The organism is Actinokineospora sp. PR83 (assembly GCF_021056305.1).
GTDB classification, from domain to species: domain Bacteria; phylum Actinomycetota; class Actinomycetes; order Mycobacteriales; family Pseudonocardiaceae; genus Actinokineospora; species Actinokineospora spheciospongiae.
On record NZ_JAJCXD010000004.1, the window covers coordinates 11,288 to 58,932 of the forward strand.

General features: G+C 73.8%; 37 protein-coding genes. 13 read left to right on the forward strand and 24 right to left on the reverse strand.

Going from position 1 to position 47,645, the window contains the following annotated elements; translation table 11 throughout:
- The first annotated feature begins 502 nt into the window (after nt 1-502).
- Together L6E12_RS01110 and L6E12_RS01115 are read left to right on the forward strand one after the other, a co-directional pair.
- Nucleotides 503-1,069, forward strand: coding sequence for a snapalysin family zinc-dependent metalloprotease (locus tag L6E12_RS01110; protein ID WP_236225970.1), 567 nt, complete (start codon nt 503-505; stop codon nt 1,067-1,069).
- A gap of 214 nt (nt 1,070-1,283) precedes the next feature.
- Complete coding sequence (locus L6E12_RS01115; protein ID WP_236225971.1) at nt 1,284-1,997, forward strand: trypsin-like serine protease; 714 nt, start codon at nt 1,284-1,286, stop codon at nt 1,995-1,997.
- A 64-nt stretch (nt 1,998-2,061) separates the two neighbouring features.
- Here the strand turns inward: L6E12_RS01115 and L6E12_RS01120 are convergent, their stop codons facing one another.
- The 7 genes from L6E12_RS01120 to L6E12_RS01150 all read right to left on the reverse strand — a co-directional run bounded on the left by L6E12_RS01120 (nt 2,062) and on the right by L6E12_RS01150 (nt 8,864).
- Nucleotides 2,062-2,736 (reverse strand): DUF1524 domain-containing protein, encoded by a 675-nt coding sequence (locus tag L6E12_RS01120; protein WP_236225972.1) that lies wholly within the window; start codon nt 2,734-2,736, stop codon nt 2,062-2,064.
- 98 nt (nt 2,737-2,834) lie between these two features.
- The gene (locus tag L6E12_RS01125) at nt 2,835-4,439 is read right to left on the reverse strand and encodes a cation acetate symporter (protein WP_236225973.1); all 1,605 of its coding nucleotides are present in this window, start codon (nt 4,437-4,439) and stop codon (nt 2,835-2,837) included.
- A complete protein-coding gene (locus L6E12_RS01130) occupies nt 4,436-4,786 on the reverse strand; it encodes a DUF485 domain-containing protein (RefSeq protein ID WP_236225974.1) in 351 nt (116 codons plus the stop codon). The genes L6E12_RS01125 and L6E12_RS01130 overlap by 4 nt, the downstream gene beginning before the upstream one ends.
- A 66-nt stretch (nt 4,787-4,852) precedes the next feature.
- Nucleotides 4,853-6,637 (reverse strand): cation acetate symporter, encoded by a 1,785-nt coding sequence (locus tag L6E12_RS01135; RefSeq protein WP_236225975.1) that lies wholly within the window; start codon nt 6,635-6,637, stop codon nt 4,853-4,855.
- Between the two features lie 28 nt (nt 6,638-6,665).
- Nucleotides 6,666-6,992, reverse strand: a complete 327-nt coding sequence (locus tag L6E12_RS01140; protein ID WP_308073957.1) for a hypothetical protein — start codon at nt 6,990-6,992, stop codon at nt 6,666-6,668.
- A 28-nt stretch (nt 6,993-7,020) separates the two neighbouring features.
- On the reverse strand, nt 7,021-7,797 hold the full coding sequence (locus tag L6E12_RS01145; RefSeq protein ID WP_236225977.1) for a LytTR family DNA-binding domain-containing protein: 777 nt from the start codon (nt 7,795-7,797) through the stop codon (nt 7,021-7,023).
- Complete coding sequence (locus tag L6E12_RS01150) at nt 7,797-8,864, reverse strand: sensor histidine kinase (RefSeq protein ID WP_374201820.1); 1,068 nt, start codon at nt 8,862-8,864, stop codon at nt 7,797-7,799. Before L6E12_RS01150 ends, L6E12_RS01145 begins: the two co-directional genes overlap by 1 nt.
- A 221-nt stretch (nt 8,865-9,085) precedes the next feature.
- Here L6E12_RS01150 and L6E12_RS01155 point away from each other — a divergent pair, with 221 nt between their 5' ends.
- Nucleotides 9,086-9,838: a DUF72 domain-containing protein gene (locus L6E12_RS01155; protein WP_236225978.1), complete on the forward strand. Its 753-nt coding sequence runs from the start codon at nt 9,086-9,088 to the stop codon at nt 9,836-9,838.
- Nucleotides 9,839-9,941: 103 nt separating this feature from the next.
- Here L6E12_RS01155 and L6E12_RS01160 read toward each other — a convergent pair whose 3' ends face one another.
- The gene (locus L6E12_RS01160; protein WP_236225979.1) at nt 9,942-10,220 is read right to left on the reverse strand and encodes a hypothetical protein; all 279 of its coding nucleotides are present in this window, start codon (nt 10,218-10,220) and stop codon (nt 9,942-9,944) included.
- Nucleotides 10,221-10,293: 73 nt separating this feature from the next.
- Nucleotides 10,294-11,301 (reverse strand): AraC family transcriptional regulator, encoded by a 1,008-nt coding sequence (locus L6E12_RS01165; protein ID WP_236225980.1) that lies wholly within the window; start codon nt 11,299-11,301, stop codon nt 10,294-10,296.
- Nucleotides 11,302-11,517: 216 nt separating this feature from the next.
- On the opposite strand from L6E12_RS01165, the gene L6E12_RS01170 reads away from it, so the two are divergent.
- A complete protein-coding gene (locus L6E12_RS01170; protein WP_236225981.1) occupies nt 11,518-12,123 on the forward strand; it encodes a TetR/AcrR family transcriptional regulator in 606 nt (201 codons plus the stop codon).
- Here L6E12_RS01170 and L6E12_RS01175 read toward each other — a convergent pair.
- Nucleotides 12,101-13,207 carry an alpha/beta hydrolase gene (locus L6E12_RS01175; RefSeq protein ID WP_236225982.1) on the reverse strand — a complete coding sequence of 369 codons (1,107 nt, stop codon included), beginning with the start codon at nt 13,205-13,207 and terminating at the stop codon, nt 12,101-12,103. The two genes, L6E12_RS01170 and L6E12_RS01175, sit on opposite strands and share 23 nt — an antisense overlap.
- A 257-nt stretch (nt 13,208-13,464) precedes the next feature.
- On the opposite strand from L6E12_RS01175, the gene L6E12_RS01180 reads away from it, so the two are divergent.
- From L6E12_RS01180 to L6E12_RS01190, 3 genes are read left to right on the forward strand one after another with little or no spacing between them, the layout of a single operon-like run.
- Entirely contained in the window at nt 13,465-14,946 is a 1,482-nt protein-coding gene (locus L6E12_RS01180; RefSeq protein ID WP_236225983.1) for an NAD(P)/FAD-dependent oxidoreductase, read from the forward strand.
- Nucleotides 14,934-16,619 (forward strand): GMC family oxidoreductase, encoded by a 1,686-nt coding sequence (locus tag L6E12_RS01185; RefSeq protein ID WP_308073958.1) that lies wholly within the window; start codon nt 14,934-14,936, stop codon nt 16,617-16,619. The genes L6E12_RS01180 and L6E12_RS01185 overlap by 13 nt, the downstream gene beginning before the upstream one ends.
- On the forward strand, nt 16,616-17,206 hold the full coding sequence (locus tag L6E12_RS01190; protein ID WP_236225984.1) for an acetoacetate decarboxylase family protein: 591 nt from the start codon (nt 16,616-16,618) through the stop codon (nt 17,204-17,206). The genes L6E12_RS01185 and L6E12_RS01190 overlap by 4 nt, the downstream gene beginning before the upstream one ends.
- A gap of 337 nt (nt 17,207-17,543) precedes the next feature.
- Here the strand turns inward: L6E12_RS01190 and L6E12_RS01195 are convergent, their stop codons facing one another.
- Nucleotides 17,544-19,361, reverse strand: a complete 1,818-nt coding sequence (locus L6E12_RS01195; protein ID WP_374201821.1) for an ABC transporter ATP-binding protein — start codon at nt 19,359-19,361, stop codon at nt 17,544-17,546.
- A 677-nt stretch (nt 19,362-20,038) separates the two neighbouring features.
- On the opposite strand from L6E12_RS01195, the gene L6E12_RS01200 reads away from it, so the two are divergent.
- Nucleotides 20,039-20,800 (forward strand): EI24 domain-containing protein, encoded by a 762-nt coding sequence (locus tag L6E12_RS01200; protein ID WP_236225985.1) that lies wholly within the window; start codon nt 20,039-20,041, stop codon nt 20,798-20,800.
- On the opposite strand, the gene L6E12_RS01205 is transcribed toward L6E12_RS01200, so the two are convergent.
- From L6E12_RS01205 to L6E12_RS01215, 3 genes are all read right to left on the reverse strand, one after another.
- Nucleotides 20,788-21,612, reverse strand: a complete 825-nt coding sequence (locus tag L6E12_RS01205; RefSeq protein ID WP_236225986.1) for an SAM-dependent methyltransferase — start codon at nt 21,610-21,612, stop codon at nt 20,788-20,790. The genes L6E12_RS01200 and L6E12_RS01205 overlap by 13 nt on opposite strands.
- A 180-nt stretch (nt 21,613-21,792) precedes the next feature.
- A complete protein-coding gene (locus L6E12_RS01210; protein ID WP_236225987.1) occupies nt 21,793-22,707 on the reverse strand; it encodes a carbohydrate kinase in 915 nt (304 codons plus the stop codon).
- Nucleotides 22,708-23,135: 428 nt separating this feature from the next.
- Nucleotides 23,136-24,386 (reverse strand): CdaR family transcriptional regulator, encoded by a 1,251-nt coding sequence (locus tag L6E12_RS01215; protein WP_236225988.1) that lies wholly within the window; start codon nt 24,384-24,386, stop codon nt 23,136-23,138.
- Between the two features lie 255 nt (nt 24,387-24,641).
- Between L6E12_RS01215 and L6E12_RS01220 the strand changes: the two genes are divergently transcribed.
- Entirely contained in the window at nt 24,642-25,532 is an 891-nt protein-coding gene (locus tag L6E12_RS01220; protein WP_236225989.1) for an alpha/beta fold hydrolase, read from the forward strand.
- Nucleotides 25,533-25,570: 38 nt separating this feature from the next.
- On the opposite strand, the gene L6E12_RS01225 is transcribed toward L6E12_RS01220, so the two are convergent.
- The 4 genes from L6E12_RS01225 to L6E12_RS01240 form a co-directional block, all read right to left on the reverse strand.
- Nucleotides 25,571-26,554: an alpha/beta hydrolase family protein gene (locus L6E12_RS01225; protein ID WP_236225990.1), complete on the reverse strand. Its 984-nt coding sequence runs from the start codon at nt 26,552-26,554 to the stop codon at nt 25,571-25,573.
- Between the two features lie 198 nt (nt 26,555-26,752).
- Complete coding sequence (locus tag L6E12_RS01230; RefSeq protein WP_236225991.1) at nt 26,753-33,592, reverse strand: type I polyketide synthase; 6,840 nt, start codon at nt 33,590-33,592, stop codon at nt 26,753-26,755.
- Nucleotides 33,589-35,343, reverse strand: a complete 1,755-nt coding sequence (locus L6E12_RS01235; RefSeq protein WP_236225992.1) for a fatty acyl-AMP ligase — start codon at nt 35,341-35,343, stop codon at nt 33,589-33,591. Before L6E12_RS01235 ends, L6E12_RS01230 begins: the two co-directional genes overlap by 4 nt.
- A gap of 139 nt (nt 35,344-35,482) precedes the next feature.
- On the reverse strand, nt 35,483-36,913 hold the full coding sequence (locus L6E12_RS01240) for an MFS transporter (RefSeq protein WP_236225993.1): 1,431 nt from the start codon (nt 36,911-36,913) through the stop codon (nt 35,483-35,485).
- 302 nt (nt 36,914-37,215) lie between these two features.
- On the opposite strand from L6E12_RS01240, the gene L6E12_RS01245 reads away from it, so the two are divergent.
- Together L6E12_RS01245 and L6E12_RS01250 are read left to right on the forward strand one after the other, a co-directional pair.
- Nucleotides 37,216-38,181, forward strand: coding sequence for an ABC transporter ATP-binding protein (locus L6E12_RS01245; protein WP_236225994.1), 966 nt, complete (start codon nt 37,216-37,218; stop codon nt 38,179-38,181).
- A gap of 47 nt (nt 38,182-38,228) precedes the next feature.
- The gene (locus tag L6E12_RS01250) at nt 38,229-39,059 is read left to right on the forward strand and encodes an ABC transporter permease (RefSeq protein ID WP_374201822.1); all 831 of its coding nucleotides are present in this window, start codon (nt 38,229-38,231) and stop codon (nt 39,057-39,059) included.
- A gap of 39 nt (nt 39,060-39,098) precedes the next feature.
- On the opposite strand, the gene L6E12_RS01255 is transcribed toward L6E12_RS01250, so the two are convergent.
- Nucleotides 39,099-39,764, reverse strand: a complete 666-nt coding sequence (locus L6E12_RS01255) for a TetR/AcrR family transcriptional regulator (RefSeq protein ID WP_236225995.1) — start codon at nt 39,762-39,764, stop codon at nt 39,099-39,101.
- Between the two features lie 101 nt (nt 39,765-39,865).
- Here L6E12_RS01255 and L6E12_RS01260 point away from each other — a divergent pair, with 101 nt between their 5' ends.
- Nucleotides 39,866-40,780 carry an SDR family NAD(P)-dependent oxidoreductase gene (locus L6E12_RS01260; RefSeq protein WP_236225996.1) on the forward strand — a complete coding sequence of 305 codons (915 nt, stop codon included), beginning with the start codon at nt 39,866-39,868 and terminating at the stop codon, nt 40,778-40,780.
- A 107-nt stretch (nt 40,781-40,887) separates the two neighbouring features.
- Here L6E12_RS01260 and L6E12_RS01265 read toward each other — a convergent pair whose 3' ends face one another.
- The 5 genes from L6E12_RS01265 to L6E12_RS01285 form a co-directional block, all read right to left on the reverse strand.
- Nucleotides 40,888-41,343 (reverse strand): universal stress protein, encoded by a 456-nt coding sequence (locus tag L6E12_RS01265; protein WP_236225997.1) that lies wholly within the window; start codon nt 41,341-41,343, stop codon nt 40,888-40,890.
- A 52-nt stretch (nt 41,344-41,395) separates the two neighbouring features.
- Entirely contained in the window at nt 41,396-42,928 is a 1,533-nt protein-coding gene (locus tag L6E12_RS01270; protein WP_236225998.1) for a dolichyl-phosphate-mannose--protein mannosyltransferase, read from the reverse strand.
- Entirely contained in the window at nt 42,918-44,453 is a 1,536-nt protein-coding gene (locus L6E12_RS01275) for a glycosyltransferase family 87 protein (RefSeq protein WP_236225999.1), read from the reverse strand. The genes L6E12_RS01270 and L6E12_RS01275 overlap by 11 nt, the downstream gene beginning before the upstream one ends.
- A complete protein-coding gene (locus tag L6E12_RS01280) occupies nt 44,453-44,932 on the reverse strand; it encodes a hypothetical protein (RefSeq protein WP_236226000.1) in 480 nt (159 codons plus the stop codon). The genes L6E12_RS01275 and L6E12_RS01280 overlap by 1 nt, the downstream gene beginning before the upstream one ends.
- A gap of 100 nt (nt 44,933-45,032) precedes the next feature.
- A complete protein-coding gene (locus L6E12_RS01285) occupies nt 45,033-45,626 on the reverse strand; it encodes a hypothetical protein (RefSeq protein ID WP_236226001.1) in 594 nt (197 codons plus the stop codon).
- A gap of 732 nt (nt 45,627-46,358) precedes the next feature.
- On the opposite strand from L6E12_RS01285, the gene L6E12_RS01290 reads away from it, so the two are divergent.
- Entirely contained in the window at nt 46,359-47,564 is a 1,206-nt protein-coding gene (locus L6E12_RS01290) for a helix-turn-helix domain-containing protein (protein ID WP_308073961.1), read from the forward strand.
- The last annotated feature ends 81 nt before the right edge of the window (nt 47,565-47,645 follow it).

A 47,645-nucleotide genomic window follows, 5' to 3' on the forward strand; every position in this document is an offset into this window, starting at 1 on the left:
TCAAAGTTTTGTCTCGCTTCGAGGCCACCCACTCTACCACCCTGAGGTGGGAGCTTGGTTCGTGACCCCCGGCCAGTGCCCGTTCCGGTTGTTTTCCCGGCCCGTGTCGCTCTGACTTGGATAAAGTTACACGGCGCCAAACCGGGGATCAAATCGGGGGTCCCCCAAAGCCCCCGGTCGGCCCGTTTGAGCGCGGGAACCGTTGTCCCACAATGGCTTCCCGTGCGACCCGTCCGCCCGCGAGCCTGCAAGCACCGCTCCGGCCACCGAACGCCGCGGACAGCCCCGGATGGCCTGTTTCCGCTGATCAACCGGCATGTACCGACATCCGCTGTTCACTTATGACCCCTGGACACCCTGGGAAAGTCAATGTTTGTGATCGCGGTCACTTCTGCCCGGGAATCGGACTACTCCCCGAGTAGAGGTAGTCACGGTGCGCACTCGCGCCAGGTCGCAGCCGGTCGGCCCCGCCCACGAGGCGGGCCCCACGAGGAGGACCCCCATGCTCAGACGCACGTTCGCCCTGGTGACCACCACCCTCGCCGTGGGAGCCGGGGTGATCGCCGGGGCAGCCCCCGCCTCGGCGGCCCCCGCACCCGCCCCCGCCGCGGTCGTCACCCTCACCTACGACGACAGCCAGGCGGCCGAGTTCAAGTCCGCCGTGGCCCAGGGCGCCGCCAACTGGAACGCGTCGGTCACCAATGTCCGCCTCGTCAAGGCGACCCTCGGCCAGCGGGTCAACATCCGGGTGATCGCCGACGACGGCTGGCCCCGCGCCACCCTCGGCCCGGTCCGACCCACCGGGTCGGGCACGGTCTGGTTCGGCAGGCAAGCGGTGGACGACGGCTACAACGTGGTCCGGATCATCACCCACGAGTTCGGCCACAGCCTCGGGCTCCCCGACCGCCGCACCGGTCTGTGCTCCGACCTGATGTCCGGCAGCTCGGCCCCGGTGAGCTGCGCCAACGCCCTGCCCAACGCGACCGAGCGAGCCCAGGTCCAGCGCAACTACGCCTCGGCCCTCGTCGCGCAGCCGGTGGAGACCACCATCCTGGTCGACGCCGCCTGACCCGGCACCACCCCGACGGCCGCGCCCCCGCCCGGGGCGCGGCCGTCGTCGTTCGCGGGTGGCGGGCGCTGTGGATGACTGGGAATGAGTGGTCCTTGCGGGTTTCCGGATTGCGGTGAAATGGTGGAGGGGCATTCGGCCGGTCGTCCCACCGGTCGGCGCATTCCCGATTCCACCCTGAGCGGTTCCGGCCGCAGAATCGAGAACTCCCCTCATGAAGCGTTTGTTGGTCGCTGCCCTTTCCCTGGCCGCGCTGGTCGTCGGCGCCCCCGCCGCGCTGGCGGCACCCGCTCCGCCGTCCGACCCGGTGATGACCCCGACGATCATCGGCGGCGGCACCGCCTCCAACGCCCCGTGGGCGGCCCGCCTGTTCTCCAACGGGCAGCAGTCGTGCTCGGCGACGATCATCGCCCCGCGCTACGTGCTCACCGCGAAGCACTGCGTGGCCAGCGGGGCGATCAGCTTCCGGATCGGCAGCCTGGACCAGACCAGCGGCGGCACCCTGGCCAACGCGGCCACGATCTACCGCCACTCGGCCTCGGACCTGGCGATCGCCTACCTCGACCGCAGCGTCTCGGCGACCTACGCGCCGCTGGGCACCTCGACCGACGTGCGCGTCGGGCAGAACGTGCAGGTCTACGGCTGGGGTGCCACCTGCACCAACCAGCCGGAGATCAACTGCCAGTCGCGCTACCTGAAGGTGGCCACGGTCAGCGTGCGCAGCACCAACGCCCGGGACGCCTACAACGGCGTCGCGGTGCAGGCCACCCGGGTCAACGGCATCACCGCGGGCGGTGACTCCGGTGGTCCGATGTTCGGCAACGGCCGCCAGGTCGGCGTGGCCTCCACCAGTGACCGCGCCACGGTCACGAACTACACCAACGTCACCACCTACCGCTCGTGGATCCAGTCCATCGCGGGCGTGTAGGTCGCACTGATCCGTCGTGGGGGCGGGGGTCCGGTTCGCCGGGCCCCCGCTCTTCATTTCCCGATCAGCGCGGGCAGGTGTTGAGCATGGCATTGAGGGCCGCGATTTCGCGGTCGTCGGCCGTGAGGTGGTATTTGACCTTGATGGTGGTGTAGGCGGTCGCGTATTCGCAGGAATAGGCGTCCACCGGGCGCCATTCCGCGGGGTCGCTGTCGCTCTTCTGGCCGTTCGACTTCGCGGAGACGGCGACCAGGTTGGTCATGTCGTTGTAGTAGGCGTTGCGCTGCTCGGCGCTCCAGCCGCGGGCGCCGGAGCGGTTGGCCTCGGCGATGGGGACGATGTGGTCGATCTGGAGGTCGGCGGCGTCCTTGGCCTGGACCCCGTCGTAGCGGCTGGTCCAGCAGGCGGTGGTCGGGCAGGTGGGGCGGCACTGGGAGTCGACCGCCACGCCCTGGCCGTCGCGGGCGAGGACCTGTTCGCGGGTGTTGCACTTGCTCTTGGGGTCGTAGGCCCAGTCGCCCCAGTCGTCGCGGTTGTAGTGGGCGCCGGTGTCCTCCGGCTTGGCCGCGCCGAGTTGCGCCATCAGGGCCGCGCGGTCGCCGGTGGCGACGGGGGCCGCGGCCGGGGGTGCAGAGGTGAGGGGTGCAGTGGCCGCGTCCTCAGCGCCGGTGGGCACCTTGCACCCGGCCAGGGTGAGCAGCGCCAGCAGGACCACGGGAATGCATCTATGCACGTTCACCTGCATAGCGTCCCGTGGTCGGGGCGCCCCCGCCGGACAAGCGAACGGGCTTCCGCCGACCGGCGGAAGCCCGTTGCTGCTGCTCGACCAGCGGTGGCCTAGTGCGCCACGGCCTTCTCCGCGCCGACCCCGGTCAGGGCGCGCACCTCCATCTCGGCGTGCTTGCCCGGGTCGCGCTCCTTGGACAGGACCGTGCCCAGCCAGCCGAGCAGGAAGCCCGCGGGGATCGAGATGATGCCCGGGTTCTGCAGCGGGAACCAGTGGAAGTCCACGCTGGTGATCATCGACTTGGCGGTGCCGGAGACCGCCGGGGAGAACACGATGAGCACGATCGAGGAGATCAGCCCGCCGTAGATGCTCCACAGCGCGCCGCGGGTGTTGAACCGCTTCCAGAACAGCGAGTACAGGATCGTCGGCAGGTTCGCCGAGGCCGCGACCGCGAAGGCGAGCGCCACCAGGAAAGCGACGTTCTGCCCGTTGGCGAGGATGCCGCCCGCGATGGCGACCGCGCCGATGACAACCGCGGTGATCCGGGCGACCCGCACCTCCGCGGCGGGGGTGGTCTTGCCGCGGCGGATGACGTTGGCGTACACGTCGTGGGCGAAGGAGGCCGACGCGGTGATCGTCAGCCCGGCGACCACGGCCAGGATGGTGGCGAAGGCGATCGCGGCGATCAGCCCGAGCAGCACCGGCCCGCCGAGGGCCTGGGCCAGCAGCGGCGCGGCCGAGTTCACCCCGCCGGGTGCCTTGCTGATCGTGTCCGGGCCCACCAGCGCGCCCGCGCCGTAGCCGAGGACCAGGGTGAACAGGTAGAACACGCCGATCAGCCCGATCGCCCAGACCACCGAGCGGCGGGCCTCGCGGGCGGTGGGCACGGTGTAGAAGCGCATCAGCACGTGCGGCAGGCCCGCGGTGCCCAGGACCAACGCGATGCCCAGGGACAGGAAGTCGAGCTTGCTGGTGCCGGTGGCGCCGTACTGCTTGCCGGGGCTGAGCAGCTTCTCGCCGACCGCGCCCGCCTTGTCGACCGCCCCTTGCAGCAGCGAGGAGAGGTTGAAGCCGTACTTGGCGAGCACCCACACGGTCATCACCAGGGCGCCCGCGATGAGCAGCGCGGCCTTGATGATCTGCACCCACGTGGTGCCCTTCATGCCGCCGACCAGCACGTACACGATCATGATCACGCCGACGACGGCGATGACCATGGCCTGGGCGCCGGTGCCGGTGACGCCGAGCAGCAGCGCGACCAGGCCGCCCGCGCCCGCCATCTGCGCCAGCAGGTAGAAGAAGGACACGATGAGCGTGGACGTGGCCGCCGCGGCGCGGACCGGGCGCTGCTTCATCCGGAACGCGAGGACGTCGCCCATGGTGAACTTGCCGGTGTTGCGCAGCAGTTCGGCGACCAGCAGCAGCGCCACCAGCCAGGCGACGAGGAAGCCGATCGAGTAGAGGAAGCCGTCGTAGCCGTTGACCGCGATGGCGCCCGCGATGCCCAGGAACGACGCGGCGGACAGGTAGTCGCCCGCGATGGCGATGCCGTTCTGCGGGCCGGTGAACGCCCGGCCCGCGGCGTAGTAGTCCGAGGCGGACTTGGTGTTGCGGCTGGCCCGGAACACGATGACCAGGGTGATGACCACGAACGCGGCGAAGATGCCGATGTTGAGCGCGGGGTTGTTGCCCTCCACGCCTTGGGCGAGGGTCATCCGGCACCTCCGGCGGGGGTCGCGCCCTCGATGTCCTCGCGCAGCTTGGTGGCCAGCGGGTCGAGCTTGCGATTGGCGTAGCGGACGTAGATCCCGGTGATGACGAAGGTGGAGGCGAACTGGAGCAGGCCGAGGATGAGCCCGACGTTGACGTTGCCGAAGACCTTGGTCGCCATGAAGCCGTGGGCGTAGTCGGCGAGCAGCACGTAGACCAGGTACCAGAGCAGGAAGAACCCGGTCATCGGGAACACGAAGACGCGCAGCCGCCTGCGCAGCTCCACGAACTCCGCGCTCGACTGGACCTCCGACCAGTCCCGCTCGTCCGGCGGCCGTTCGGTCGAACTCATATAGGTGCCTCCTCGCACAGGGTTTCGCAGGAAGACCGTAGGGAGAGACGCACGGACGGTGAACGGTCAGCGGCTCAACCGTCGTGTCACGCGACGAACGGCTGACGAACGGCGCGTGGCCCACGACGAGTGGCCCAGGTCACGGCCGTCAAGCTCTCGTACGGGTGATGGTGTGCCGGTGCGCCTGCTGCCGGGTTCGACCAGGTGCAGGCGCAGCATGGCCGCGGCGGCCCAGGTCGGCGGCCTGCCGAGCAGCGACACCCCGATCATGGTGGCGAAGGCCAGCGGCACCGCCCACGGCGCGGGCTGGGCGATCAGGATGGCCACCCACCCGTGCGCGGGCGGGCCGAACAGGGACAGCACGATGCCCCCGGAGGTGGCCAGCAGCCCGGCGGTGACCCCGGCGACGGCGCCCGCGGCGGTGAGCCGCGACCACCACACCCCGAGCACGAGCAGCGGGCAGAAGGTGGCCGCGGCGACGGTGAACCCCCAGGTGACCAGGACGCCGACGTCGATCCGGGCGGACGGCAGGGCGAGCAGCACGACGACCGCCGCGGCGGCCACCACGGTGAACCGCAGCCTGCCGACGCCCCCGGGCACCAGGTCGTGCGAGATGGCCCCGGCGACGACGAGGAGCAGCCCGAGCGAGGTGGCCAGGAACGCGGCGAACGCCCCGGCGGTGAGCAGCGTGGTGAACACCGCCCCGGTGGCGCCCGCGTCGACCTGCGCGGGCAGCGCGACGACGGCGGTGTCGGTGGCGCCGCTGAGGTAGAGCTGCGGGACGAGCACCGCGCCGAGCAGCCCGTAGACCCCGGGGAAGAGGTAGAAGACGCTGAGCAGGCCGACGGTGATGGCCGCGGTGCGGCGGGCGGCGCGGCCGTCGGGGCTGGTGTGGAAGCGCATGAGCACGTGCGGCAGGCCCATCGTGCCGAGCACGGTGGCGAGCAGGATGGCCCAGGTGGTCAGCAGCGGGTGCCCCTCCTCGCCCAGGTGCAGCAGCGGTCGCCGCCAGTCCGGGCCCCCGGGTGCCGCGCCGCCGCGCACCCCCGGCACCGCCGCCCCCTCGGGGAACACGAGGGTCTGCCCGGCGGTGACCCTGAGGTCTCCCGGCGGGAAGGTGCGCGGCCCGTCCGGCGTGCCCGCGGTGAGGGGCTCGTGGACCTCCAGGGTGACTTCGAGTCCGAAGGAGACGGTGGTGTCGCGGGTGAAGTGGGTGAACTCGACGGGGTGCACCGCGTCGTGGCGCACCTGCGGTCCGACGGTGAACAGCAGCCAGAGCGCCGGGACGATGAACAGCACGAGCTTGAAGCAGAACTGGAACGCCTGCACGTAGGTGGCCGCGCGCATGCCGCCCACGGCCAGGGTCACGCTGACGACGACGGCGGCGATCACCACCCCCACCCAGTACGGGGTGCCGCTGACGACGCTGAGCACCAACCCCGCGGTGCGGAACTGGGGCACCAGGTAGAGCCCGGCGATGACCAGCACCACCACGGCGCTGAGCACCCGCAGCGGTCGCGACGCCAGCCGCGCCTCGGCGAAGTCCGGCACGGTCACCGCCCCCGACCGGCGCATCGGCGCGGCCACCAGCACCAGCATCGCCACGTACCCGGCGGTGAACCCGACCGGGTACCACAGCGACCCGACGCCGTCCTTGACCACCAGCCCCGCCACCCCGAGGAACGACGCCGCCGACAGGTACTCCCCCGACACCGCGGCCGAGTTCAGCAGCGGCGACACCCGGCGCGAGGCGACCAGGAAGTCCGACGTGGTCCGCACCGCCGCCACCCCGCGCAACCCCACCAGCAGCGTGACGAGCACGACCGGCGCCACGGCGAAGACCGCGATCACCGCACCGCCCGGCGGGGCCGTACCGGCGTCACGGCCGGTCCTCGACCCGTTCGGCGTGGCGCAGGTGCCAGCGGGCCAGCCACACCATCGCCGGGAACGGCACCAGGACCAGCACCAGCCACGCCACCGGGACACCCAGCAGGCGGACCTCCCCGAGCACCGGCAGCGCGCCCAGCAGCACCGGCAGCCCGAACACCAGCGCGCCCAGCGCCGCCACCGCCACCGCGGCCCGGCGCCGCTGGGCGGCGAACACGCCCAGCGCCCGCTCGGCGTCGGCCGGGTCGAGCGCGGACGGCCGCCACGCGGTGTGCGCGCGGCGGCGGGCGTGGGCGAGCCGGGTCTGGGGGCTGGTCACCGCCACTCGGCGCTGCTGGGTCACCCGCTCAGGCCCGCCTGCCGAGTTCGCCCCGGCGGGCGGCGAGCAGCAGGCGCTCGCGCAGCGGGCGGACGCAGCGGCGGCTGACCGGGACGTCGCCGACGTCGGTGTGGGCGAGCATCCCGCCCACGGAGTCGCTGCGCAGCTCCCGGACGGCGTCGAGGGCCAGCAGGTAGCCGCGGTGGACCCGGGAGAAGCCGAAGTCCTCCCAGTACTCCTGCAGGCGGGAGATGGGGATGCGGACCGGGTGGGCGCCGGTGGGGGTGTGCAGGCGGACGTAGTCGCCGTGGGCCTCGGCGAAGCGGACATCGCCGCGGCGGACGTAGCGGGTGCGGCCCTCGGCCTCGACCGGGAGGGCGGGCATGGTGTCGGGGGTGCTGGGCCCGGTGCGCGGGGCCGGGACGGTGCGGCCCGCGACCATGCGCTCGACCCTGGTCAGGGCGTCGGCGAGGCGCTCGGCGCGGACGGGCTTGAGCAGGTAGTCGACGGCGCCGATGCCGAAGGCGGACACGGCGTGGCCCTCGTGGGCGGTGACGAAGACGATCACCGGGGGTTCGCTGAGCCTGGCCAGCAGCGAGGCCAGCTCCAGGCCGCTGAGGCCGGGCATGGAGATGTCGAGGAACACCGCGTCCGGCGGGTCGGCCTGGATGCTGCGCAGCGCGCCCAGCGCGTCGCCCGCCGCGCGGACATCGGCCACCTCCGGCGCGGCGCGCAGCAGCCTGCACAGCTCGTCGAGCGCGGCCCGCACGTCGTCGACGGCGAGCACCCGCAGCCCGGCACCCATCACGGCATCACCCCCGGGGAGAACATCGGCATCCGCACCAGCACGCGGGTGCCCGCGCCCTCGGCGGTCTCGACCACCAGCCCGTACCACGGGCCGTAGACCTCGCGCAGCCGCCGGTCCACGTTGGCCAGCCCGACGCTGCCGGACGGGCCGCGCCCGGCGAGGACGGCCTCGGCGTGCGCGGGCGCCATCCCCGCGCCGTCGTCCTCGATCGAGATCAGGCAGTCGGTGCCCTCGGCCTCGCCGCGCACCTGCACCAGCCCGCCGACCCCGCGCGGTTCGACCCCGTGGCGCACGGCGTTCTCCACCAGCGGTTGCAGCACCAGGTACGGGATAGCCACGGCCAGCACCTCGGGGGCGACGCGCACCTGCACCCGCAGCCGGTCGCCGAGCACGGCGCGCTGCAGGGCCAGGTAGGTCTCGATGGCGTGGAACTCGTCGGCGACGGTGGTGTACTCGCCGTGCCCGGAGAGGCTGTAGCGGTTGAAGTCGGCGAAGTCGAGGATCAGCTCGTGCGCCCGGTCGGGGTCGGAGTGCACCAGCGAGGAGATGACGGTGAGCGCGTTGTAGACGAAGTGCGGGGAGATCTCCGCGCGCAGGGCCCGCAGCTCGGCCTGCGCGGCCTGCTCGGCGGAGGCCTCCAGCCGCGACCGCTCCACGGCGGCGGCGACCCAGTCGGCGACCTCGCGGACCGCGCCCATCCGGACCGCACCGGCCACCACCAGTGCCCCGGCGACCTCGTCGTGCACGTGCAGCGGCACCGCGACCAGCGGCGGGCGCCCTGCCCTGGCCTCACCCTGCAGCGCGGCCTCGACCAGCCCGGGCCAGCGGGAGCCGTCGGGGACGCGACCGGACCAGACCGGGTCGCCGGACAGGTCGGTCAGCCCGACGGCGTCGGCGTCGAGGAGCCTGCGCACGGCCCTGGCCGCCGCCCGCACCCCGGCCCCGGACAGGCCGTCGGCCAGGTCGTCGGCGATGCGGCGGGCCGTGCCGAGCACCGAGGCGGGGTCGGTCCGCACCCACGGCAGCCGCGACCGCGCGGCGGTGCGCTGCTCGGGCACGGTCACGATGGGCTCCCCCCGGGGTCGGTCCCGTAGATGTTAGGACCCGAGTGGGGGTGCGAACAGGTGACAATCCGGCACGCTCGGTGCTGCGGCGGCGCGGGTGCCCTTTGTGGATGGTGGTGTTGTGCCAGGTCGCGGGGGATCGTGGGGCAGACCGGTGCCCGATCGAGGGGTGTCGCCCGCTCACCGTTTCGAGTGATCATCGGTGGGGTACGCAGCCGGGGATGGCAGAGATCAGGATCGGCACCTCCGGCTGGACCTACCCCGAGTGGCGCGGCGGCTTCTACCCGTCGACGCTGCGCCGGGGCAAGGAGCTCGAACACCTCTCGGCCCGCCTCAACTCGGTGGAGGTGAACGGCACCTTCTACGGCCTGCGCGGCCCGCACGTGTTCCGCTCCTGGCGCGACCGCACCCCGGACGACTTCGTCCTGGCGGTCAAGGGCCCGAAGGTCGTCACGCACACCCTGCGGCTGCGCGACCCCGGCGAGGCCCTCGCCGCCTTCCTGGCCTCCGGCGTCGGGGAACTGGGCGACAAGCTCGGCCCGCTGCTGTGGCAGCTCCCGCCCACCCTGGCCTTCGACCGCGACACCGTCGCCGCCTTCCTGGACCTGCTGCCCCCGGTGCGGCACGCGGTCGAGGCCCGCCACCCCAGCTTCGGGGACGACCGCTACTTCGACCTGCTCCGCGAGCGCGGGGTGGCCTCGGTGGTGGCCGACTCGGCGGGCCGGTTCCCGCTGTTCACGGAGCTGACGGCCGACTTCGCCTACGCCCGCCTGCACGGCCCGGAAACCCTCTACACCGGCGACTACCCGCCGGAGACCCTGCGCAAGTGGGCGGCGGCCATCCACACCTGGTCGGCCGACCTCGACGTGTACGTCTACCTCGACAACACGATGAGCGGGCACGCCCCGACCAACGCCGTGGAGCTGAGCCGCCTGGTCAAGGGCGAACCGGACGCGGCACCCGACCCGGGGTGACCGCGGGCCCCCTCGGTGCGGCCGTCGACCACCCGACACCGCGGGCCGGGCACCACCACCGCGATCCCGGGCTCGCGTGGACAGGCCGCTCCGGCGCCGAGTCCTAGTCGGCGGCGAGCGCCCGGGAGCCGCGGATCGGCAGCAGCGTCCCCGTCATGGCGAGCAGGCGGGCGTGCGCGCGTCGGTGCAGCAGCCGCCGGAAGGACTCGGGCAGGTGGGCGTGCGCGGCCAGTTCCCAGGCCGCCTGGACCACCACGGCCTGCACGGTCGGGGGCGCCACCCCCGGGTGGCACTCGGTGAGCGCGGACACGGCGGCCTCGGTGATGTCGCGGGCCGCGGAGAACTCGGCCCGCGGGGCGGGGATGTGGTCGGGGGTGGCCATCGGTCAATGATCCCTTTTCACGCGTCGCCTTCGGTTACCGGAACGTGAACAAGGGTACGTCCGATGTGGACTCTCAGCCCGTCCTGCGGTGCGCGCTCGGCGTGTGTCCCGTCCATCGGGTGAACGCGTGGATGAAGCTCGCCGATTCCGCGTAGCCCAACCGGGTGGCGATGTCGGACACCGGCAGCACCCCGTCGGCGAGCAGCTCCTCGGCGAGGGCGAACCGCACCTCGTCGCGCAGCTCCCGGAACGACGTGCCCGCCTCCGCCAGCCGCCGCCGCAGGGTCCGCTCCCCCACCAGCAGCCGGGCGGCGACCTCGCCCGCGCCCAGCCGGATGCCGCCGACCGCCGCAAGCTGGGCCCGCACCGCCCCGGTCGTCCCGTGCCGCTGCCTGCGCGCCTGCACCAGGACCCGGCAGCGCTCCTCGCACTCGGCCACGGTCACCGGGTCGGCCTGCGGCAGCGGCCGGTCCAGCTCGGCGACCGGGAACGCGGCGGAGGTGACCGCCGCCCCGAAGACCGGGTCGACGCCGAACGCGGCGCGGTGCGCGGACGGGTCGGCGGGCTCGGGGAAGCCGAAGGCCACCTCGGTGAGCGGCAGGCCGCCGGGCAGCAGCTCACCGGTGACGGTGTGGATGGCGGCGAGGTCGCGCTCCACGAGGAACCGGGCCACGTCCTGCGGCAGCGCGGAGGCGTCCAGGTCGAACCGCAGCAGCGCGCCGTCGAGGCGCGGGCGCGGGACGCAGAAGATGAAGCTCAGGTCCAGGTACCGCAGGGTCACGTCGACGGCGGCGCCGAGGGTGGGGCTGCTGAGCACGGCGTAGCCGAGCATCCCGAACGTCGTCACGTGGTAGCGGCGGCCCAGCTCCAGCCCGGCGTCGGGCAGTTGCGCGGCCAGGGCGCGCACGGCCGCCAGTTCCACTGCCGCGTCCACTCGGGCTGCGGGGTCGGTGAGGACGTCTTCGGGGACCTCGGGGAGGGGGACGTTCCGTTCCCGCGCGAAGGTGGAGACCAGTCGGAGTCCTGCCGTGCCGCGCGGGTAGTCCCAGTGCCGGACGGCGGCCTCGGCGAACACGCGCATACCGCGAGTCTGCCCGGTGGGGTCGGGTGTTGTCCGCGAGGACCGGGGTCCGGTGGGCTTCACGGTGGCTGCGCCTCCAGGGCCGGGGGGTTCGTTGTGGGCGCCCGGGTGGTGGATGGCTCGGCCGGGGCCCGGCGGGGTGGTGGGCCGGGAGCGCCCGCGGGGGCGGTTCCCCTACGCTGGGGTTCCAGCGTGACCGATGTGGCCAGGTGGGGGATGCCGCGGAACCGACGCCCGCAGGACCGGGAAGAGAAGCGCGGTGAGATCGTCGCCGCGGCCACGCGGTTGTTCGTGGAGGAGGGCTACGACTCCACGACGGTGGTGCGGATCGGGCGTGCGGCGGGGGTGGCCTCCAACACCGTCTACTGGTACTTCAAGCACAAGGACGAGGTGCTGGTCGCCGTCCTGGACGCGTTGTTCGCGGAGTTCCTGGCGGGCGTGGCGCGGCGGTCGGCCGAGTCGCCGGTCGAGCTGCTGCTGTGGGCGGTCGGGGAGTTGCGGCGGGTCGACCGGCTGATCACGACGGTGCACGCCAGGGTCGGGGTCTCGGAGTCGTTGCGGGTGTGGCACGACGGGTTCCACGCGCGGGTGGAGGGGATGCTGCGGTGGCACCTGGCCGGGTTGGGCGTGCCGGAGGCCGAGCAGGACGCGATGACGCGGATCGGGGTGTTCGCGGTCGAGGGGATGCTCACGCACGGGGGCGACGCCGCGGGTGATCGCGCCATCGTCGAGGCGCTGGTGCGCAGCGCCCGCGGCATCGCCGCCGTGCCGGGTCCCCACCAGGGCCCCGACGGGCCGACTACCGGTCCGCCGGGGCGGTGAACCGCGCCGCGAGGAACCGGACCTGGTCCTGCACGGCGCGCTCGAAGAGGTCGTCGACGTAGATGTCGAAGTGGTCGCCGTCGTAGTGGTTGACCTGGACGTGGTCGTGCCGGGCCGCGAGGCGGGCCGTGGTGCGGGCGGGGGCCGCGCGGTCGTCGTCGCACACGCACAGCAGGGTCGGCGCGGTGATCGCGCCCAGGTCCCTGCCCGGCCGGTACAGCGGCAGCCGCAACGCGAGCCGGGCCGCGATCGCGTTGGCGCTGTCGCTCGCACCGTCCGGGCCCTTCACGACACCCCAGACCGTGTCGCGGCCGACAGCGGTGTCGGAGGGGTGGAACGGGCGCCCGCCGGTCTCGACCGTCGGGGACAGACCCCTGCCCACCGCGGGGATCCGGGCGGTGAGCCCGGCGGTGCGCGGTGAGAGCCGGGACCCGGCGGGCATCAGCTTCGACGCATCGGCGATCGCGGTCGGGGACACCAGGAAGGCGGGCATCCACCACACCCCGACCACCGGGGCCAGCACCGGCTTCGCGCCGAACAGCGACCCCACCACGTCGAGCACGGCGGCGGCGACGAGCCACAGCACGCTCAACGGGCTGGAGCGGAACCGGGAGAGCAGTGACGCCGGGCCGTCGGTGAACGGGCACTGGGCCACCACCGCAGCCACGGCGCGGTCCTCGCTCGCGATCCGCAGCGCGTGCCCGCCGCCGAACGAGGTCCCCCACACCGCGACCCGCTCCGGGTCGACCCCGGGCAGCGACCGCCCGTAGGACAGCGCCGCCCGCCAGTCGTCGAGCTGGTCGCCGATGTCGAGCAACTGCCGCGGCGCGCCCTCGCTGGCCCCCAGGTACCGGTAGTCGAACACCAGCACCACCCACCCCTGCGCGGCGAACCGCTCGGCGAACGCGTCCAGCCGCCACTCCCGCACCCCGCCCAACCCGTGCGCCATGACCACCAGCGGCCGGGGCCCCTCGCCCGCAGTCGGGGTGTACAGCCACGCCGCACACCGCACACCACCGGACTCGAACCACACATCGCGCCGCACCGCCTCGGCGGGGCCGTTCTCCGTCGCCGACGTTCCCATCGCACACCCTTCCTCACCACACCGCTCTTGACTCACGATCAAGAGATGGACGGCGCGAACGCTAAATCGCTCTTGATTGGAAGTCAAGAAGTGCCCGCCCCGACAACCGCCGTCCGAAAGTGACGCCGGTCCGCCGCGTTGCCGCGCGCAGTGGGGTTCTGGGCAGGCGGGCCCGACCGGGGGCGTGGCCGGAAATGTCAATCGCGAGGCCGCCAGGAGGCTGGTTCCCGAGGCGGGGCGGTTCTAGCGTCGGGGGCATGACAGGGCTGTCGGTGGTCGTGATCGGGGCGGGGTTCGGGGGCCTGGGGGCTGCCGCCGCGCTTCGGCGGGCGGGGTTCGCGGTGACCGTGCTGGAGCGGGCGTCCCGACTGGGTGGGGTGTGGCGGGACAACGTGTACCCGGGGGCGGCCTGTGACGTGCCCTCGTCGCTGTACTCGTGGTCGTGGGCGCCGAACCCGGGGTGGCCCCGGCGGTACTCGGGGCAGGCGGACATCCTGCGGTACCTGGAGCGGACCGCCGCCGAGCAGGGGTTGACCGAGCTGGTGCGGTTCGGGTGCGACGTGGTGGGGGCGGCGTACCGGGACGGGAAGTGGCGGGTGGAGATCGCCGGTGGGGAGGTCGTCACGGCCGACGTGCTGGTGCCCGCGGTGGGGCAGTTGTCGCGGCCCGCGGTGCCCGACATCCCCGGGGCCGACGCGTTCGGGGGGCGGATCTTCCACTCGGCGCGGTGGGACCACTCCGTGGACCTCGCGGGCAAGCGGGTGGCGGTGATCGGGACCGGGGCCAGCGCGGTGCAGTTCGTGCCGCGCATCCAGCCGCGGGTGGGGCACCTCGACCTGTTCCAGCGGACACCGCCGTGGGTGGTGCCGAAGCCGGACCGCCGGTACACCGCCGCGCACCACGCCCTGTTCCGGCGGGTGCCCGGGGCGCGGCTGGCCGGGCGGGCGTCGGTGTGGTTGAGCGGGGAACTGCTGACCACGGCCTTCACCTCGGCCAAGCCGCTGGGCAAGGCCATCGAGGCCGTGGCCCGGCTGCACCTCAGGGCGCGGGTGGCGGACCCGGTGCTGCGGGCCAAGCTCACGCCGGACTACGCGATCGGCTGCAAGCGCCTGCTGTTCTCCAACGACTACCTGCCCGCCCTCACCCGCCCCAACGTCGACGTGGTCACCGAGTCGATCACGGAGATCACCCGCGACGGCGTGGTGACCGCCGACGGGCGGGAACACCCGGCCGACGTGATCGTCTACGGCACCGGTTTCCGGTCCACCGACTTCCTGGCGCCGCTGACCATCACCGGGACCGGCGGGGTGGACCTGCGGGCGACGGCCTGGGCGGGCGGTGCCCGGGCGCACCTGGGGATGACCGTGCCCGGGTTCCCGAACATGTTCCTGGTCTACGGGCCGAACACGAACCTGGGCGGGAACTCGATCATCTTCATGCTGGAGCGCCAGGCCGCCTACCTGGTGCGCACCCTGCGGGCCATGCGCGCGCACGGGGTGGCCGCCGTGGACGTGCGGGCCGAGGTGGCCGAGCGGTCCGACCGGGAGGTGCAGTCGCGGCTGCGGTCGAGCGTGTGGACCGGCTGCGAGAGCTGGTACCGGGAGGACGGCGGGCGGATCACCACGAACTGGCCGGGTCTGGTCGCGGAGTACCGGCGGCGCACCCGGCGGCCCGACCCGGCCGACTTCCACCTGATCGCGGCCGACCACCCGGAGGAGGGGTCGACGTGGACCGCGTAGCGGCGAACCCGGGCGTGCCGCACTATGACGTCCTGGTCATCGGATCGGGGTTCGGCGGCAGCGTGTCCGCGCTGCGGCTGACCGAGAAGGGCTACCGGGTCGGCGTGCTGGAGGCGGGGAGGCGGTTCGCGGATGACGAGTTCGCCGAGAACTCCTGGCACGTGCGCGACTACCTGTTCGCCCCGCGCCTGGGCTGCACCGGGATCTTCCGGATGACCCCGCTGCGCGACGTGCTGGTGCTGTCCGGCAGCGGGGTCGGCGGCGGGTCGCTCGGCTACGCGAACACCCTCTACGAGCCGCCCGAGGCGTTCTTCCGCGACCGGCAGTGGGCGCACATCACCGACTGGCGGGCCGAGCTGGCCCCGCACTACGCCCAGGCGAAGCGGATGCTCGGGGTCACCACCAACCCGGCGACCACCGCCGCCGACCGGGTGCTGCGCGAGGTCGCCGACGACCTCGGCGTCGGCCACACCCACACCAGCACCCCGGTGGGCGTGCTGTTCGGCGGCAAGCCCGGCGAGGAGGTCCCCGACCCGTTCTTCGGCGGCGCGGGGCCGACCCGGCGCACCTGCACGCACTGCGGGGAGTGCATGACCGGGTGTCGGCACAACGCGAAGAACACCCTGGTCAAGAACTACCTGTACCTGGCGGAGAAGGCGGGCGCGGAGGTCCACCCGCTGACCACGGCCATCGGCGTGCGCGAGGTCGACGGCGGGTACGCGGTCGACACCCGCCGCACCGGTGGGCTGCGGAAGCGGACCTTCACCGCCGACCAGGTGATCTTCTCCGCCGCCGCCCTGGGCACCCAGAAGCTCCTGCACAGGCTGCGCGCGACCACCCTGCCCCGGATCTCCCCGAGGGTCGGCTACCTCAGCCGCACCAACTCCGAGGCGATCCTCGCCGCCCGGGCGCGCGATTCGACCGTGGACTACTCGCGCGGGGTGGCGATCACCTCCTCGATCCACCCGGACCCGGTGACCCACGTCGAACCGGTGCGCTACGGCAAGGGCAGCAACGCACTGGCGCTGCTGGGCACCGTGCTGGTCGACGGCGGACGGTCGCGGTGGGCGCGCGGGCTGCGCGAGCTGTGGCGCAGGCGCCGGGACCTGGCCCGCCAGCACGACCCCCGGCACTGGTCGGAGCAGACGATCGTGCTGCTGGTGATGCAGTCGCTGGACAACTCGGTGACGACCTTCCGCCGGTTCGGCAGGCTGAGCAGCCGCCAGGGCGAGGGCGAACCGAACCCGTCCTGGATCCCGGCGGGCCACGACGTGGCCCGCCGGGTCGCCGAGAAGATCGACGGCATCGCGGGCGGCACCTGGGCGGACTGGATCGACATGCCGGTGACCGGCCACTTCATCGGCGGCTGCGCCATCGGCGAGACCCCGGAGGCCGGCGTGGTGGACCCGTACCAGCGGCTGCACGGCTACCCCGGGCTGCACGTGGTGGACGGGTCGGCGGTGTCGGCGAACCTCGGGGTGAACCCGTCGCTGACCATCACCGCCCAGGCCGAACGGGCGATGGCCCTGTGGCCGAACAAGGGCGAGACCGACCCCCGCCCCGAACCCGGCGCCCCCTACCGGCGGCTGGACCCGGTGGCACCGCGCTCACCGGTCGTCCCCGCCTCGGCGCCCGGCGCCCTGATCCCGATCACCCCGAAGGAGCACACGTGACCCACCCCCCGGAACCGTGGGAGCTGCGCGGCGACCTGCACCTGTCGGTGTGGTTCCTGCGCGAGCGCGACTGGGAGGTCCCGGCAGGGACCTCGGTGCTCCGCCTCGGGCCGTGGTGCGTGGTCGGCACCGCGTGGGTGGACTACCGGCCCGGCAGCGTGCTCACCTACCGGGAGCTGATGTCGACCCTGTTGGTGCGCAAAGGCTTGCGCCTGTACCCGACCATCACCCACATCTGGGTCGACAGCCCCCCGTCCCGCGACGGCGGGCGGGCGCTGTGGGGCATCCCGAAGGAACTGGCCGAGTTCACCGTGGACGGTCCGGAGTGGACGGCCACGTCGATCGCCCGGGCCAGGGTGCGCCCGGGGACGCGGCTGCCGGGCCGGTGGCCGGTGGCCTTCCGGGTGGCGCAGACGCTGGCGGGCAAGCTCAAGCTGAGCCGGGTGCGGTCGACCTCGGGACTCCGCTTCGCCCGGGTCGACTGGGATGCGGGCGCACCGCTGCCCTTCCTCGCGGGCCACTCCCCCGCCCTGAGCCTGACCCTCACCGACTTCGACATGACCTTCGGCGAAGCAAAGACCCGCTGAGGCGAACCACACCCACCGGCGCAGCAACACCGGCCACCCCGAACCCCGCCAAGCGCAGCAGCCGACCACCCCGAAAACCGCAGGACCGGCTGCCCGGGTGGGTGGATGCGCTCAGCGGGCGACCACCCTCGCAACCGGCGGCCGAGCCACGCCCCTGCCCGGGTGGGTGGATGTGTTTGGTCGGGGGTGGCGATCATGTGCAAGCCTGCCCTGGGCGGTGGGGCATCCCTTCAGCCCCACCCTGTCACGCTGGGCCACATGATCGCCGTAGGGGCCCCGGCCAAGCACATCCACCCAGCCGGGCACCCCCACCGAACCCGGGCTTCAGGCCAGATGGTCAGTGGACCTCGACCGAACCCTCCTCATCGGCGAACTGCGTGCGGTACAGCTCCTCGTACCGCCCACCCCGGCGCAGCAACTCCTCGTGCGTACCCCGCTCGACCACCCGCCCGGCCTCCACGACCAGGATCTGGTCAGCAGCGCGGATCGTCGACAGCCGGTGCGCGATGACCAGCGCCGTGCGCCCGTCGAGCGCCTCGGCCAACGCCTCCTGCACCGCCGCCTCCGACGTCGAGTCCAGGTGCGCGGTGGCCTCGTCCAGGATGACCACCCGCTGCCGGGCCAGCAGGAGCCGGGCGATGGTCAACCGCTGGCGCTCCCCGCCGGAGAGCCGGTAGCCGCGTTCGCCGACGACCGTGTCCAGCGAATCGGGCAGGCTCGCGACCAGGTCGGCCAGCCGGGAGCGGCGCAGGGCGTCCCACAGCTCGTCCTCGCCCGCCTCCGGGCGGGCCAGCAGCAGGTTGGCCCGGATGGTGTCGTGGAACAGGTGCCCGTCCTGGGTGACCATGCCCAGGGTGGCGCGCACCGAGTCGGCGGTCAGGTCGCGCACGTCGACCCCGGAGAGCCGGACCGCGCCGGAGTCGACGTCGTAGAGCCGGGGGGCGAGCTGGGCGATGGTCGACTTGCCCGCCCCGGACGTGCCCACCAGGGCGACCGTCTGCCCAGCCTCGGCGCGGAAGGACACCCCGTGCAGGACCTCCACCCCGGCCCGGGTGTCGATCGCGGCGACCTCCTCCAGCGACGCCAGCGACACCTTGTCCGCCGACGGGTAGGCGAAGCGCACGTCCTCGAACTCCACCGACACCGGGCCGTCGGGCACCGGGCGGGCGCCGGGCTTGTCGGTGATCAGCGGCGGCAGGTCCAGCACCTCGAAGACCCGCTCGAAGCTGACCAGCGCGCTCATCACCTCGACGCGGGCCCCGGCGAGCGCGGTCAGCGGCGAGTACAGCCGGGTCAGCAGCAGCGCCAGCGACACGATCGCCCCGGCGTCGAGCGAACCCGCCACCGCCAGGTGGCCGCCGAGCCCGTAGACCAGGGCCAGGGCGAGCGCGGAGACCAGGGTCAGCGCGGTGACGAACACCGACTGCACCATCGCCGAGCGCACCCCGATGTCGCGCACCCGCCCGGCCCGCTCGGCGAACTCCCGCGATTCCTCAGCGGGCCTGCCGAACAGCTTCACCAGGGTCGCGCCGGGCGCGGAGAACCGCTCGGTCATCTGGGTCAGCATCGCCGCGTCCAGCGCCGCCGCCTCCCGGCGCAGGTCGGCCACCCGGCGGCCGATGCGGCGGGCGGGGATGACGAACACCGGCAGCAGCACCAGCGCCAGCAGCGTGACCTGCCAGGAGATGCCCAGCATCACGACCAGGGTCAGGGCCAGCGTGACCACGTTCGTGACCACCCCGGACAATGTATCGCTGAACGCCCGCTGGGCTCCGAGGACGTCGTTGTTGAGCCTGCTGACCAGGGCACCGGTGCGGGTCCGGGTGAAGAACGCGATCGGCATCCGCTGCACGTGGTCGAACACCCGCGACCGCAGGTCGAGGATCAGCCCCTCCCCGATGCCCGCCGACAGCCAGCGCGACACCAGGCCGAGCCCGGCCTCGGCGAGCGCGGCGCCCGCGATGAGCAGCGCGAGGCCGACGACGACGCCGTCCGGGTCACCCGCGACGATCGCATTGACGACCCGGCCCGCCAATACCGGGGACAGCACCGCCAGACCGGCGAGGACCACGCCCAGCACCAGGAAGGCGAGCAGGCGTTTGCGGCGGGGTCTGGCTATTTCCAGGATGCGTTTGGCGGTGACCCGGGTGGGCATCTTGCCCGCGGTGCCGCCGGTGCGGGCAGCGCTGTAGAGGGCGCTCCAGGCCGTCATCTCCATGCTCATGGTTGTCCTCCGTCGTCGAACAGGTGATCAAGCGGAGGATAGGACCTCTACATTGCTCGAAGTCAACCGCGACGTGAGTGGTGGGTTCTCCGAGCTGGGGTGCTGCGGGCGGGTTCGCTTGGCGCGGTTTGGAAAGCGCCGGTCGTTTGTTGTGGGCGCCCGGGTGGGTGGATCCGCTTGGGCGGGGCCCCTACGCCGATCATGCGCCCAGTGTGACCGAGTGGGGCGAAAAGATGCCCCACAGCCCGAGCAGGCTTGCACATGATCGGCTCCCCCACCCAAGCAAATCCACCCACCCGGGCATTGGCGTAGCCGGGCCGGCGGTTGGCGGAGTGGTCGCCGGCTGCGCACGGTGGGGTTGCGGGTGGCGGTCCGCCAGGCTTGCGGTTGGCGGGCTGGCGGCTGCGCACGGTGGGGTCGGGCGGCTGGTGGCCGGGCTGGTGGTCTGTGGGGTGGCCTGCGGCTGCGCCGGTGGGCTTGATGTGTTCGGCTGGCAGGGCGGCGGGTTCGGGTGGCTGGCGGGTGGGGTGTGGGTGGGCCTGTGGCGGTTGGGGGCTCGGGTCCGCGAGTGGCCGAGTGGCTTGGTCGGGAAGCCCTAGACTGCGCGCGTGATCAGGATCGTGCGGGACTTCGGGACGGGGATCGGGCTGCTGGGGCGGGGGTTCCGGTTGGTGCTCGGCAACGGTGGGCTGTTGGTGCGCGGGGCGCTGCCCGCGTTGGTGACCAGCGTGGTCCTCTTCGGTGCCCTGATCGGGTTGGCGCTGGGCATCGGTGACCTCGTCGCCTGGGCCACGCCTTTTGCCGACGGCTGGGGGGAGGTGTGGCGCAGCGTGTTCCGCACCGCGTTGGGGGCCGGGGTGGTGATCGGGGCGGTGGCGCTGATGATGGTGTTGTTCTCGGCGCTCACGCTGATCATCGGTGGGCCGTTCTACGAGAGCATCGCCGAGGAGGTCGAGGACCGGGAACTGGGCGGGGTGCCGGAGGCGCAGCGGATCGGGTGGGGTCGGTCGGCGTGGATCGGGTTGCGGGACGGGCTGCGGTTGGCCGGGTTGGCGATCCTGTTCGCCGTGGGGTTGTTCGTCGCCGGGTTCATCCCGGTGGTGGGGCAGACCGTGGTGCCGGTGGTGGCCGTGTTCGTCGGGGGGTGGTTGTTGGCCGTGGAGATGACGGCCATCCCGTTCGTGCGGCGGGGGCGGAGCCTGCGGGAGCGGCGGCGGGCGCTGGGGCGCAGGCGGGCGATGGCGCTGGGGTTCGCCGTACCCGTCTACCTGCTGTGCCTGGTGCCGCTGCTGGCGCTGGTGGTCTTCCCTGCGGCGATGGCGGGTGGCACGCTGCTGGCGGCCAGGCTCACCGACGGTCAGGACTTGTAGGCGACGACTCCGACGACGGTGTGGTTCATCGGGGCCAGCGGGGAGAACCTGGGGCCGTCTGGCCACCAGTCGTGCAGGGGGACCAGGCCCGGGGGGACTCGTTTCAGGCCGGTGAGGAACTCGTCGATCCGGGCGCGGCCCCGGTGGGTGGTGGCCAGGGGGGTGTCGCGCAGTTCGTGGTCGAGCCTGCGGGCCAGTGCGCTGGGCTCGCCGCCGTCCTCGGGGTCGAAGTGGTGGGTGAGGACCAGGTAGGAACCGGTGGGCAGCGCGTCGAGCCAGCCGCGCACCACGGTGAGCGCGGTGGCGTCGTCGGTGATGTGGTGGACGACGTCGCACATCATCAGGGCGACCGGGCGGGTCAGGTCCAGGTGGCGGGTGAGCACCGGGCTGGCCAGGGCGGCGGCCGGGTCGGTCAGGTCGGCCTCGGCGACGTGCGTGAGCTCGTTCTCCTCCAGCAGCGCCCGGCCGTGCGCCAGCACGATCGGGTCGTTGTCCACGTAGAACACCCTCGCCTCGGCGTTGGTGCGCTGCACGATCTGGTGGGTGTTGTCCGCCGTCGGCAGGCCCGCGCCGAGGTCGAGGAACTGGTCGACCCGGCGCTGCACGGTCAGCATCCGCAGGACCCGGCCGACCCACTCGCGGTGTTCGCGGGCGACCGCGCGGGCCTCGGGGGCGATCCGCAGCAGGCGTTCGACCAGGTTGCGGTCGGCGGTGTAGTTGTCCCGGCCGCCGAGGAGGGCATTGGAGAGCCGGGCCTGGTTGGGCGCCTCCAGGTCGAGCCGTGCGCGCATCTGCACGTGCTCGACGCTCATGGCGCTCCAAAGGCTGGGTGACAACGGTTCGTGCTCACCGTAGTACAGACGGTCGCTTCGGTTCCATCATCGGCCGTACGGCGCACCCGTTCAGGGCAGCGATACCCACCGGTTTGCGACTTGTCACTCTCCGCAACCAGACCGCTCGGTCGCTCGGTTCGGCCGTCCCGGGGACGTGACTCAGGGCAACAGGGACCGGGCCGCGCCCAGCTCCGCGAGGGTCGGGGGGTTGGCGCCCGCCCGGGAGCAGGTGATCGCCGCGACCGCGTTGGCGAAGTCGAGCGCGTTCTCCAGGGACCGCTCGGTGACCGACGCGATGGCGGTGTGGTTGCCCGAGAGCAGCCCCGCCCGCGACAGCCAGTGCAGCAGCCCCGCGGTGAACGCGTCGCCCGCGCCCACCGTGTCGACCACCGTCGTCGGGGGGCCGGGGCGGGTGGTGGTGTGGTTCCCGGTGACGGCGTGGGCGCCGTCCGCGCCCAGGGTGACGACGACCAGGGACGGCCCCAGGGCCAGCCACCGCGCCGCCCGCCCGACCGGGTCCTCGCCGGGGTAGAGCCAGCCCAGGTCCTCCTCGCTGACCTTGACCACGTCGGACAGCGCCACCTGCCGCTCCACCCTGGGCCGCTCCTCGGCGGGGGTGCCGGACAGCGACGGGCGGACGTTCGGGTCGTAGGACACCGTGCGCTCGGTGCGCATGGCGGCTTCGACGACCCGGGCCCCCGGCTCCAGCAGGGTGGCCAGGGAACCGGTGTGCAGGCACTCCGCGCCGTCCAGCGGGGGCAGGGCGGTGACGTCCCAGGTGATGCGGAAGTCGTAGCGGGCCACCCCGGCGGCGTCCGTGGCGGCGAAGGCGACGCTGGTGTCGGAGGTGGGGGCGGGCAGGGGGCGGACGTCGACCCCGGCGTCGGTGAGGTGGGTGCGGACCAGGGTGCCGAACAGGTCGTCGCCCAGGCGGGTGCCCAGGACCGACGCGGTGCCCAGGCGGGCGAGGCCCAGGGCGACGTTGGCGGGGCTGCCGCCGGGGTGGGCGGTGAACGTGCGGCCGTCGGCGGCGGCGATGAGGTCGGCCAGGGCCTCGCCCACAACGGTGATCATCGACTGCTCCCGGCGGCGGTGTCGGAACTGGTGCGGGGCCAGCCTGCCACAGGTCGGGCGGGGTGCGGCGCGGCTGCGCGCCGGGCGGCGGCCCGGTGCCCGGAACCGCCCCGCGGCCCGCCCGGGGTGGTCGGAGCGGGTGCCCGGGAGGCGCCCGGACCGAGGCGGGGGAAAACCGGCCTCGGGTGGCTCACGACGATTTCGCCGAATCCGACCGCGCGCACCTGGAACGCCTCTGAGCAGCGAATACCCGCAACGGGAATGGCGGGGCACAGGCGCGGGATCTGTACCCGATCGGGACGCCGGGCGCCCATTCCCAGTGGGACGGGCGGCGCGTTCCCGCGCGGAACCCCGGCGGTCGGTGACCGAGTGGGGGAGAACCCGGCCCGCGCGGGTCCACGCCCCGCCGCGGGCGGGCCGGGGAGCCCTCAGTTGGTGGTGGTGTCGTCCGGCAGGTGCCAGGCGTGCATGGTGATCTCCATCAGGAACCGCTGCTCGGGGTCGTTGAGGCGGTCGCCGAGCAGTTCCTCGATCTGGTTCATGCGGTAGCGGACGGTCTGCGGGTGCACCGCGAGCCGCGACGCCGTCTCGTTGATGTCGCCGCGGGTGTGCAGCCAGGTCCGCAGGGTGCTGGCGACCCGCTCGCGCTGCTTGTCGGTGAGATCGGCGAAGGCGGCGCGGATGGGCTGCGCCACGTGCGTGACCAGGGACTCGTCGGCGAACATGAGCAGCGTCGAGAGGTTGCGCGAGCACCAGGTGACGGCCACCTCGGGCAGCACGCCGCGGTGCACCAGCGACATCGCCTGCCGGGCCAGCCGCTGCGAGCGGTGCGCGTCGGCCAGCGGCACGGTGGGGCCGACCGCGGCGCGACGGCCCTGCAACTGCCCCTCCAGGTTCGGTAGCTGCGCGCGGGGGGCGGGCAGCACCAGGCAGGGGTCGCCGCTCTCCAGGTCGACCAGGACGTCGCGGCCCAGGGCGGGGACCGGCAGGTGGTGCTGGTCGGCGCGGTACTCCAGGACGACGACGGCCACCTCGTCGGGGATCTGCCAGTCGGCGGCGGCGGCCAGCTCCACCAGGGACTGGGTGGGGGCGGGCGGGTCGGACAGGATGAGCTTGAGCAGTTGGCGGCGCCTGCGCTCGTAGGACCCGCTGGCCTGCGCCTGGGCCTCGGTGTACCCGGCGACGGCGACCACGCACAGGTCGTCGACGTAGGCGAAGATCGCCTCGGCCACGGTGAGCAGCGTGTCGGCCGGGATGCCCAGCTCCTGGCCCGCGACGCTGACGTGCCGCCACACCGCGCGGGCGCCGACCCGGACCGCGGTCTGCAGCGAGTCCATGGTGCGGCCCTCGAGGAACTCCATCCGGCCCGCGTAGCGGAACGCGGCCAGCCAGTCGGTGCGGTCGGCGGTGGGGTCGGCGATGAACTCGAAGCACTGCATGATGGCGGCCTGCACGCTGCCCAGCAGCACCTCGCCGAACTTGCCCTCCATCGGCTGGCGGTAGGCGGGCACCGCCTCCTGGATCGCGTCGAGGGCGTCCTGGATGAGGGTCCTGGCCAGCGGGCGCACCCGGTCGGCGATGCCCGGCACGACCGACGCCCAGATCGGGACCGCCGTGACGCCCGGCCCGGGCTTGTCCGATTCGCCGCCGACCGGCCCGCCCCGCTGCGTCACCGCCATCTCGCCCTCCACCCGCGCGATATCGACACCCCCGCACGACTTCGTGTCCATTGGTGTCCTCGAACACTAAAGAGGGGTCAAGGGGCTGTCAATCGTCCACGCAGGCCGGTCGCCGCACCGGTGGACGGGTTTGCGCGCCGGTGGCAAGCCGCGAACGCGCAGACTGTTCATATCTGCACAATTCCCGCCGCCGATGACAATGCCTGCCGAAACCGCCCTATGCTTCGGCGAAAATCATTCGGGAAAGGTGCTCCAATGGGGATTTCGGCGCGCGAGGCCGTGTTGCACGGCCGCCGGATCGGCTACCTGCACCTGCTCCCGGAGGGCGCCCCGACCGACGACCCGCTGGTGCTGGTGCACGGGCTGGCGGGGACCAGCGCCACCTGGAAGCCGCTGCTGGCCGAACTGGACCGCCGCGGCTGCACCCGCGAGGTGATCGCGGTCGACCTGCCCGGGCACGGCCGCTCGCAGCGCCCGCACGGCGACTACTCGATCGCCGGTTACGCCAACGTCGTCCGGGACCTGCTCGTCGGGCTCGGGCACCGGCACGTGACCCTCGTCGGGCACTCGCTCGGCGGCGGGGTGGCACTGCAGTTCTCCTACCAGTTCCCGCAGATGTGCGGCCGGGTCGTGCTGGTCGACAGCGGCGGGCTGGGCACCGGGGTCAGCCGGGCGATCCGGGCGGCGAACCTGCCGGGCACCGCGATGGCGCTGCCGCTGATCGCCAACCGGCTGACCGTCGCGCTGGCGCGGGCGGTCGTGGGGCGGCGGGTGGAGGCGCGCGAGCTGGTCGAGCACTTCGGCACGCTGGCCTCGCGGGACGCGCGGACCTCGTTCGTGCGCACCGTGCGGGCCTCGGTGGGGCTCGGCGGGCAGCGGGTCTCGGCCACCGAGAAGCTGTACCTGGCCGAGGACCTGCCGTCGCTGGTCGTCTGGGGCACCGAGGACCGGGTGATCCCGGTGGGGCACGGGCGCCGCGCCGCCGACCTGATGCCCGGTTCGCGGCTGGTGGAGCTGGAGGGGGCGGGGCACTTCCCGCACGTGGCCCAGCCCGCGTGGTTCGCCGACGTGCTGGTGGGGTTCCTGGACGAGACCACCCCCGCCCGACTGGACGTGGAGGACCTGGCGCACCACGTGGACGCCTGAGCACCGGTGGGGTGGGCGCGGCCCACCCCACCGGGCGACTACAGGCCCAGGTTGGCGGTGAGCCAGGGCCAGGCGGTCCGCAGTTCGCGCTTCCAGTACGGCCAGGTGTGCGTGCCCTGGTAGAAGTGCTCGGTCACCGCGATCCCCTGCGACCGCAGCTTCCACACGAACGACTGCGAGGACGCGAAGGACGCGGGCTCCACCGGGTCGGCCGCACCGGGGAAGTCCAGGGGGCCGAAGATGCCGTTGCCGCTGGAGACGTAGAGCGCGGTGCCCCGGAGCTTGTCGGTGTGGTCGTACGGGTTGTTGTCCGACCACCGCTGCCGCTGGAAGATCTCATCGCCCCACAGGTCCAGCGGGTTGTAGCCCTCCATGGCCACGAGTCCCTGCAGGACGAGGGGAACCGTGGGCAGCAGGGTGTTGGGGGCGCCGCTGAAGGACGCCGCGGCCACGAACATCCCCGGGTGGCGGAAGGCGTAGGCCATCGCGCCGTAGCCGCCGACGGACAGGCCCGCCACCACCCGGCGGGTGCCGCTCTTGTAGCCGCGCTCGACGATCTGGCGGACCTCCTCGGTGTGGAAGCGGTCCCAGTCCTGGCCGTCGCCGCGACCGAAGTTCCACCACTTCGAGTACATGCCCGCCTTGCCGTCCGAGGGCTGCACGACGATCAGGTCCAGGGGCGCGGCCAGGGCGGCGATGTCGCTGTAGGCCGACCAGGACCGGTAGTCGGCGTTCTCGCAGCAGCCGTGCAGCAGCCACAGGGCGGGCCAGGTGCGGGTGGCACCGTCCCAACCGGAGGGCAGCAGCAGCCGGACCCAGCCGTCGCCGCGCAGGGCCGGGGAAGCGATGCGCAGGTCGAGCGTGCGCTGGTCGACCCGGACCTCCTCGACGACCCGGGCGCCGTCGTCCGCGGTGACCGCCGCGGCGGCGGCCTGCGGTGCGGGCAGGGTGAAGGGGACGGCGACGGCCGTCGAGGCGAGCAGGGCGAGGGCGAGCAGCCATCGCGTGCGGCGGTGTGCCAAGGGGTTCTCCGGCGGAAGGTGTTGTGCGGGGACTAGGTCGTGTTTCGAAAGCCCGTGTTCGCGATAGCCGCGCCGAGGCGGCCCCTGGCGGCACGGGCCAAGGACACCGATACAACCCCGGTATCGGCGCCCTCGTCCCGCACCACCAGGAACCACCTCGATCACGACTCTCATCGAACGAGACTTCCGAAACACGACCTAAACCCGGACCGGCGCCTCCAGGGCGCGGGCCAGGTGTCGGGCCAGGGTGCGGACCCGGGGTGGGTCGATCATGCTCAGGTGGTCGCCGGGCACCCGGGTGACCCGCAGGTCCGGGCACAGCGCGTCCCAGCCGAGCGCCTCGTCGGTGCGCAGGTAGCGCGGGTCGAGGGTGGCGGTGAGCGGGTGCGGGTCGGTGGCGCGCAGCAGCAGCACCGGACCGGCGTAGGGCCTGGGCCGCCAGCGCTCGCCGACCCGGGCGTCCACGTAGGACGTGTACTGGTGGCGCAGCGCGCCCCGGCCCAGGTCCGGGACGGCGGCGAGGCGGTCCATCACCACGTCGACCTGTTCGTCCTCGTCGAGCGCGGCGAGCGCCTCGCGCGGCAGGTCCAGGGCCACCCCGTAGGTCCGCTCGACGTGCTCGGCGAACCGGTCGAAGCGGTCCAGCACCAGGTCGGCCGGGTCGGCGCCGGGCAGCGGGAGGACGGTGTCGATGAGCACCAGCCGGTCGACGCGCTCGCCCTGCTCGGTGAGCAGGCGGGCGACCTCGTAGGCCAGGCAGCCGCCGAAGGACCAGCCGCCGAGCCGGTAGGGCCCACTCGGCTGGCGCTCGCGCAGCAGCCGGGCGTAGCGGGCCGCCTTGGCCTCCACAGTGGACTCGTCGTCGAGCCGCTCGAAGCCCAGGACCGGGTAGGAGGTCGGCAGTTCGGCCACCAGCGGCTGGTAGACCGTGGTTGAGCCGCCCGCCGGGTGGAACAGCGCCAGCGGCGGCCTGCCGCCGCCCGCGCGCAGCACGGTGACCGGCCCCGGGGCGCCTTCGAGTTCGTCGCGGACCAGGTCGGCCTGGGCGGCGATGGTGGGGCGGGCGAACAGCGAGGTCACCGGCGGCACCTCGGCCAGCCTGGCGGACAGGGCCGCGTGCACCCTGGCCGCGGCGGCCTCGTCGCCGCCGAGGTCGTAGAAGCCGGTGTGCACACCGGTGGGGGCGCTGCCGAGCGCGTCGGTCCACACCACGGTGAGCCAGCGCTCGGTCGGGTCGCGCGGGGCGACCCCGTGCGGGCCGGGGGCGGCGGTCGCGGCGGGCAGGCCCAGTTCGTCGCCGACGTGCCGGGCGACCTCGGCCAGGCTCGCGCCGCGCAGCAGCAGCGCCACCGGCAGGGCCACGTCGAAGTCCTGCCGCACCGCGGCGCGCAGGCGCGCGGCCATCAGCGAGTCGATGCCGAGGTCGGTCAGCGGGGTGGCGGGGTCGACGGTCGCCGGGTCGGCGCCGGTGAGCCGGGCCAGGCCGACGACCAGGTGCGCCACCAGGGCGCCACGCGGGTCCGGGCCGCGGGTGAGGGCGGGCGCCGGGAGCGCGGCGGGGGCGACCGAGGCGGTCAGCGCGGACAGGTAGGGCCTGCGGGCGAGGGCGGGGAACAGCGACAGGGCGCGCGGCACGTCCAGGCGGGCCACCCCGAGCCCGGACCGGTCGTGCGCCAGCGCCCCGGCCAGCGCGGCCATCCCGTGCGCCGGGTCGACCTCGGCGAAGGCGGCGTTCGGGCGGTCGGAGCGGGAACCGTCGTCACGGGCCCAGGCGCCCCAGTCCAGGGTGACCGCGGGCAGGCCGCGAGCGCGCCGGGCCTCCACCAGGGCGTCCAACCAGGCGTTGGCGGTGGCGTAGGCGGCCTGGCCGGGGGCGCCGACCAGACCGGACATGGAGGCGAAGGCCACCCACCAGTCCAGCTCGACCCGCTCGGTGGCCTGGTGCAACCGCAACCCGCCGAGCACCTTGGGCCGCCACACCCGCGCGATGGCCTCCCGGCTCAACCCGGCCACCGGGTGGTCGGCGAGTACCCCGGCGGCGTGCACCACCCCGCGCAGCGGCACCCCACCGCGCTGGGCGCGGGCGATCAGGGTCGCGGCGAAACCGGGCTCGGCCAGGTCACCGAGCACCACGTCGACCTCAACACCGCGGGCGCGGGCGGCGCGGATGCCCGGCTCCGCCTCGGGCCGGTGCACCCGACCCGCCAGCACGACGCGGGTCGCCCCACCGTCGGCCAGCCACCGGGTGAGCCTGCGGCCGATTTCCCCGGTACCCCCGGCGACGACGTAGGCGCCCGCGCGCACGACCGGGGGTCGGCCGTCGGCAGTGGGGGCGGTCGTGGCGGTCAGCCGGGCGCGCAACCGCCTGCCCGAGCGCCAGGCGACCTCGTCGTCGTCGCGCCCGGCGCGCAGCTCGGCGGCCACCGCGGGCGCCCCGGAGGCGAGGTCGACGTCGAGGAGGGTGGCGTGCAACTCGGGGTGCTCGAAGGCGAGCACGCGGACCAGGCCGCGCAGGCAGGCCAGACCCGGCTCCCCCGGCCCGGCACCGGGGACGGTGGCGCCGCCGGTGGTGACCACCCACAGCCGGGGCGGGTGGTCGCGGCGGGCGAGCAGGGCGGCGATCGCGGTGACGGTGTGCACCAGGGCCTCGGCGTGGCCGGGGGCGCGGTAGCGGGCGGTGGGGCCCGCCACCACGACCACACCGGTGGCGGCCTCGCGCTCCACACCCGAGACGGTGACCTCGACGACGTCGTCCTCCTCGGTGAGGACGGCGGCGAGGTCGGGCAGGCCGGGGAGCGCGGGATCCCCCTCCGGCACCAGCACCCAGCGCCGCCGGGCCACGAGGACCGGGTCGCTTGTGGAACGCGCGGCGGCGAAGACCGCATCACCTGCGGCCCGCGCGGCCACCTCGGCAGCGGGAACCGGGGCACCCGTGGTTCGCGCGGTGGCCTCGGCGGTGGGGATCGGCGTGTCCGTGGGGTCCTCGGCGGCGCGAGTCGGGTGCTCGGGGTCGGTGGGTGGGGCGTCGGCGAGGTCGGCGGTCCAGTGGGGTGCGGCGGGGAGTGGGGCCGGGTCCCAGCGGCGTTCGACGGCCGGGCCGCCTGCCTCGGCGCGGTCGGGGGCGGGGGCGCGCACGTCGAGCAGTTCGACCAGGACGGTGCCGTCGGCGGCGAGCAGGCGGACCGTGCCGAGCAGGACACCGGGGGCGGTGACCTCGGCGGTGGCGACGCAGTGGGTGCCCAGGGCCGGGTCGCCGGGGACGCGGGTGCGGGCGATGCCGTCCGGGACGTGGTGGGCCGCGGCGCCGGGGAGGCCCGCGGCGGCGGGGACCAGGGCTTGCAGGCAGGCGTCGGCGAGGGCCGGGTGCAGGGCGAAGCCGTCGTCGCCGCCCGCGGCGGCGGGCAGGTGGACGCGGGCGGTGGCGGTGCCGGGGGTGGCGCGGACGTCGGTGAGGCCGCGGAAGGCCGGGCCGCGCTGCTGCCCGGCGGTGGTCAGCGCGGCGCGCAGGTCGAACGGTTCGCCCCCGGGCGGGTGGGTCACCGGTGCGGGTGGGGCAGCCGTGTCGGGCAGGAGTCTGGCGGTCGCGTGGGTGACCCAGCCGCCGTCGGCGTCGCGGGAGCGGACGGTGAGGTGGCCCGCCCGGTCGAGTTCGGTGGTGATGACGGTGTGCGGGCCGGGGGTGAGGGGTTCGGTCAGCGCCAGGTCCGCCACCAGTACCCGGGGGCCGAGCACGGTTCGGCCTGCGGCCAGCGCCAGTTCCAGGAACGCGGTGCCGGGCAGCGCGCCCGACCCGTGGGCGCGGTGGTCGGCCAGCCACGGCAGGCGGCGTACCGGCAGCGGGGCCTGCCACACGTGCCTGCCGTCGTCGGGGAGTTCGACGTGCGCGCCGAGCAGCGGGTGCGCCGCGGGGACGGCCGGGGCGCGCTCGGGCACCCAGTGCCTGCGGTGCCGCCAGGCCGGGCCGGGCAGGTCGACCACCGGGCCGAGCGGGTAGCGGGTGGTCAGGGCGGTGGAGTCGCCGTGCACGTGCAGGGTGGCCTGCGCGCGCAGCCACTCGGCCACCGCCGCCCCGCGCCGCAGCGTCGGCACCACCAGCACCGGTTCCGCCCGCCCGTGCGCCTCGAAGCGGTGGACGGCCAGGGCATCCCCGGGGACCGGCTCGACGGGCACCGGCTCGACGGACACCGGCTCGGCGAGGAGCGGCTCGCTGAGCATCGGCTCGGCGGGGGCAGGTGGCGGCGGGGTGCGCCGGGCCACGGCGAAGCCGGGCAGGACCGGTGGCAGGACCCCGACCCCGGCGGTGGCGGCGTTGTGGGCGGCGGCGGTCTGCTCCACGGCGGTCAGCGCCACCGGGTGCGGGGCGACCTCGACGAAGCGGGTGTGCCCGGCGGTGAGGGCGGCCGACACCGCCCGGGTGAAGTGCACCGGCTCGCGCAGGTTCGCCGCCCAGTAGTCGACCGTGCCCAGGGTCGGGGTTCCCGCGGCGCCGACCACGCTGGAGTGGAAGGGGATCTCGGGTGGGCGGGGGGTCAGGCCCGCCAGGGCGGCGCGGAAGGCGGGCAGCGCCGGGTCGATGGCCGCGGAGTGTGCGGCGGCGCGCACCCGCAGGGGCCGGGCGAAGCCGCCGCCGGAGTCGACGTGGGCCACCAGGCGGGCGACCTGCGCGGCCGGGCCGCTGACCGTGCACAGGCGGGGCGCGGCGTGCACCGCGATGCCGACGCCGGGGTGATCCGGTGCCAGCGCGGCGAACTCGGCGTCGGACAGCTCCAGCGCGGCCATGGCGCCCGCGCCCGTCGCGTCCAGCTCGGCCAGGACCGCGGTCCTGGCGGTGACCACGCGCAGGCCCTGCTCGGCGTCCAGGACACCCGCGACCACCGCGGCGCTCACCTCGCCGACGGAGTGGCCCAGGACCGCCGCGGGCAGCACGCCGTGGGCCCGCCACAGGCCCGCCAGGGCGAGCTGCATCCCGTACAGCGCCGGGGCCTGCACGGTGAACGGTGCGGCGGCCGGGTCCCGCAGCGCCGCGCGCAGGGAGAAGCCCGCCGCCGCGAACAGCGGTTCCAGCCGGTCGACCTCGGCCAGGAACGCGGGTTCGGCGGCCAGCAGTTCCCGGCCCATGCCGGGCCAGTGCGACCCGAAGCCGGAGAACACGAAGACCGGGCCGGTGTCCGGCGCCGCCGCGGCCGGGACCCGGCCCTGCACCGCCGCGGCCGAGGACGCGCCGGAGGCCACCGCGCGCAGCGCCTCCGCCAGCTCCTCGCGGCCGGTGGCGACCACGGCGGCGCGGACGGGCAGGTGTTCGCGGCGGGCGGCGAGGGTGGCGGCGACGTCGGCGAGGGGGACCCGGGCGCCGTCGGTGGTCTCCAGCCAGTCGACCAGGTCGGCGGCGCGGTCGCGCAGGGTGGTGTGGGTGCGGGCGGACAGGGCGAAGACCTCGGGGCGGGGGGCCACCGGGTCCGGTTCGCGCGCCGCGGGCCACTCCTCCAGCACCACGTGGGCGTTGCTGCCGCCGAAGCCGAAGGCCGACACGCCTGCGCTGGCGTGGCCGGAGTAGCGCGGCCACGGGGTCGTCTCGGCGGTGACCCGCAGGCCCAGCGCGGCGAAATCGATCAGCGGGTTGGGGGTGCGGTAGTGCAGCGTCGGCGGGATGCGGCCGTGGGCGAACGACAGCACGACCTTGATCAGGCCGACCACCCCGGCCGCGCCCTCCAGGTGCCCCAGGTTGGTCTTGACCGAGCCGACGAGCAGCGGCCGGTCGCGGCTGCGGCCCGCGCCGAGGACCGCGCCGAGCGCGCCCGCCTCGATCGGGTCGCCCAGCGGGGTGCCCGTGCCGTGCGCCTCAACGTAGTCCACTGTGGAGGGATCGACGTCGGCGGCGGGGTAGACCCCGGCCAGCAGCGCCGCCTGCGCCTCCGGGTTGGGGGCCATCATGCCGTTGGAGCGGCCGTCGGAGTTGGTGGCGGTGCCGCGCACGACCGCCAGCACCCGGTCGCCGCGGGCGCGGGCGTCGGCGAGGCGGCGCAGCACGACCACCCCGCAGCCCTCGCCGCGGCCGATGCCGTCGGCCGCGGCGTCGAAGGCCTTGCAGCGGCCGTCGGCGGCCAGCACGCCGGAGCGGGCGAAGGTGCCGGTGACCGCCGGGGTGAGCAGGACGTTGACCCCGCCGACCAGGGCCAGGTCCGCCTCGCCCCGGCGCAGGGCGCCGACCGCGTGGTGCACGGCCACCAGCGACGACGAGCAGGCGGTGTCGACGACCATCGACGGGCCGCGCAGGTCCAGCAGGTACGACAGGCGGTTGGCCACCGCGCTGGCCGCCGCGCCGGTGCCCGACCACGGTTCCACCGCCTCCGGGTCGGCCAGGCTGAACAGCCCGTACTCCGACGCGGACACTCCCATATAGACACCGGTGCGGGTGCCGCGCAGCGAACCGGGGGCGATGCCCGCGTGCTCCAGCGCCGCCCACGCCACCTCCAGGGTGATGCGCTGCTGCGGGTCCATCACGTCGGCCTCGCGCGGGGTGATGCCGAAGAACTCCGCGTCGAACCCGGCGACGTCGTCGAGGAACCCGCCGGTGTGCGGCAGCAGCCGCAGCACGTGCGGCGGGGCGCTCCAGCGGCCCGGCGGGCGCGGGCCGACGGCGTCGGCGCCGCGGTCGAGCAGGTTCCAGAACGCCGCCGGGGAGTCGATGCCGCCGGGCAGCCTGCACCCCAGGCCCACCACCGCGATCGGCTCCTCCGGCGAGGGCGGCGGCGGGGGCGGCGCGGCGGGGACGGCGCCCGCGGGCAGGACCGGCCGGGCCCCGGTGACCGCGGCGGCGAGCGCGGCGACGGTCGGGTGGCGGTAGCCGAACGTGGGCGGCAGCGACCGGCCGGTGCGCCTGCCCAGGTCGCCGACCAGGCCCACCAGGTCGCGGGAGGACAGCCCGTACTCCAGCAGTGGGCGCCGCGGGTCGATCTCGGCGCGCGGCAGCGCGGCCGCCTCCGCCACCCGGTCGACCAGCCAACCGACGAGGTCCTGCGCCCCGTCGGGCACCGTCATGACGGACCGGTCTCGGCCAGCGAGTCGGCCAGGTAGCGCTCGCGGCAGGCGATCCGCGACAGCTTGCCGCTGGAGGTGCGCGGCAGGCTGTCCGGCGCCACGATCTGCACCTCGCGCAGGGTCAGCGCGTGCCGGTCGGCGACCGCGGCGCGCACCGCGGCGGCCACCGCGGAGTGGTCGAGCCCGTGCGCGGGCACGGTCTTGGCGCGCTCGGCCAGCACCACCGCGCGCTCGCCGTCGGCGCCGGAGACCGCGAAGGCCACCACGTTGCGCGGCCGGATCGCCTGGTGCGCGGCCTCGACGGTGCGCTCGACGTCGTGCGGGTAGTGGTTGCGGCCGTCGACGACGATGAGGTCCTTGATCCGGCCGGTGATGTAGAGCTCGCCGTCGTACCAGACGCCGAGGTCGCCGGTGGCCAGCCAGGGGCCCGCCGGTGCGCCCGGGCCGTCGACGCAGTTGCGGAAGACCCGCGCGGACTCCTCCGGCCGGTTCCAGTAGCCGCTGCCCACGTTCGGGCCCGCCACCCACACCTCGCCGACCCGGCCGGGGGCGCTGGGCGCCCGGGTGGTCGGGTCCACCACGAGCACGCCCTGCTCGATCGGCTGCCCGCAGGACACCAGCCGCACCACGTCGGCGGCGTCGTCGTCGACGGTGACCGCGCGGCCCTCGGCCAGCGCCACCCGGTCGAAGCGGTGGTCCACGGCGGGTCTGCCCGGTCTGCTGGCGGAGACGAACACGGTCGCCTCGGCCAGCCCGTAGGACGGGCGGTGCACCTCCGGGCGCAGCCCGCACGGGCCGAAGGCGGTGTGGAAGCGCTCGATCACCGCGGCCTGCACCGGTTCGCTGCCGTCGATCAGCGCGGTCACGGTGTCCAGCCGCAGCCGGGACTTCTCCCAGTCCGACACCTTGGCCGCGGCGTAGGCGTAGGCGAAGCTGGGGGCGGCGCTGATCGCGCCCGGGTTCACCGACAGCGCGCGCAGCCACCGCTCGGGGCGCTCGACGAAGGCCAGCGGGTCCATCAGCACCGTGCGCACGCCCGCCACCAGCGGGGCGGCCACCGACAGCACCAGGCCCATGTCGTGGAACAGCGGCAGCCAGCTCACGGTGACCGAGTCCGGGCGCACCCCGTAGGCCCGGTTGGCCTGCCGGGCGTTGGCGACGACGTTGCCGTGGGTGATCATCACCCCGCGCGGGTCGCCGGTGGAGCCGGAGGTGTACTGCAGGTAGGCCAGGTCGTTCTGCGCCAGCGGGACCGGCTCGAAGTGGGCGGCGATCGCCGAGGGCAGGGTGTCGACGGAGATGACCTGGGCGACCGGGAGCCGGTGGGTCTCCACGAACGCGGTGACCGACGGCGCGGCGTCCTGGGTGGTGAGCACGGTGGAGGAGGCGCAGTCGCGCAGCACCGCGGCGAGCCGGTCGCCGTGCCCCGGCATGTCGGGGGTGAACAGCGGGACCGCGGCGGCACCGGCGCGCAGCGCGCCGAGGAAGGCGACGACGTAGTCCGGCGTCTGTCCTATGAGGACGGCGACCGGGGCGCCCTTGCGCACCCGGCGCTGCAACCAGGCCGCGACCGCGCCGACCCGGGCGTCGAGTTCGCGCCAGGTCCAGGCCGACTGGGCGCCGCCGCTGTGCGAGCGGAAGTCGAGGTAGCTCAGCGCCACCTCGTCGGGGTTGCGCGCCGCCCAGGCGCTCAGCAGACCGGGTAGGTCCTCCGCAGCGGGCAGGCCGCCGTCCTTGATCGCGGAACTCATCTGCACAGTCCTCACCAGGGGGCCACGTCGACACCGGACGAGAAAACGTGAGTCTCCTTTTCCGCCGGTGGGTGGAAAAGGCGTTCCGATCACGGTAATGCCGATGTTACTGGCGAGTCAACATAGAAATGTGACGCGATTATCGCAACGACGACTGGTGCGGTGTGCTCCTGTCAGGGGCGTGCGCGGAGCCGTGATCCGTCTTGTGCCGGGGCGACAAGTACGGGGTCAGCCGCGGCGAGAGCAGCACCGCCACGACCTGGAGCGCGGCGGCGGCGAGCAGGGTCCTGGTGTACCCGTCGGCGAGCGCCTCCCCGTCGGCCACCCCCCCGCCCATCAGCGCCGCGGTCAGCGCCACGCCCAGCGCGCCCGCGAATTCCCTGGCCGCGCTGAGCACACCGGAGGCCACCCCGGCCACCCGGTCCTCCACGACGTCGAGGGCGGTGGTGGTCAGCGGGACGGTGAACGCCGAGCCGAAGCCGATCAACAGCAGCCCGGGCAGCCGGGGCAGCACCGTGGGCGAGCCGTTGACCACGGCCACCAGCACCAGCCCCAGCGCCACCACCAGCATCCCGCCGCCGACCGTGCGCGACGGGCCGAACCTGGCCAGCACCCTCGGCACGAACGGGGCGGTGAACACCAGCGCGGAGGCCACCGCCACCAGCGGCAGCGCCGCGGTGGCCGGGTCCAGGCCGAGCCAGCGCTGGTGCACCAGCGGCGTCACCACGGTCACGCCGGTGACGCCCAGGCCCCACAGCGACTGGATGATCAGCGCGGTGCGGAACACCGGGTTGGCGATGAGCTGCCTGGGCAGCACCGGCCGCGCCGAGCGCCGGTCGCGCATGGCGAACGCCACCGCGGCCAGGGCGGCGGCCAGGGCCAGCGGCGCGGCCCACCCCGGGGCGTCGGCGATCACCAGCAGCGCGCCGGTGACCGCGAGCATCGCCGCGGCGGCCAGCGCGGTGGACAGCGGGTCGGCGCCCTCGGCCGCCGACCGCGGCCCCGGCGGCGGTACGACCAGCCAGCTGAACAGCAGGAACGGCAGGAAACCCCAGAACACCCAGCTCCAGTGCACGGTGGCGGCGATGAACCCGCCCACCGCCGGGCCCAGCGCCAGCGCCGAGGCCAGCGCCACCGTCCAGGTGGCCGCCGCCTTGGGCCGGTCGTCGGGGGCGAGCCGGGTGCGCACCAGGCTCAGCGTGGCCGGGACCAGCACCGCCGCCGCCAGCCCCTGCACCACCCGGCCCGCCAGCAGCAGCTCGAACGAGCGCGCGCTGCCCGCCAGCAGCGTGCCCACGGTGAAGGCGAACAGGCCCAGCCGCAGCATGGCCCGCTCGCCGTAGCGGTCGACCACCGGACCGGCGGCGAGCAGCAGACCGGCGAAGGGGAGCATGTAGGCGACGGTGATGCCCTGGGTCGCCGCGGTGCCCAGCCCCATCTCGACCGCGACCGACGGGGCGGCCGCGGAGACGACCGAGTTGTCCGCCGAGCTGAGGAACGCCACCGAGGCGATGGTCGTGAGCACCCGGCCGCGGTCGCTGATCCAGACCGAAGCAGGCGCGCGGTGCATGTCAGCGGCTCCGGGTGGGCGCGGCCTGCGCCGCGACCGCCGGGGGCGGGAGCTCGCGGCGTCGGAGTGACATGACGGGAACGTTAACGTCGGGGCATTATCGATGTCGACGGGGTGGTGCGTTCTTCGTGACAAAGGAGCACTCCGCGCACCGATGTTGTCACCACCGACCAGAAACCCACCCGGTGGATTCCTGTCACCATCGGACAAATCACGGGATGAATCCCACCGGACACCGCCGATCGGGCGCACCCCCCGGTATGGTCGCCCACGTCCGGTCCCGCAGCGCGAAGGACTCGTCCATGCCACGGCCCCGCATCGAGGTCATCGGTCTCGGCAAGTCCTACGGCCCGATCAACGCCCTCAACGACGTCAGCCTCCAGGTCGACCCCGGGGTGGTGCTCGGCGTGCTGGGCCACAACGGGGCGGGCAAGACCACCCTGATCGACATCCTGGCCACCCGGTCCACCCCCACCAGGGGCACCGCCAGGGTGTGCGGCTGGGACGTGCGGCGCTCGGGGCACCAGGTGCGCAGGCACATCGGCATGACCAGCCAGTTCACCGCGCTGGACGAGACCATGACCGGCCGGGCCAACCTGGTCCTGCTCGCCCGGCTCCTCGGCGCCTCCCGCGCCCAGGCCCGCGCCCGCGCCGACGAGCTGCTGACCACCTTCGACCTCACCGAGGCCGCCGACCGCAAGATGGCCACCTTCTCCGGCGGGATGCGCCGCCGCCTCGACCTGGCCGCGAGCCTGCTGGGCGCCCCGGACGTGCTGTTCCTCGACGAGCCGACCACCGGCCTGGACCCGGTGAGCCGCACCGGCCTGTGGGTGATGGTGGAGGCGCTGGCCGCCCGGGGCACCACGGTCGTGCTCACCACCCAGTACCTGGAGGAGGCCGACCGGCTGGCCAAGGACATCGTCGTGCTGGCCGGGGGCCACGTGGTCGCCTCCGGCACCCCGGCCAGCCTCAAGGCGGGCATCGGGCAGCGCACGGTCTCGGCCACCTTCGCCGACGCCAGGGCCACCCACCACGCGGTCACCACGCTGCAGTACGCCGGGATGCAGCCGCTGGCGGACCCGGCGCAGTGCGCGGTGCAGGTCCCGCTGGCCGCCGCCGGGGAGATCGCCGTCCTGGTCCGCGCGCTGGACGCGGCGGGCGTGCCGATCCTCGACCTGACGGTCACCGAACCCACCCTCGACGACGTGTACGTGGCCCTGCACCGCTCAGCGCAGGAGAAGGCGGCGCGGATGGGGTGGTCCGCGTGAGCAAGCACGCCGCCCCGCGCGGGCGCGGCTCGGCTTCCGAGCAGACCGTGCGGCTGTCCGCCGTGGACATCGCCGCCGGGCGCCGCCAGCGGCAGGACGGCTGGTCCCCCAGTTCGCTGTGGACGCAGATCTCCGTCCTCACCGGACGCTCCCTGGGCTCCGCGTTCAGCGATTACCGGCTGGTGTTCTTCGGCCTGCTGCAACCGATCGTGATGCTGCTGCTGTTCAGCCAGGTGTTCAGCGGGATCGGCCAACTGCCCGGGGTCACCCAGTACTCCGGCTACATCAACTTCCTCATGCCCGCCACCCTGGTGAACATCGCCATGACCACCGCCATGAGTTCCGGCGTTGGCCTGCTGACCGAGATCTACACCGGGTTCATCGGCCGCCTGCGCGCCATGCCCATCACCCTCGGCGCCGTCCTCGTCGCCCGCACCCTGTCGGACTCGGTGCGGCTGGTCGTGCAACTGGCCGTGTCCGTGCTGGCGGCGGTGGTCTTCCTGGGGTTCCGCCCTGACGGCGTCCTCGGCATCACCTCGGCGCTGCTGCTGACGGTCGCGGTGGGCTGGGGGCTGAGCTGGATCTTCATCGCCATCGCCACCTGGCAGTCCAAACCGGAGACCATGCAGGCGGTGTCGTTCATCGTCATGTTCCCGCTGATGTTCGGCTCCAGCGCCTACATGCCGGTCGAGGCCATGCCCGGCTGGATCCGCGTCCTGGCGACGGTCAACCCCATCACCTACGCCATCGACGCCACACGCGCGCTGTCGCTGGGGATGCCGGTGGGGTCGGCGGTGTGGGCGGCGCTGGGCCTCGCGGTCGGCACCGCCGCCCTGGGCGGCTGGCTCGCCTCCCGCAACTTCCGCCGCGCCCGCTGACCCGACCACGCGGCGGCGTCCGACTGCCGCACCCCGGACTCAGGAGCGTGGCAGCACGCCCACGAGCGACGTGACGATGGCGAGCCGCAGGGCGGTCCGCAGTTCGATGCGGTGGACCGCCAGTGCGGGTTCGGACTCGTAGACGGCGAGCAGGCTCGGCGGCGGTGAGGTGTAGGCGGACAGCGCGCCCGCCACCAGCAGGGCGGTCAGGCAGAACTGCTCGGCGTGGTCGCCGACCTCGGGCAGGCACCGCCGGACGAGGCGGGCCATCACCGCGAGGTTGTCCAGCGAGGCCCGCTTGTGCCTGCGGACCACCTCGACCGAGACGTTGTGCTCGAGCACCCCGCCCTGCGCGCCGTAGAGGTCGCAGAGCGCCGTCTGCGCGGCGAGCGACCGGCTGAGCACGTCGGCCGCCTGTTCCGCCCGTCGCACCGCGGGCAGGCCCGGGTCGACACCGCGGGCCAACTCCTGCTCCAGTTCGGCCAGCCAGCCCGCCGTCCGGTCGTCCATCAGGTCGAGCAGCACCGCCTCGCGGGACTCGAAGTAGCGCAGCACCGCCGTCTTGGCCAGGCCGACCCGCCTGCTCAGCTCGTTCAGGGTCACCTCGGCGACCGGCATCTCGTCGAGCATCGCCGAGGTCGTCTCCAGGATCGCCCGGCGCCGGACCTCGCGCTGCTCCTCGGTGCGCGCCCGCTGGAACGTCATGAGGTCGAGCATAGCTTGTGTACCGCCGGTACCTTGACAAGGTACCGGCGGTATATTACCGTTCGGGACATAAGTTACCGGCGGTACTTTAGGAGTGTGCGATGAAGTGGACCGAGCAGCAGATCCCGCGCCAGGACGGCCGGGTGGCCGTGATCACCGGTGCCAACACCGGATTGGGCTTCCAGACCGCCCGGCAGCTCGCCGAGCACGGGGCAGCGGTCGTGCTGGCCGTGCGCGACACCGAGAAGGGCAAGCAGGCCGCCGCCAGGATCGGCGGCGACGTCTCCGTGCGGGAACTGGACCTGACCTCGTTGGACTCGGTGCGCGCCGCCGCGGCGGGCCTGCGCGCCACCCACCCGCGGATCGACCTGCTGATCAACAACGCAGGCGTGATGTACACCCCGAAGCAGACCACCCGCGACGGCTTCGAGATGCAGTTCGGCACCAACCACCTCGGCCACTTCGCGCTCACCGGGCTGCTGCTCGACCTGCTGCTGCCCGTGCCCGGCTCCCGGGTGGTCACGGTCAGCAGCACCGGCCACCGCATCCGCGCCGCCATCCACTTCGACGACCTGCAGTGGGAGCGCTCCTACGGCCGGGCCGCCGCCTACGGCCAGTCGAAGCTCGCCAACCTGATGTTCACCTACGAGTTGCAACGCAGGCTCGCCGCGCACGGCACCACCGCCGCGGTGGCCGCGCACCCCGGGATCTCCGACACCGAACTGGCCCGCAACACCCCGGCGGTCGCCCGCAGGCTGATCGGCTGGATCGCTCCGGCGATCACCCAGCCCGCGACGGCGGGCGCGCTCCCCACCCTGCGGGCCGCCACCGACCCGTCCGTCCTCGGCGGGCAGTACTACGGGCCCGACGGCCTGGCCGAGCGGCGCGGCCACCCGAGGTTGGTCACCTCCAGCCCGGACTCCTACGACGTGACCGTGCAGCAACGCCTCTGGGCGGTCTCGGAGGACCTCACCGGCGTGCGGTTCCCGGTCGGCCGGGCAACCGCCGCGGCGTGAGCTGCGCCGGGGGGCGCCGCGCTGTCGTGCGCGCGAGCGGGGGCCTCGGGTGTTGAAGGCCGCGGCGTCCGACCTCGGGACGAGGACCGGGCGCCGCGGCCGGATGATCAGGAGACGGTGTGGACGATCAGGACGTCCACCGGGGACTTGCGGGCGGCCTCGGCCGGGACCGAGCCGAGGATGCGCCCGGCCAGGGTGTTGAGGCCGCGGTTGCCGACCACCAGCAGGTCGGCGTCGCGCTCGTGGACGACCTTGGACAGGACCGAGACGGGGTTGCCGTCGCGGACGAGGGTCTCCACGTCCTTGGCGCCCTGCTTGGCGGCGCGGTCGTGGGCGGTGCGGACGGTGTCCTCGGCCGGGTTGGCGCCGACGACCTGGTAACCGACGTCGTCGCCGAGGCGGTCCTGGGCGGCTTCGACCTTGCGCGGGTCCGGGGCCTGGTAGGCGCACACCACGAGCAGCTTCGCCCCGGTGTCGGCGGCGAGGGCGGCGGCGCGGTCGACGGCGCGGTAGGAGGAGTTCGAGCCGTCGGTGCCGACGACGATGGTGCGGTAGGCGGTCATGGGTTCTTTCCTGTTCGTTGTCGACTGCGGGCGGACGAGGCGGGGTGGCGGGTCAGCGCCAGGAGGGGAGCCAGAGTTCGGCCTGCCAGTGGCTCTCGGTGATCACGTCGCCGTTGAGGATCGGCCACAGCCAGACGAAGTTGGCCACGACCAGGGCGAGGTAGGCGCCGACGAGGACCCGGCCGGTGGTGCGGCCGGTGGCCTTGAGCAGGTCTGACAGGACCAGGGTCAGGCCCAGGACCAGGAAGGCGGCCATCGGGGTGGCGTAGAAGAAGTACATCTGGCGGTCGATGTTGGCGAACCACGGCAGCAGGCCCGCCAGGTAGCCCACCAGCACCGCCGCGTAGCGCCAGTCGAACCGGCCCAGCACCCGCCACAGGGACCAGCCCAGGAGCGGGAACGACAGCCACCACAGGGCGGGGGTGCCGACCAGCATGGTGGCCGCCACGCACCGGGCCTCGCCGCAGCCGGTGAGGCCGCCCTCGTAGTAGTAGAGCATCGGCCGCAGGCCCATCGGCCACGTCCACGGCTTGGACTCCCACGGGTGCGGCTTCTCCGGGGTCACCAGCGACTCGTGGAAGTCCAGGACCTTCGCCGAGTTCTGCCACAGCGACCCCAGCGCCCCCTTGGCGACCGACAGCGGGTCCGAGCCGCCCGTCGCCACCAGGTGCCGGGCGAACGCGGTCTCCGAGGCGAACCAGCCCCAGTAGGTGGTCAGGTACGCGGTGGTGCCGACGCCCACGAACGCCCACAGGCCCGGCAGCGCGTCGCGGCCGAGCGCGCCCAGCCACGGGTGGCGCACCCCGGCGGCCCGGCGGGCGGTCACGTCGAACAGGACGGTCAGCAGGCCGAAGGCGGCGACGAAGTACAGGCCCGACCACTTCACCCCGCACGCCAGCCCGAGCAGGGCACCAGCGCCGAGGCGCCACCAGCGCACGCCCAGGCGCGGCCCGAGGCCGGATTCGTCGGCCCAGCCCTCGGCGACCGCGACGGTGAGGCGGGCGCGGACCTGGTCGCGGTCGACCAGGACGCAGCCGAAGGCCGCCAGCACGAAGAAGGCCAGGAAGATGTCGAGCATCCCCATGCGCGACTGCAGGTGCGACACGCCGTCGGCGATGAGCAGGATGCCCGCGAGCGCACCGAGCAGGGTGGAGCGGGTGAGCCTGCGGGCGATCCGCACCACCAGGACGATCATCAGCGTGCCGCACAGCGCGGCGGTGAACCGCCACCCCCAGCCGCTGTAGCCGAAGAGCCACTCGCCCAGCGAGATCAGCGTCTTACCCAGCGGCGGGTGCACGGTGAGCATGTAGCCGGGGTTGTCCTCGACGCCGCCGTTGCGCAGCATCTGCCACGCCTGCGGGGTGTAGTGCTTTTCGTCGAAGACCGGGGTGCCCTTGTCGGTGGGCGAGCCCAGGTTCTGGAACCGCACGATGCCGCCGATGAGACCCAGCACCGCCGCGACGACCCAGCCGCGCAGCCGGTCGGTGGGGGCGGGGTCGGCGGCGATCGCCGGGGGGCGCGGCGGCGGGGCGACCGGCTCGGCGCTCGGCTCGGCGGTCCGCTCCGCGGTGGCCTCAGCCGACATGGGCGGGTTCCTCCGGCGCGGGGCGGGCGGGGCGGACCACGCGCACGCCGCGCAGCCGCCAGCGGTCGGGCTCGTCGGCGGTGACGCCCGCGATCGGGTCGCCCGCGCCGCCGACGCGGACCCGGTCGAACTCCGGGCGGCGGATCTCGCGCACGACCAGGGCGCACAGCAGCAGCAGCGCGAGGTCGCGGACGATCACGGTGTGCAGGAACGGTTCGGCGGGGATGCCGTCGGGCGGGCCCGCGAAGTACAGCATCCGGGGGAACCACACCGCGGCGTCGACGAGCATCCACGCCAGCAGCGGCTTCCACCTCGGCAGCGCCAGCACCGCCAGCGGCACCAGCCACAGCGAGTACTGCGGGCTCCACACCTTGTTGGTGAGCAGGAAGGCCGCGACGATCAGGAACCCCAACTGCGCGACCCGCGGCCGGACCGGCGCGCTCAGGCCGACGTAGGCGATGACCAGGCACATGCCGAGGAACAGCAGCAGGCTCACGGTGTTGAGCACCTCGGGCCCCTCCCCCGGCGGGAACGGCGGGATGTCGAAGCCGGGCCACGGGGTGAGGGTGCGCAGCACGTAGTAGATCGAGTCCGGGTCCATGTCGCGGGTGGTGTTGAGGCGGAAGAACTCGCCCCAGCCCGCCGCGGTCTGCGGCAGCAGCGCGATCGGGGCGTTCACCGCCACCCAGGTGGTGACCGCGGCGGCGGCGGTCGTCCAGAACTCCGCCATCCGCCCGGCCCGCAGGCACGGGACGAGCAGCGCGCCGAGCAGCAGCAGCGGGAACAGCTTGAGGGCGCCGCCGACGCCGAGCAGCACCCCGGCGAGCACCGGCCTGCGCCGCGCCCAGGCCAGCAGGGCCAGCACGGCGGCGGCGACCGCGAGGGTGTCGAAGTTGGTGAAGGCGTGCACGACGACCAGCGGCGACGCGGCGACCAGCAGCGCGTCCCGCGGTCGGCGCGCGGTCAGCCGCAGGCTGGCCCAGACCACGGCCAGCCAGGCCAGGGCCAGCAGCACGGCGGTGATGCCGAAGTAGGCGATCACCGGCACCTCGGCGCCGACCACGGCCTCCCACCCCAGGGTGAGGTTGGCGTTGAGGTACATGAACAGCCCGGTGAGCACCGGGTACTCCATGTACCGCACCTTCGGCTTCCCGCTGCTCACGTCGACCCAGCCGGTGGCGTAGGGCAGCGAGCCCTCGGCGAGGCGGTTGAACGTGTAGAGCGGGACGGTGTCGGAGTAGCAGAACCGCGTGTACTGCGACCCGTCGCGCCAGTCGAGCTGGGAGACGCCCGCGTCGTCGACGTAGGTCCCCAGGCAGGGGGCCTTGGCGCCGAAGGCCAGCCCGAGGGCCAGCACGGCGATCACCATGGCCAGCTTCAGGGGGGAGAGCGCGCGAGCCCGCGGCGTCGTCGCCGCGGGCTGGTCGGGCCGCTCGGAACCGCGCTCCGGTCGGGGTGGTGCGCTCGGTCCGGGTGGCGCGGTCGGCTCGTCACCCGAGCCGGACCCGGCCGGGGGCTGCTCCATCACCTGCCCCCGAGCAGTCGGGCGGCGTCGAGCAAGATCTGCACCGGGTTCGGCACGACCGACCGGGTGCGCCTCGGCTCGGTGGCGGACGCCCGCTCCGTCCGGTCCGGCTGCGCCTGCCGCGCGGGGGCCTCCCGCTCGACCGGGGGCGCGGCCGCGGTGGTGGGGGCGGTGACGACCTCGCCGGTGGCCACGCGCGGGCCGACGACCTCGGAGGCGGCCACCGTGGTCGGCGGGGCGGGGGTCTCGGTGAACGGGGTGGAGCGCCCCGGTTCGGCGGAGACCCCGGTGTGGTCGGGGGCGAACTGGTCGTGCAGGCCCCACAGGGCGCCGACGACGACCGCAGCCCCCGCCGCGGTCTTGAGGACGCGGCGGGGGCGGTCGGCGCGGCGGCGGGCGGCGGGGTCGTCACGGCCCTCGCGGGTCAGCACGTCGGCGACGGGCACCGACCGGACCCGGGACTCGGGACGATCTGTCACGCGGCCACCTCCGAGGGGGTGCGGGGACTGCGGCGCGGGGCCTGGGACACGGGCAGGGTGCCACACCCGGTGCCGGACCGGCAGGCTCAGCCGGTCGGGATCAGGAGGTCGGGGTGGCGCTCGCCGACCCGGAGTCGACCTGCTTGCACCCGGGGGCCTGCTCGAAGGCGGTGTTCAGCTCGGGGTTCGCGCGCAGGTCCTTGAGCGCGCCCTCGGTGTTGTTCAGGGCGGTCAGGGAGGGCGCCAGCTCCACCAGGGCCTGCTGGAAGGCGATCGGGTCGGCGGTGTTGATGCCCGCCAGCTTGGTCTTGGCCGAGTCGACGGAGGTCTTGGCGCCGTCGATGGTGGCCTGCGCCTTGTCGACGGTGGCCTGGCCGTCGGCCACCGGGGGCACGCCCGCGTCCTTGAGGCCCGTCGACAGCGAGGTCAGCGTGTCGGAGAAGCTGGTGAAGAAGCCGATCAACCCTTCCTTTGCCGCGGCCGGGTTGGCGGGGTCGACGGCGGGCATCTGCGACAGCTTCTGCCCACCGGTCACCATCGTCCCGCACACCTTGTCGATCCACTGCACAGCCGGGCTGGCCTGCGGGGTGTTGCCACCCTCGGGCGTCGACCCGGAATCGGAGCCGCAGGCCGACAGGGTGCCGATGGCGATGGCCATCGAGGCGAGCGCAGGAACGACACGACGACCGATCATTAGTCTGCTTCCTTCTTGAATCGCAAAAAGAGAACGCGCCGAAAGCATTGGTCCCGGCTGCGAATGTCCGACCCCGGAGCCACCGGGCGACTACTGACCGAAACCCTACTGAAACAACCGGCCCGGCGGCAAGAACCCGTCGGTAACCGGCCTCGGAAACCCTCGGTTTTGTCAAGGTGACACAGTTCTCACCGGTGGGTTTTGTGGGATCAAGCAGCCCGTCACCGTGAGCACCCGCTGGGCCGTTCAGGTGAATCCACACCAAGGATGAGCCCTGACGTGGGAAAATCTTCCCAGAGGGCATGCCGTCCGGTGACCGTACGTCGATCTTACTGCCCGGTCAGGTGACGGAGCGTTCCCTGTTTTGTCACAGACCCACAAGACGGCCATCTCGGTTCCACCACATCCATTAAAACAGACCGGAAACCCTGGACCAATCGAGTGTCCGGGACGTCACGTAACGGTTGCATTTGACACCGCGCCGCCTGCGAACTTATGGTCGTCGTCACAAAATGGCGCCCGCCCGACGGCGCGCTGCGGCGGAGTTTTGTGAGCGACAAGGGGACGAGAATGCCAATAGAACTGGGCAACCGACCCGCACCCTCGACCATCCGGAAGGACCAACGCAAAGGAAGCCACCCCGCAGTTCCGGCACCAGCCGGGGCGGGTGGGCGCCTGTCGGTCCAGGACGACCGTGCGACCGCACTGTGGGCCAGCCTGCCCAGGGAGTTGGTGGCGCGGTTCCGACCCATGGTCGGGCAGCTCACCCAGGACATGATCCGCGAGATCCAGCGCGCGGTGCCCGCCTACGCCCAGCCCCTGGAGGGGCACTTCGGCGCCATCATGGTCGCCGGGGTGGAGCAGTCGGTGCTGCGCATCATGGACACCATCGGCATCGGCGGCACCCCGGACGAGAACTGGGCCAACGTCTTCCGCCAGCTCGGCCGGGTGGAGTTCGGCGAGGGCCGCAGCCTGGACTGCCTGCAGACCGCCTACCGGGTCGGCGGCCGGGTCGCCTGGCGGCACCTGGCGGCCTGGGGCCAGCAGCAGCGGCTGCCCACGGCGATGCTGACCGTGGCCGCCGAGGCGATCTTCGCCTACGTCGACGAGATCTCCACGCTGTCGATCGAGGGCTACACCGCCGCGCAGGCGCAGTCGGTGGGCGTGATCGAGCGGTGCAGGCGCAGGCTGGTCGAGCTGATCCTCTCCGAGCCCCCCGCCTCCATGGCGACCATCACCAAGCTGGCGGCCACCGCGCGCTGGCGGGTGCCCGACCAGGTCGCCGTGGTGGTCATCGAGCCCGCCGCGGACGGCGGCGGCGACGAGCTGACCGGCCCCGGCCTGCACGAGGACGTGCTGACCGACTTCGACGGCGACATGCCGTGCCTGGTCATGTCCGACCCGCAGCGGCAACTGCGCGGGCTGCGCGAGCAGCTTCGCGGGCGCCGGGCGGTGATCGGCCCGATGGTGTCGCTGCGCGAGGCGGCCACCTCGCTGCGCTGGGCGCGGCGGGCGATGAGCCTGGTGCACCGCGGCATCATCGACGACGGCCCGGTCACCTGGTGCCGCGACCACCTGTCGACGCTGTGGCTGCTGGCCGACGAGTTCCTGGTGCGCGAGCTGCTCAAGCGCACGCTGGCCCCGTTGCAGGACCTGACGGTCAAGCAGCGCGCCCGCACCGCGGAAACGCTGCTGGCGTGGCTGGAGACCCGCGGCAGCGCCCCCGAGATCGCCGAGCGGTTGGCGATCCACCCGCAGACCGTGCGCTACCGCATGCGCCAGGTGGAGAAGCTGTTCGGCGACCAGCTCGCCGACCCCGACTCCCGCCTGGACCTGGAGATCGCGCTGCGCGCCCACCGGCTGCTGTGGCCCACCGCCGACCGCGCCCCCGAGGCGGGCCGCCCGGAGCGCCGGGAGGTGCCCGCACGGGCCAGCTAGCCCGCCCCCGCCGCGCCCCAGTCCCCGCCGCCGACGGCCGGTCCCGCACCCGCGGGGCCGGCCGTCGGCGCGTGCGCCGGG

What these genes read in the sequence shown, in the direction of transcription:
- L6E12_RS01110 (WP_236225970.1), top strand. Translation starts at nt 503, where the DNA reads ATGCTCAGACGCACGTTCGCCCTGGTGACCACCACCCTCGCCGTGGGA.
- L6E12_RS01115 (WP_236225971.1), top strand. Translation starts at nt 1,284, where the DNA reads ATGAAGCGTTTGTTGGTCGCTGCCCTTTCCCTGGCCGCGCTGGTCGTC.
- L6E12_RS01125 (WP_236225973.1), bottom strand. Translation starts at nt 4,439, where the DNA reads ATGACCCTCGCCCAAGGCGTGGAGGGCAACAACCCCGCGCTCAACATC.
- L6E12_RS01130 (WP_236225974.1), bottom strand. Translation starts at nt 4,786, where the DNA reads ATGAGTTCGACCGAACGGCCGCCGGACGAGCGGGACTGGTCGGAGGTC.
- L6E12_RS01145 (WP_236225977.1), bottom strand. Translation starts at nt 7,797, where the DNA reads ATGGGTGCCGGGCTGCGGGTGCTCGCCGTCGACGACGTGCGGGCCGCG.
- L6E12_RS01155 (WP_236225978.1), top strand. Translation starts at nt 9,086, where the DNA reads ATGGCAGAGATCAGGATCGGCACCTCCGGCTGGACCTACCCCGAGTGG.
- L6E12_RS01160 (WP_236225979.1), bottom strand. Translation starts at nt 10,220, where the DNA reads ATGGCCACCCCCGACCACATCCCCGCCCCGCGGGCCGAGTTCTCCGCG.
- L6E12_RS01165 (WP_236225980.1), bottom strand. Translation starts at nt 11,301, where the DNA reads ATGCGCGTGTTCGCCGAGGCCGCCGTCCGGCACTGGGACTACCCGCGC.
- L6E12_RS01170 (WP_236225981.1), top strand. Translation starts at nt 11,518, where the DNA reads ATGCCGCGGAACCGACGCCCGCAGGACCGGGAAGAGAAGCGCGGTGAG.
- L6E12_RS01175 (WP_236225982.1), bottom strand. Translation starts at nt 13,207, where the DNA reads ATGGGAACGTCGGCGACGGAGAACGGCCCCGCCGAGGCGGTGCGGCGC.
- L6E12_RS01180 (WP_236225983.1), top strand. Translation starts at nt 13,465, where the DNA reads ATGACAGGGCTGTCGGTGGTCGTGATCGGGGCGGGGTTCGGGGGCCTG.
- L6E12_RS01195 (WP_374201821.1), bottom strand. Translation starts at nt 19,361, where the DNA reads ATGCCCACCCGGGTCACCGCCAAACGCATCCTGGAAATAGCCAGACCC.
- L6E12_RS01205 (WP_236225986.1), bottom strand. Translation starts at nt 21,612, where the DNA reads ATGAGCGTCGAGCACGTGCAGATGCGCGCACGGCTCGACCTGGAGGCG.
- L6E12_RS01210 (WP_236225987.1), bottom strand. Translation starts at nt 22,707, where the DNA reads ATGATCACCGTTGTGGGCGAGGCCCTGGCCGACCTCATCGCCGCCGCC.
- L6E12_RS01215 (WP_236225988.1), bottom strand. Translation starts at nt 24,386, where the DNA reads ATGGCGGTGACGCAGCGGGGCGGGCCGGTCGGCGGCGAATCGGACAAG.
- L6E12_RS01220 (WP_236225989.1), top strand. Translation starts at nt 24,642, where the DNA reads ATGGGGATTTCGGCGCGCGAGGCCGTGTTGCACGGCCGCCGGATCGGC.
- L6E12_RS01230 (WP_236225991.1), bottom strand. Translation starts at nt 33,592, where the DNA reads ATGACGGTGCCCGACGGGGCGCAGGACCTCGTCGGTTGGCTGGTCGAC.
- L6E12_RS01235 (WP_236225992.1), bottom strand. Translation starts at nt 35,343, where the DNA reads ATGAGTTCCGCGATCAAGGACGGCGGCCTGCCCGCTGCGGAGGACCTA.
- L6E12_RS01240 (WP_236225993.1), bottom strand. Translation starts at nt 36,913, where the DNA reads ATGCACCGCGCGCCTGCTTCGGTCTGGATCAGCGACCGCGGCCGGGTG.
- L6E12_RS01245 (WP_236225994.1), top strand. Translation starts at nt 37,216, where the DNA reads ATGCCACGGCCCCGCATCGAGGTCATCGGTCTCGGCAAGTCCTACGGC.
- L6E12_RS01255 (WP_236225995.1), bottom strand. Translation starts at nt 39,764, where the DNA reads ATGACGTTCCAGCGGGCGCGCACCGAGGAGCAGCGCGAGGTCCGGCGC.
- L6E12_RS01260 (WP_236225996.1), top strand. Translation starts at nt 39,866, where the DNA reads ATGAAGTGGACCGAGCAGCAGATCCCGCGCCAGGACGGCCGGGTGGCC.
- L6E12_RS01265 (WP_236225997.1), bottom strand. Translation starts at nt 41,343, where the DNA reads ATGACCGCCTACCGCACCATCGTCGTCGGCACCGACGGCTCGAACTCC.
- L6E12_RS01270 (WP_236225998.1), bottom strand. Translation starts at nt 42,928, where the DNA reads ATGTCGGCTGAGGCCACCGCGGAGCGGACCGCCGAGCCGAGCGCCGAG.
- L6E12_RS01275 (WP_236225999.1), bottom strand. Translation starts at nt 44,453, where the DNA reads ATGGAGCAGCCCCCGGCCGGGTCCGGCTCGGGTGACGAGCCGACCGCG.
- L6E12_RS01285 (WP_236226001.1), bottom strand. Translation starts at nt 45,626, where the DNA reads ATGATCGGTCGTCGTGTCGTTCCTGCGCTCGCCTCGATGGCCATCGCC.